Consider the following 47,143-nt stretch of genomic DNA (forward strand, 5'->3'; position numbering starts at 1 on the left):
AAATCAGTTTAATTGCGCTATAGTTTCATTATTCAATTTCATCACAAGGAGAACCGATATGGGAACCAGAAGAGAACACGACTTCATAGGCGAGCTAGAGATAGCCGACGACGTATACTACGGAGTGCAAACGTTTAGAGCGCTTGAAAATTTCCACATGAGCGGACGACCGCTTAAAGATTATCCGTATTTCGTTAAGGCATTTGCTCAAATCAAAAAGGCTGCGGCCTTAGCCAACAAAGAAGTCGGAGTTCTAGACGCGCAAAAAGCCGACGCTATCGCAAAAGCGTGCGACGAGCTAATCGCGGGTAAATATTTAGATCAATTCGTAGTAGATATGATTCAAGGCGGTGCGGGAACTAGCACCAATATGAACGCAAACGAAGTTATAACAAACGTCGCGCTTGAGAGCCTAGGGCACAAAAAAGGCGAGTATCAGTATCTGCATCCAAACGACCACACAAACCTCGGCCAAAGCACCAACGACACTTATCCAAGTTCGATCAAAGTCGCTACATATGCTAAACTAACCGATCTTTTAAAGGCTATGGAGCTACTTAAAAACGAGCTAGAAGCCAAGGCAAAAGACTTTAAAGATATCATCAAAATGGGTAGAACCGAGCTAGAAGACGCCGTTCCTACGACGCTTGGCAACACGTTTAACGCATTTGCAAGCTACATCAAAAGCGATATCGAAAAAATCACCGTCGCAAGAGAGTCTATGGCCGTGCTAAATATGGGCGCAACTGCGATCGGTACTGGTATCAACTGCCATCCTGATTACAAAGCGGCTGTTCATAAAATTTTGAGCCAAATTACAGGCGTAAATTTTAAACCTGCAGATGATTTCATCGCAGCAACTCAAGACACTGCTGATTTTGTTCACGTTAGCGGCGCGCTAAAAACTGCTGCCGTTCGCCTAAGCAAGATCGCAAACGACTTAAGACTAATGAACTCAGGCCCAAGATGCGGTCTTGGCGAGATAAATTTACCTCAGATGCAGCCTGGTAGCTCAATTATGCCGGGTAAAGTAAATCCGGTCATCGCAGAGGTCGTAGGCGAGGCATGCTACGAGGTAATCGGCAACGACGTAACCATCATGCTTTGCAGCGAGAGGGGCGAATTTGAGCTAAACGCATTTGAGCCTGGCATCGCTTACGCGCTATTTAACTCTATCTTTATCCTAGAAAACGCTATGAAAACCCTAGCCGAAAAAGCCGTTAGAAAACTAACCGCAAATCCTGAGGCATGCTTAAAATCAGTGCTCGGCTCAGTCGGTATCGTAACTGCGTTTAACCCATATATCGGCTACGAAAAGTCCGCAAGCATCGCTAAAGAAGCGTTGCAAACCGGCAAAGCCGTAGGTGATATCTGCTTGGAGAGAGGCTACCTCAAAAAAGAGGAAATCGACAAAATCTTAGAGCCTAAAAATATGCTAAACCCTCATATGGGTAAATAAATTTAGGCATGCACGCGCCGAGAGAGCGATCTTTCGGCGTTTTTAAATTTATAAGTTAAATTTACTTAAAGGAGTTTTCCTATGGATATTATGCTGATTTTGCAGTTCATAGTCCTACTTGGAGGCATCTACCTAGGCGTTAAGCTGGGCGGTATGGGTATCGGTTACGCCGGTGGCGTAGGCGTTATTGTTTTGACGCTCGTCTTGGGAATGAAAACGGAGATGAAACATATCCCAACCGACGTTATTTTAATTATCGCATCGGTTATCTCTGCGATTTCCGCTATGCAAGTTGCCGGCGGCCTTGATTGGCTTGTTCAGCAAGCAGAGAAAATTTTGCGTAAAAACCCAAAGCAAATCAACTATTTAGCGCCTATCGTTACATATTTGCTTACTATTTTTGCAGGCACCGGACACACGGCATTTTCTATGATACCTGTTATCGTAGACGTTGCAAAGGGGCAAAATATAAAGCCTAGCGCGCCTCTTGCGCTTTCGGTGGTTTCGTCTCAGGTGGCCATTACCGCTAGCCCAGTAGCGGCAGCATTTGTCGCTATGACTGGCGTAATGGAAAAACTGGGTGTAAGCTATCCGATGTTACTTTTTATCTGTATTTCTACGACTTTTATAGCTATGCTGATTACTGCATTTATCGTAAATAAATTTTACGATCTAGACCTCTCAAAAGATCCTATATACCAACAAAGATTAGCCCAGGGTTTGGTTTCCGATGTCAAAGGCGAATCGGGAAATAAAGAGTTACCGCCGTATGCGAAACGTTCAGTAGCAATCTTTGCTATAGGAGTTCTTGCGGTAGTGTTCTACGCTCTTGCTATTTCTAAAAATGTCGGCATCATAAAACCAAGCTATGTCGTAGGATATGAAAAAGTCTATGAAGCTAAAGCCCCTGAAAAATTTCAGCAAATCGCTTCAATGCCCAATGTTAAAATTAGCATAGACGATGCTACGGGTGCAAAATATGTTGAAGATAAAGAAAAGCCAAGCAAGGTTTTAACTCTCGATAGAGATGGCGCTATTATGACATTTATGCTTACTATCGGATTTCTTATCGTCGTACTTTGTAAGGTGGATACTAGCAAGCTTCTTTCGACCAGTACTTTCCAAAGCGGTATGAACGCATGCATCTGCGTCCTGGGTATAGCATGGCTGGGTACCGTTTTTGTGCAAGGACACTTGGGGCAAATTACCGATATTGCAAAAAACGTCGTCGTTAAGTATCCTTTCGTACTCGCTATCGCTCTATATTTCCTAAGCTGCTTGCTATATTCGCAGGCTGCAACTACGAAGGTTATGATGCCTGCCGTTGCGGCTGCTATGGGCATGACCAGCCCTGAAAATGCACAAAATGCTTGGATATTGGTTGCTTCATTTGCCGCAGTTTCAGGACTATTCGTACTTCCTACGTATCCTACGACTTTGGGCGCTATCGCCATGGATGACACGGGTACTACTAGAGTCGGTAAATTTGTTATAAATCACAGCTTTATCGTTCCGGGAACCATCATGGTTGCACTTTCGGTTGCATTAGGGTTTGTGGTGGCTCCTATTCTTCTTTAATAGCTAGAGCTAAATTTAGCCGAGACTTCGCTCTCGGCTTTTTAAATTTAAGGACTTTTTCATGAAACGAATCGGAATTTTAGGCGGTATGGGACCACTAGCTACGATAGATCTATACGCTAAGATCGTAGAACTCACAAACGCCGCAAAAGATCAGGACAACATCCCTATCGTCATCGACAACTATCCGCAGATACCCGACCGCACGGCGTATATCCTGCATAAAGGCGAGGATCCGTTTCCTTTTATGAAAGAGTCTGCAACCAGGCTAAAAAACGCGGGCTGCGAGGCTATCTGCATAGCCTGCAATACGGCTCACTTTTTTGCCAAGCGACTAACCGATGAGTGCGGCGTAAGCATCCTGCACATCGCCAAAATCGCAACCGCATCGATAAAATCAAATTTCCCGCACGCTAAAAAGATCGCCGTCATCGCCACCACCGGCACGACTGCGGCTAAAATTTACGAAAACGAGCTGATCGCCGCAGGCCTAGAGTGCGTAAAAATCCCCGAAAATTTGATGAGCGACATCATGGACTGCATCTACAAAGGCGCAAAGGCAAACAAGCTAAAAGAGTACGTGGGTCTCTTTAACGATACTATCGCGGCTATCGAGGCTGACGCATACATTGCGGCTTGCACGGAGATACCGCTATTTTTACCATACGCGACGAAAAAAGATAAATTCGTAGACGCCACTCTCGAGCTTGCTAAAGCAGCCGTCAAATTCGGCCTAGAAAAATAATCAAATTTGCGTCTAATCGGCGCAAATTTACCCCCTCTTAAAATAAATTTTTATAAAATCCAAGCTAAATTTAAAGGATAAAAGATGAAATTTAGCGAATTTAAAAATGCAAAAACTTTAAGCCTGGCAAGCTTGCTCTGCGAGCAAAATCCGCAGCTAGCAAAGCAGATAAAGCAAAATGAATTTTTATATATTTCTTGCTTTGAGGATAAAATTTTAGGCACTGAAAATCTCGTTCGCTGCGAGATCGGCTCGGCTAGCTACGTGCTGGCTTTGCTTTGTAAATACTCGCTTGACGCGTCTAAATTTGACGAGCAAACGCACGAATATTTTGAGGGGCTTGACGAAGGATACCTAAGCGGCGAGTGCAACGTCGGCGAGGAGGAGTTTGAGCAGATCGCGGAGTTTTTAGAGGGGTGCGAAAATATCGTGATCGATAGCTCGTTTTTAGCCCATGCGGATGCGAAAAATATATTCGAGTTTTTGCAAATGCTCGGCAAAAACGTCGTTTTGGCCGACGGCGAGCAGGGCGAGTTTAAAACGGACGGCGAGCTAGCGCCACTAAAAGAGCCCGAGAGTTTTGACGGTAGCGTCGTGTTTTTTATGGATGAGGCGGACGGGTCAAATTTGAGCGGCGAGGTAAAAGAGCTAATCGGCTCGGCGTCGTTTGCTGCGGCCGCAAAGGTAAAAGACGGCGATATAGCAAGCGTGCAGGCTGAGGGCGTAGAGGCGAAGGTCAAATTTAAGCTAGAGCCGCAGATGAAGGGCACGGTTGCGCTTTGCAGGGCGAAATTTAGCGGATACGCGTTTAAGCTTGTTAAGATCTCAAAAGAGGCGTAGCGGCAAGCGGTTAAATTTTATATTAGATTTATCCGCCAAGGCGGTCAAATTTTATAAATTTAATCCTAAAAACTCGGCTTTGTAACGTCAAATTTGACGCAGCGGGCGGAGCTTTTTGGCATGAGGCGGGCAAATTTACCCGCAACCGCGCTACTTGAAAATCCAAATTTCTTGCTATAGCAAAGTTAAATTTAGGCTAAATAAAATTTTATCCAAACGCGCTAAATTTAATAAAAAAATAGCCTTTGAAGCGCGTAATATTCGCTTTTATAGCGCTTTTTAAACGAAAAAGGGTATAATGGTCGCATGAGAAAATATTTTTTGCTTTTTTTACCGATTTTGGCGTTTTCTTTTAGTCTGAGCGTAAATTCGGGCGCAGAGGACGGCAGGCCATACACAGTGATAAACATCAGCGACGAGAAGGAATTCGTCTGCAAAGAGGAGATGCTCGCCTACGACCGCAAGCTGTATTTTTGCGACGTCGCTAACGGCGCACTGCCGAAAGTCGACGATAAAATTTTAGCCCTGGCTGAAGTTAGATTTCGCGAGGAAAAGGGCGGTATGCGCGTCTATGTCGTACCGCGCGCGAGCTCTCGCTTGATCTCGTCTAGCGAGCCTCTTTACGGCGCATCCGCAGTGCCATTTAGCAAAAACGGCGGCGCAGCCAAACGCCACGCTATCGTGGTAGATCAAAATTTGAGCGAATTTAAAAAACAAACAAACGCGGGGATAAATTTCGCTCCGATATTTGAGCAGATGACCGCGCCTAGCGTCGGACCGCTCGATCTAAACAAAGCCCCGATAGAAAGCGGCGATAGCAACGATATAAACATGTACCTAGATGTGAAAAAAAGCTACGACGCCAAGCGCTACGACGATACGATAGCCACGACCCAGACAGCGCTAAGGCGCTACCCAAATAGTATCTTTGCCAGCGAGTTTTTGCTATACAGACTGCGCGCTTTGGATAAAATTTTAGACTCACAAAATAGCTTCGAGGGGCTCGGCGCGGCGGACGTCGCGAGCGAAGGGCGCGCGTGGATGAGGCGGTTCGTGTCGGACGAAAACTACCCAGAGGTACTCTATCTAGTGACCAAAGCCTACCTCAGGCAGGAGCTCGTTAGCGACGCGAACTACACGCTAGATATCCTCATGAACGAGCATCCAAACTCAAATTTTACCAAGCTAGCCGTTCTTGAGTTTGCCGACAGGCTCTACGCCTCCGGTAGGCAGGACGAGGCCGTGAGGATGTACGAGGACGTGCTGTACTCGGCGCAGACGCTAGACGTAGCTAGCCGCGCGGCTCTTAGCCTCGTGCAAGGTAGCATCGACAAGGCGAAATTTGATCGCGCCAAGGACTTTATGCTTAAGATTTTAAACAGAAATCAAGAGTACCTACTAAACGACGCATCTAAGCTAATGACGCTGGCGGGGGTATTTCACGAGAAAAATATGGACGATATCGCCGCGAGAATTTATGAAATTTTACTCGCTAGATTAGACAAAAACGACGATGACTACGAAACCGTGCTAAAAAATCTAGGCATCGCTCTAACAGGTACGCCAGACACGCAAAAAGCATACGAATACCTAAAAAGATACCAAAGCGAGTTTGCCGACGGGCAGTATACCGCCGCCGTGCAAAATGCGCTAGATAAGCTATTTTTTGCAAGAAACGACGAGAGTAACGCGACAAAGCTACACGAGCATTACGATGCGCTTATAGATAAATACGGCAAAACGGACGTCGGCGCCAAGGCGCTAAAAGAGCAGGTTGCGCTCTATCTAAAAGAGCGTAAATTTGACTCCGTCCTGCGCTATACCCAGGCCGTACGCGACCTAAACGATACGGACGCAAGCGCCGTTTTAGCTCAGGCTGCGCTAAATTTGGCGGATGAAGCCATTCGCCAAAACGACTGCGCTACGGCGGTAAATTTGACCGAAAACTACGGCGTAGGCGAGAAAATCGGGGCTAAATTTAAACTATTTGACTGCTATATGCGTCTGTCGCGCTTCGCCGCCGCGCACGAGCTAGCCTCGCAAAATATCCTTGCGCCCGACATGCTCGACCGCGTGGAGTGGCTCATTAAACTAGCCTCCGTTTTGATAAAGACTGAGAAATATAACGATGCCTTGCGCGTGGCCGACGAGGCGCTGGCTATCGCGTCTAGGCAGGAGTACGCCGACGTTTCGCCCGTGCTTTTTTATAGATTTGAGGCGCTGATGGGGCTAGGTAGGCTCACCGACGCCGCCGCGACGATAACGGCCGTCGAGACGCTACGCAAAAACGACTTTAAGGTCATCGAGCTCTACGACCGCATGGCTGAGGCGACGTACGGCGCGAACGACTTTTTAAACGCGTCGGTTTACGCCAAAAAGGCGATCGATCTGCAAAAACGCCTACATATAGCCACCTTTAGCCCGAAAATAGACTTTGAGTACATCGGCTCGCTAAGCAAGCTAGATAGACTAGGCGAGGCTTTACAAGCCGCGCAGGAGCTCGTAGATACGCGCCTAGATCCCGAAAACAGGCTGCGCGCGCTAGCTCAGATCTCGGAAATCTACATCAAACTAAAACGCGAAAGCGAAGCAAAGCCGTATCTACAGGAGTGCGTCGGCTCAAATTTGCAAAGCTCGTGGAAGGCTATCTGCGCAGAGCAGATGAAGCTCGTGGAGTAATTTATCCTTTTGCTTTTTAAACCCAGCTCAAATTTAGCGGGGAAGCTCGGGTTAAATTTGAGTTTGATCGCCGTGTACTTTTGAGTCTAGGCTCGTGCGGGACGCGGCGCTATCTTTTTATCCGCAGATATTTTACGGCAAACGAGTTAAATTTAAGGCTGTTTGACGTTAAATTTTACTCTCCTTACCTTTGCCTGATTAAATTTGCTAAGCGGCGGCAAATCTAAAAAATAAAAATGCGGTTACGCCTTTGTAGCCAAATTTTAGCCCGAATTTGGGCGCTTTACTGGGTTAAATTTTTAAAATGACTGGCTGTGAATGCAAAATTTCAAGCTAAAATGAAAGAGCCGGACGAGAAATTTGCCGCTATCCCCGATGACGCAAAAAGGCGGTATGATAGGCATAGGTTTATCAGGCGGGCGATTATGACGTACCGGTCGTAGGCGTTTGTCGTTTCTTATCTTTTTTATATCCTGGCGTCGTATATGGAGTCGTTTTTTATAAGCAACGGCATAGAATTGCCGCCTGAAATTTTTAGCTATATCTGGGACGCTGTGAAGATAGTTGTGCCTATTTGCGCCACCATTTATGTTTTAAGGCGAAGTAAAACCAAGCGATACAGCTATCTTTTCGTGAGAGATCAGCGCGCTAGCTTTCTGGCCTTTAGGATAGAAAATTTTGCAAGTATAGTTTTGATTTTATATCCGATTTTGCTTATTTTGGGGTCATTTTTCGCAAGGGGCGGCGAATACGGCGTTTATGCGTTTTTATACGGCCTTGTCGCGGCTCCGATTTGCTTGCTTGTTTTTGCCGTATGCTACTCTTTGAACATAAGCTCATATGAGCCCGCACCCGAGGGGGCAGATCTGCGCAGGGAGTCCGGCTTAGCGGCTCAAAGCGCAAAATCAGCAGAGGAAAGACTCTGCGAGCTAAACGACCTGGATGCGGAATTTGATCAAATACCTTGGGATCTAAAAAATCGTTACGACGCGCATAGGCTTATTAGGCGCGCTATCACGGCATTTATCTTGTTTGCGCTTACGGTCTCCTATTTTGCAAATTTTTTAGGCAACGTTTTATACGGGCTCGTTTCTCTTGCCGCGATACTGATTTTGCCGTATATTTTTACGAAAATTTACCTAAAAAGCTATCCTACGAAAAAATACAGCAGATTTTTTATAAAAAATCAGCGACTTTGCTTGGCGATTTTTACGGTTGAAAATTTAGCCAGCATTGCTTTGATCTTGTATCCGATTGCGCTCATAGTAGCGGCTCTAATCGCTAGAAATAACGAAAAGACGGTGGGCTTGCTTTTGGGCGGCTCAAACGTATTATCGGCTTGCCTTATTATTTTTACGGCGTGCTATCTGTTTAACCGAAGTACGTATATCCCAAAGGACGAGACGTAATTTAAAATTTGAGCGACTCTTGACGCGATTTTTGTTCGGCGCGATACGGCTGTAAATTTGGACGGATTTGTAAATTTAGCTCGTTTAAATTTGACTTCAAATTTTATTGCGTCTTTGATTTTGGATTTGCAGGCAAGCTTAAATTTGACGAGAGTAGAATCAACAAGCAAATTTAAAAGCGCTTTTAAAATTAGATTTTAACCGCGCGAGATCAAATTTGACCGTAAAGTCCGAGCATAAATTTGAAAGCAAGAGTAAAAAGCGGATTAGCAAGTAGGTTTAAATTTGACGAAGCGGCGGCTAAATTTAAGCGGTAAATCGCTCAAATTTAGCTGGCCTTTTTGGGTCAAATTTTAAAAAATCAGCCCCTCGTCGTCTTGTTTTATTAGCATATCCTGGGCGTCGGGTTTAGGCACGGGCGAGATCTTCGTATAGATCTCCGCTAAGCCCTCGTGCGCGGTATGAAAGACGCCTTCAGGCTCGATGAAGGTTTTTTGTTTTAGCGGGTACTCCTTCATATAGCTTTCCATAAATTTCTTAAACACCGGAGCCGCCGTGCGTCCGCCGCCCTCGACCTTTCTCATCGGCGTATTATCGTCGTTGCCGTACCATACTAGTACCTCGACCTCGGGCGTAAATCCGCAAAACCACGCATCGACGTTATTATTCGTCGTGCCCGTTTTGCCTGCTACCTGCACGCCGTTTAGCCTGGCGCTTTGTCCCGTGCCGCGCTCTACTACCGTCCTCATCATATCAGTCATCAGATATGCCTGCTCGGGTTCCGTAACAAATATCCGCGCAGGCTCGAAAACCGCTTCTAAATTTTGATAATTTATAATGCGTTTTATGAGGCTTGGCTCTACGATCTCGCCGCCGTTTGGAAACATCGAGTAAAATTTAGCAAACTCTAACGGCGAGATACCAAAGCTGCCAAGTGCGATGGATAGGTTTTTAGGTATGTTTTTAAAGCCCATCTCGGTTAGCTTTTTATAAGCCGTATCAAGCCCGATCTCGTCGAGTAAATTTATCGTGGCGAGGTTACGCGACTGACGCAAGGCCTCGCGCAGCGTGATATAGCCCTGGAAGCCGCCACTATAGTTTTTCGGGCGCCACTCGTACTGGCTGCCTTCGTTAAAGACCCTTGATATATCAGCAGCCTTGCTCATCGGCGAGTAGCCCATGTCTAGGGCGATCTGGTAGATAAAGGGCTTAAAGCTAGATCCCGGTTGGCGCATACTCTGCGTGGCGCGGTTGTAGCTGCTTTTGGAGTAGTCTACGCCGCCTACTAGCGCGAGGATCTCGCCCGTTTTAGGTAGCGTAACGACGATAGCGCCGTTTAGGATACTGGCGTTTGCGTCTTTGTTGCGTTTTAGTATCTCGTTGTAGCCGTATTTTAGCGCCTCGGACGCCATATCTTGCACCTTTAAATCAACGCTGGTTTCGATGACGTAGCCGCCGGTTTTTATGTCCTCAAAGCGCTTTGAGGCCTCTTTTAGCACCTCGTCTACGATATACGGGGCTTTGTTTTGCGTGAGAGTGTCGTCAAAAACTACTGGCTGCTCGACTAGCGCGGCTTTGTACTCGGCGTCGCTGATCCAGCCTAACGCGTTCATCCTTGCTATGACGTTGTTTGCGCGGCTAAGCGATAGATCTAGGTGGCGGGTTGGATCGTAGGTGCTAGGCGCTTTTGGTAAGCCCACTAGGATAGCGATCTCTTTTAACGTGAGTTCGTCAAGCTCCTTTCTAAAGTATCCTTTTGCCGCGGTTTTTATGCCGTGATAGCCGTGTCCTAGATAGACGTGATTTAGATAACGCTCTAAAATTTGCTCTTTGGTTAGCTCGTTTTCCAGTTTCATCGAGATGATCATCTCTTTTAGCTTACGAGTTAGCTTTTTTTCTCTGGTTAATACCATGTTTTTAACTAACTGCTGCGTTAGCGTGCTAGCGCCCTCGACTAGTTTGCCCGCCTTTATGTCCTTAACGATAGCTCGCGTGATGGCCTCGGGGTTTACGCCGCCGTGTTCAAAAAAACTCGTATCCTCGATCGCCACGAGCGCCTCTATGACGCGCGGCGGGATGTCCTCGTATTTGACGTAGATCCTGTTTTCGTCAAAGATATTTGCGATGAGTTCGCCGTTTCTATCATAAATTTGAGTCGTGAGCTTTGGCTTAAAATCAATAATATTTGACGCATCAAAGGTAACTTGCGAGTAGAGATACGCAAACGCCGCGCTCAGCGAAACAAAGATAATAAACAAAATAGAAGCTAGAATTCTCATAAAAACGCCTTTAAAATTTTCACGTTTAGCCCCATTGCGGTGCTAGTTTCGCCGTTTTGGCTTAGGATGTATTTTTTGTTGAAATTTTCTATCGTCATGGCTCCTGCCTTGCCCCGCCAAAGATCGCCAGATAGGTAGTTTTGTAGGTCGGCTTCGTCAAATTTGGCAAATTTATACTCGGCAAAGCTTACGTTAGAAAGTTCGAATTTCTCGCCTAAAAATATCATTGCGGTTACGATCCTAGCGGTATTTTCGCTTTGCATTTTTAGCATTTTAAAAGCTTCTTTTTCGTCCTTTGCTTTGCCTAAAATTTTACCGTCGCATACGACGACGCTATCGGCGAAAACGACGTTTTTTACGCCGCTATTTGCCTTTAAAAACTGCTCTTTTTTTGCCGCGACTATCTTTTGGACGTAAATGTGCGGCGGTAAATTTTTATCTACGCCGCCCTCGTCGTAGTTAAAGAAAATTTGCTCGAAATTTATTCCGCTTTGCTTTAAAATTTTCGCCCGCGTTTGCGAACTTGAGGCCAAAAAAATCATCAAAACTCCCTATATGCTATGCCAAGATACGTCGCTAGTAGCGCAAATGCGACGTTTAGCGGGATGAAATAATAAATCGTAACGATGAGATTCTCGTGAAGCTCGACGTATTCGCTATTTTTAAATGCTTTTACGGCCTTGTTTAGACGGTAAGTAACATAAATTATATTTAGAAGCAAAAAGCCGTAAAGAGCCCATTTTGTCGTTAAAACCGTGTCTAGCATAGGGTCGGCGGTTTTTGCCGCGCTTTCCTTAGCCAGCATCGGACCTGTCGCGCCTATGATTAAAATCGATCCGTAAACCGCGTATCCTAGGCGTTTCATCATCGAGATTATCGTCTCGTAGCTCTGCGCGTCGTTGCCTAAATTCTTCATAAAAAATTTAGCCATTAGTAAAAAATTCGCCTGAAATCCGATAAAAACGATAACGGCAAGGATATGGACGAAAGGTAAGGCGTTGTCGATTCTTGCAAAAGCTATATTAAATTCAGGCATTTGCCCCCTTTGATTTTAAAATTTGTTCGTTTAATTTACCCTTGCCGGCGCCAAAATTTAACGACTTAACGTACGGATAAATTTTTTTGGCTCGCTTTAAAAGTTATTAACTTCGCACATCTTTGCTTTAAATTTAAGCCTAGAAACCAAACAAATTCGGTTTTTAATTTATCCGCTTTGAAACTCGCTTTAAGCCCCTTGAGATCAAATTTAGCCGGATTTTGGATTAAATTTTACGGCTATTTTTGAGCCTATTTTTAAATTTTAATTTAATAAAATTGATGCTACAAACCAGCCCATTAAATTTTCCGGCTTGCGACTATTTTAATCTAGCCTAGTTAAAGGCAGCTCAAATTTGTTTTAAATTTCACGTCGTAAAACCGCGGTCAAATTTAAACTATTTTCTTAAATTTGACCTACGCGATGTTTTATTTTTCAAGCTTCGTTTTAGCAAACTCTAATGCCTGCCTAACCGCATCCTCGATGGCTAGTACGTTTTTACCGCCTGCGGTGGCGAAATCATCCTTGCCGCCGCCGTTTCCGCCTAAAATTTGCGCCGTAAATTTGACCCACTCGCCGGCTTTCAACGGCGCATTTTTCACGCCGGCAGCCAGAGCGATTTTGCCCTCTTCATTTACTTGCACGAGCAGGATCGCCGCCTTTTCGTTCTCGTTTTTAAACTCGTCTATCGTGGCTTTTATGTCGCCGCTGTCAATCACCGCGACGCAAAGCTTTGCCTCGTTTACGTTCACCACGGCCAGCGCATGCGCGTCTTTTGCCTGTTTGGTTTTATCTTTTAGGCTTTTTATCTCGGCTTTTAGTTTTTTTACGGCATTCATAGGCTCGGCGCTTTTTAGCTCGGTTTTTAGCTCTTCGATCTCGCCGCGCCAGGCTTTTGCTAGATTTAGCGCGGCCTTAGAGCATACGGCCTCGATCCTGCGCACGCCCGCGCTCACGCCGCCTTCTTTAGTGATGAAAAATGCACCGATCTGGCTTAAATTTGCCACGTGCGTACCGCCGCAAAGCTCCTTGCTAACATCGCCGAAGCTTAGCACGCGCACCTTGTCGGCGTATTTCTCGCCAAATAGCGCTATCGCGCCGCTGTTTTTGGCGTCCTCGACGTCCATTATCTCCGTTTTTGCCGCGATACTTTCGGCGATTGCGCTATTGACAAAATTTTCGATCTTCGTTAGCTCCTCCGCCGTCACTGCCTTTGGATGAGAGAAGTCAAATCTGAGTCTGTTTGCTTCTACGCTAGATCCGGCCTGCGCGATGTGCGTTCCTAGCACGCTTCTAAGCGCAGAGTGGAGTAGGTGCGTGGCGCTGTGGTGGCGCGCGATCTCGGCTCTTTGCTCGCTTACTTTTAGCTTCACGGCGTCGCCGACTTTAAGCTCTTTTTTAACTGCAACGTTTGATAAATTTAGCCCGAAAAACTTCTGCGTATCTAGTACGTCGGCTGTGCCCACGACCACGCCGCTATCGCCTGCTTGGCCGCCGCTTTGCGCGTAAAAAGGCGTCACGTCAAACATCGCCCAGCCTTGCTCGCCCGCTTTTAAAATTTGAGTTTGCTTAAAGTCTTCGTCAAGTAGCGCTAAAACCTTGCTCGTGCGCTCAAGTTCCTCGTAGCCGCTAAATTTATTTTCGCCGAATTTCTCTAAAAGCGCCTTAAAATCGCCCTTTGCGCTCTTGTCGCCGCTGCCTTTCCAAGCAGCCTTAGCGCGCGCTTTTTGCTCGCTCATTAGCTCGTCAAATTTAGCTTCATCGACTTTGAGCCCCTTTTCGCGTAGCATGTCGGCGGTAAGATCTAGCGGGAAGCCGAACGTATCGTAAAGCTTAAACGCAGCCTCGCCGCTAAAAATATCTTTCGTGCGCGCTAGCTCGCTCTCAAAAAGCTCTAGTCCGCTCGCTATCGTGGCCAAAAATCTCTCTTCTTCGAGCCTGATTTGCTCTTTTACCGCCGCTTTTTTCTCGTTTAGGTAGGCATAGTGGCCGCCCATTAGCTCGCAGACTTTATCGACGAGGCGGTACATAAATGGCTCTTTTATACCTAGTAGATATCCGTGTCTGATCGCGCGGCGAAGGATACGGCGAAGCACGTAGCCGCGGCCCTCTTTGTCAAATGTAGTACCTTGTGCTAGCAGGAAAGTCACCGAGCGGATGTGATCGCTGATGACGCGGTAGCTAGCGCCGCTCTCATAGGCGTAAGGTTTACCGCAAAGCTTTGCGACTTCCTCGATAAGAGGCATAAAAAGCGAGCTATCGTAGTTGCTAAATTTGCCTTCCATTATCGCCGTGACGCGCTCAAGCCCCATGCCCGTGTCGATGCTTGGTTTTGGTAGCGGGGTTAGCTTGCCGTCGCTGCTGCGCTCGTACTGCATGAAAACCAGGTTCCAAATTTCAAGGAATCTATCTCCGTCGCCGCCCATGTAGTCCTCAGGCGTGTTAAAGTGCTCGCCGCCTTGGTCATAAAAGATCTCCGAGCACGGTCCGCATGGCCCCGTATCGCCCATCTGCCAGAAGTTATCGTGATCGCCGAATCTATAAATGCGCTCCTTTGCTATGTGCTGCTCCCATAGCGCAAACGCCTCGTCGTCGCTCTCGTGGACAGTCACGTAGAGGCGGTCTTTTGGTAGTTTTAGCACCTGCGTGACGAACTCCCACGCATACGCGATCGCGTCTTTTTTGAAGTACTCGCCGAAGCTAAAATTTCCCAGCATCTCAAAAAACGTGTGGTGGCGCGCGGTGTAGCCGACGTTGTCTAGGTCGTTGTGCTTGCCGCCTGCGCGGATGCAGGTTTGACAGCTCGTGCGTATGGGCGGGGTAGGGCGCGGTACTTCGCCGGTGAAAATACTCTTAAACGGCACCATGCCGGCATTTGTAAAAAGTAGCGTAGCGTCGTTTGGCACTAGCGGCGCGGACGGGATGATCTCATGACCCTTGCTTGCAAAAAAATTTAAATAAGCCTCTCTAATATCCATCGTTTTTCCTGATTTAAAGTTTTAAAATAGGGCTGATTTTAGCATAAATTTGATAAAACTTGTTTGAGGTTAAACAATAAAAAACGGTTTTAAAAAAGACTAAAAAATCTAAAAATAGGGCGCATTATCCGTTTAATTACCATTTTTTACTATAATTACTTCAAAAACAATAAAATTCGGGATTAATATGAAGAAAAAAGTTGCGATCATAGGCTTTACGGGCAACGCCAAAATTTATTACAATGAGCTGCGTCGCTCGGAAAATTTCGAGCTGGTTGGAATATTTGACGGAGTGCAAAATCACGAAATTTGCACACGCATACCGTTTTATAACAACATAAACGATCTTTTAAGCTCCGTTAAAATCGACGCCATAATCGTCACCGACACGCACAAGCACTTAAATTTAATACCAAAATGCCTAAATTTTATAAAATTTATCATGCTTGATCCGTGGCTTTGCAAATCAGGCGAGATAAGAGAATTAAAATACTGCTTTAAGCCCCAAAATATCGGCGCTTACGTAGCTTTTACGGATAGGTTTAATCCCGTGATAGCCTCTATAAAAAAGGAGCTGGCTAAAGAAAGGGAAATTTTCTCGCTAAATATCTCGCGCGGGTTTAACAAAGGCGTAAATTTACAGCTGGAAATTTTACAAAACGTCGATTTAGCAAGGTTTGTAACGGGTAGCGAAGTGGTGTTTGGTAACAAAATCTCTATCCAAAACGACGATAAAAGAAGCGAAACCGATGCGCTTTTTCAGCTTAAATTTAAAAATCAAACCTTAGCCAGTATTCACAACTCAAAGCGATTTAAAGCCGAGCGATTTACGATCGAATTTGCTGCGAGCGGAGGCGTGTATTTTGGCGATATGTCGGGTCTAAAGTTAAACAAATATACGCTTGAGGGGCAGCAAAATTTGAAAGTTTACGGCGACGTTTCGCCGGCTAAAGCATTGTTTGCAGAGTTTTACCAGGCTTGTTGCGGCGCAAAAAGCAATCTAAGCACGCTTGAAGACGCGCTAAAGGCTCAGGAGATTTGCGAATGAGACTTATTTTGCTACTAAATATGGGCGGGCCAAACGACCTTAGCGAGGTTGAAGTCTTTTTAAAAAATATGTTTAACGACCCCTGTATTTTGGGGATAAAAAGCCAGCTCTTGCGTAAATTTGTCGCATTTGCGATAACAAAATCGCGCCTAAAAACCGCGCAAAATAACTACCGCCAAATCGGCGGCAAGTCGCCTATCTGCGAGCTTACGGCTAGGCTTTGCGGTAAAATTTCGCATTTTTTAGAGGACGACGAGACGGCGGCATTTGCGATGAATTATACGCCGCCTTTTACAAAGGATGTTTTGGCCGAGTTTGCGCAGGCCTCGGAGATCGTCGTTTTTCCGCTATACCCGCATCACTCTATCACCACCGTGACGTCAAGCCTAAACGACTTTAATAAGGCGTGCCGCGAGCTAAATTTACAAGCAAAAATAAAAATCGTCGAGCCGTTTTTTGCGGATGATAGATATAACGAAATCATCGCAGACTGCATCGAAAAAAGTGCGCGTAATCTAAATACGGACGATATAACGCTAGTATTTTCGGCGCACTCTTTGCCGCAAAAAATCATTGATGCGGGCGATGTTTACGAGGAGCACGTCAAGCGGCACGTTCAAATTTTAACCGAAATTTTGGAGAAGCGAGGGGTTAAATTTAAGCAAACGATGCTGGCGTATCAGTCAAGACTAGGTCCCGTAAAATGGCTCGAACCCTCTCTAAATCAGGTCTTAGCCGAGCTAAAAGATAAAAAAGCGCTCATCTATCCGATCTCGTTTTGTATCGACAACTCCGAGACCGTTTTTGAGCTATCAAAGGAATTTAAGCATATTGCAGACGAGCTAAAATTTGATTTTTACGATGTCGCGGCCTGCCCAAACGACGATGATAAATTTGCTAGATTTATCGCAGATAAAGCTAAGGAATAAAATTTGCTTGTAAAAATGTATCTTGTATAAAGGATGCAAAATGACGATCGAAGAGCAGAAATTTATCCAAAAGATTTTGGCCGAACTCGCGCAAAAAGCTGCGCAAAATAGCGCAAAAGCGGCAAATGAAGGCGACTTTGAAAAGGAGCTTAAAAGAGCTGCAGAGCCGGTGAAAACCTCCAAAGAGCCAGATGTGGAGGGCTTTAAAAGGACTCTTGCCGAACTTGGCGCGGCTGGATATTTATCGCAGATGAACGAACAAAAAATCCAAGAAAAACTAAGAGCCAAAAAAGAGGAGCTGATGGAAGCTCTGGGGCTAAATACCGATATGAAAAAAAGCCTAAGAGACGAGCTTGAAGCCGTGTTAGACGAGCTTTTGACTAAATATGAAAAAGAGCTACGAGCTAGTTTGCAAAGCAATTCTTTGCTAGAAAAACAGCAAGCTTTGCAAAATAAAAATCCATCAATGCTAGGCTCTGCTCTGCTGGGAATCGTGTAAATTTTAACCTAAAAAATCGTAACCAGAAAGATTTTTAATTTTACTATTTTTCTATGAGGATGACTTCAATGTCCATATCGTACGCTTTTAAAATTTTATTTTTTTGAAAATGCCTATATTTCTTTTTAAAATTTTCAAGAAAATTAGAATTTTTTCAAATTTCAGCGGAATAAAAAAGAAAAAACGGAATAATTAGTTTTAAAAATATTCAAAAAAGGAGAACAAAATGAAAATTATGCAAATCATACTTCTATGTTTTGTTTTGCTAGGTTCTTTAAACGCCAAGACGAAAAAGAACTACACGGTAGACGAACTTAGTCGTAAGCTATGCTACGCTGAACTTATAGAGTACATGAATGGATCAGGTAATTTTGTAAGGGTACCTGCTGGGGGAATTAGCCTACCGGTAGGAACTCGTATTAGAACTACGGTTGGCGTTATGTATGAAAATTCTGATCCCGATATCGTTGGGGCTACTGCAGACGTTAGGTATCTAAATTACAATATAGCATATGATAGCCCTAGGGAGTGGCTCAATGTCGGAGGCGGAGCTACCCCTAGAGGAACGGATAGGTCTGTGTGGAGCGGATACCCTGCTTTTTCAAACCCTGGCTTTAGGTTGGGCTATGAAGGCATGGTTAATGATCTAGATACTTATGAAAATGCCTTTTATCATAAAGCCGGTTTGTCCAGTAATCCATATAATAGTATGAGAATGGGGTTTTTAGGTAATAGGATTTTTTATAAAGAGCATTATGATAACTTAAACTATGTATGGAAGCCTAATGAATATAGCGTAGCGGCTAATTTTTATTTGGATTATCGTAAGGCAAAGGGGACTTATTTTAGTAATCCGAATGGAGTATATCCATCCCTTTCGCATTCTGGATGGAATATGCAATCTGATAAAATAAATTTGGTTACATACTCCGGAAAGTTAAGAAAATGTAGAAATGCGCCAAGCTACAATATAACGCCCATATGGGACAACATATCAACTGTGAATGCAAGTTATCCGCAATTTGTGCATGTTACCGAACAAAGAATCTACGAAGAAGATGGATATTTTAGGGTAACGAATGTCAACTATAATCCATATGCGCCTCACGCTCATCCGGATCAAAAGCTATATACTATAGTCGCGGGTAACGATAAATCTAAAAATAGATTTAGGGTAGTTCATTTTGATAAAAATGGCAACCCGTCTCCTTATAATGGACAAATTTATATCAGATTGGGTCGTGGTCTTGGGAAAATGAACTCAAATGCAGAAAACATGCTTTACTACGCTAATGGAACTTTGATACAAAAAGATACGCCTATTAATTTTAACGGCGTTCATATGGATATTTTACTTGATACGTCTAATCTCCATATAGGAGGAACGACGGGCTATACGTTTTTTATAGGAAAGCCGGGCACTCCAGGTCAATTTATTTCGGCTAATTCAGATAATTTTATTGTTAGGCCTAGTAGCGTAAAGATGAAAATAGGTTTTAATCGCTCCGGATACGTAAAATCAAGGCCTACAGCCGGCGTTCCAGTAGGTAATTTTGAAAATTATACATACTCCTCTATGCCGTATAATGAGTTTCGTGCTATACCTGTTGGCGTAGACGGTAAAGAGGTGAGAGGGTATTATTTCTCCACAGATAAAGTAAGGTTTGACGTAAAGAGCCATGCGCCGGCCGGTTGTTTTTCTAATCCGGTAACTTTGGCTAGAATGAATTATCTTGAAAATATAAAAATACGAATGTCTATAGGTATTAGAAAGTCTCACAATGGGCACACTGATACTGTGTTTAATATGTCTTATTACGACCCGGATAATCCGTCTTCTTTCACAGGCGATGCTTTTGCCCCATACGATGATGCCGCTGAGGGACTTATATATCCAGAAGTCGGAAAAGTATCATTACGACTAGATCGTGTTATAGACGATCAGTTTACTTTGCCTGATAGAGTAAAGGGGGGCTGCATACCCGGAAGTACATCCAATGAACCGGATGCTAGCGGCAGGGTGGGATGTGATATAGCTATAGAATTTAACGAAGAAATAGGCAATCATAGACCGTATGCTATAATGCCGACAGGCGTTAAAATTTTTAATTTTCAGGGTGAAGCCGTTGGTTCTAGTCCTGACATGACTTACTTGTCAAATGACCCCAAAATGTCCGCTTCTATCTCTTATGGATTGCAGGCGGTAGCATATTCAAGAAGAACCGCTATGCTTGGAGCTAGTTATCATGGTTGGTTAAATTTTGATGCCGTATCAAATAGTTTTTTCCACACTTATGATAAAGATACCGCAAAAGATATAGATCAGCTAATAGACTATACTAGTAACAAAAACTATATCACTCAGCTTTTTACTAAAGATTGCTATGCAGAGGACCTAAATACGAGAATAATCATAAATAGAAAAAATGAGCCTCAAACTTTTTATGGAGAAGGAGGGTATATTAGTAGGGGTGTTTATCACGGTGACTTTACCGCAAACGACGAGGATAGAACTAGCAGATATCCTAAGTCTGAAGATATGGTATTTTTTGCCGATCCTGACGCAAAAGATGTAACTAAAGACAATCCGCTCAATATAGACGACTCGAGTTATACGATATCGCAAAAGGCCTTTGTAAATGGTGTAGTGCCTGTAAGCGCTCCTATAGCAAAGCTCGGCGATAAAAAAGAGGGAGTCTGGATGAAATTTAACTTCAAGAGGGATAATCGATATGCTAGAAATCCATTTGATATAGATACCGATTTGTTGTTTATATCCGGGGAGAATAAGCAAAAAGAGTACAACATAATAGGAAACCAGAATATACCGTCATACTTCCAGACGCCTACCGATCGAAGCAGAGTTTTAAAATTTTATTACGGTAGGGCATTTTTGCCAAATGGAGAATACTATAATACAAAAAGTTTCGAACATTTAGCATACTATACCATTTACTGCAAGGATTGTGATGCGACAAAATATAATATAGATAAAATAAATACACCTATTACTGGAGAAAACTACTGGTATGCCACAAAAAAGCATGATAGCGCGGTTCTAGGAGAAATAAAAGGTTATAACTCGTTAAACAGTGTTTTACCAAGTGCTACATATCCAAATAATCCGCTAAATATTACCTTTAGAAGCGTGAATTATTTTGAGGATAGTCTAAAAGCAACATCTCCAAGAATTATAGTGGGCACAGAAAAAGTAGAGGTATTGGCCGATAGTTGGCTGATATACTCGACCAACCCACTGGCTACGTCAATGGTTTCTACTATTAACTTCTATCTATCAAATGAGTGGGGCGGGCAACTCTTTGACAATAAAGGTAAGAATAGCCAAAGAATAGTGCCTGAAGATAACACTCTAGAGCAGAATAATAATGGTAGTATGAGAATACAAAGACCTAGTAGGAGACTTCAGTGGTGATAGGATGGGGGATAAAATCCCCATCCTGTTTTTTACTGTGGGGCGGCCGAATTTATGTCTAACCAAGCATAATTAAATAACTTGAACGAAACTTAATCGGGTTTTTAGCTACCCCACCCATCCATTTGACTACTCTAAAAATCTTATCAATTTTAATAGATATAACAGGACTATTTTTATAGAAAAATTATTTCATAATCGGCTTTGCTTGTTTGTTATTATAAACTCTACTTTATAGATATACGCTTTTAAATAACTTAGTTTTCCTGTAGCCATTGCCTAAATTATAGATTAGCTAAATTTAAAGAGATCTCATTAAGCATAGCGCAATGATAACGACTGCGCAAAAGTTAAGAGAAAGACAATTTCGAATGGTAATAAGCTGTGAATAAAGAGTGGTAGGGCTGGAATACAAACAGTATTGATATATAAAAAGCATTGACGACGCGATGTTCTTATAAAAAAGCTGTATTGCTATTTTTTTAATAAAATAAGAGGGTCTTATATGAGTAATAAAAAGGAGCAGTGACTAAAAATTAGCTTGGATCTCATTGGGCCTTATTTTTTATAGATGTTTTAAAATTTGATAACGCAATTTTCTGATTATTTTAAATCATTATCAGTAGTTATAGTATGCAAGTATTTTATATTAAAATGTTGTAATAATTTTATTTCCTTTGCTTATTAAATTTTATAGATTGATTTTTGATGAGTAATAAGATACCCCTATATTCTGTAATATCATCAAAGGCGAGATAAGCTCGCCTTAATTTTGTATTAGTATAGTCCAAATTTACCATCTGACCTTTTATATAAAACCCTCATTTTTGCATCTATATCATTAAATACATAAAACTGTGCATCACTGCTTTTGAGTTTGAATAGTGCTTCCTCTATTTCAAGAGGTTTATATATTTCAAGTTCCATAGGTACGATGTCGTCAATATCTATTTCACTGCATGCTTCGTTTGCGATAGCGTTCCTGATAGCCTTTTCGTCATCTTTATTTTTGATAGTAGTATTTTTATCGTGCTCTCTACGGAGAACTTTTGACGCTCGATCTATTGCAAGATCAATACAAGCGTATAAATCTTTATCTTTGTGGCGAATGACGATAGTGTCTTTTTTTGCCAAATTTAGGATAAATTCTACACAAAAGCCTTTTCTGCCATTTTTTTCGTCCGCCGATACGACACACTTTCCTGAAATTATATCAAGATTGTATTTTAGGATAGCTTCGAAGGCATTTTCTATGTATTCCTTTATAGGATCGGTTAGATCAAATTGTTTCCCAACAATACTTGTGTTCATTTCTCCTCCTTTGATTGGTTTTATAGTTTTTGTATCGTTCTTCTATGAAGTCTTATTTTTCCGCTATTTGTTATTTTCATTGCTGCTGGAATGATTTCTATATATGTATCAAGCACAACTGTTCCTACTGATTCTGAAGTACTTATTGGCGTAAAGTTGCTACAATCACCTATCTTGCCAAAAACTTTAGACACTACAACTTTTATATTAAATATATCTAATCCGCCCAGTGAGTATTTTTCGTTTAAAATCGTCTGATTTTTGAAACAATTACTGCTATTGGCAATTTTATTTGGATTTAATATAATTTTTGCTATCGCTATTTCTGTTGCGCTCCTGAGTAGAAAAGCGGCCTGTTCTTTTAAATATATATCGCCAGTAGTCTTTACGGATTCTACTGAAAGTTTTAACATCGTAACTCCCAAAGTTGAGACGAGCACCATAAACAATATAGCTGTAACCATACTAAAGCCTTTTCTCATTATAGCACCGCCCTTCTTTTACAAACTATATTTTCCTCTAGTGATACCTCGTTTATCGGCAACCTTATATCAGTCATGCAAAGTTGTAATATGATTGTACTGTCTAAGGCTTTATATGAAAAACCTTTAACTCCCCTTGCTAGTAATGCTTTTGGGGTATTTGTATCATTATATTTTTCCCCTAGCCATGGTCTGTAATTGTAGTGTAGGTATATATCAAATCTACCATCATCAGGGGTTGTATCACTTCTTCCATCTTTTGGATTTACTGGTACTATGGCGTATGCGGTGTGAGCCAAATAGTATTGTTCATAAATTTTATTTACTTTTCCTATATCTGCACTATCCACTTCAAGCACTGGACTACCGTCAGATTTTGCTTTTACTTTTACAACACTATCTGCAGCAAAAGTAGAATGATCAAAGCCGAAACTATTTTTAATATTGCCTGTTACTTCATTGGAGCGAAATATCATTCCAACGGTATAGTTTGAAGAAAAATCTATTTTTTTTCCATTTGTGTCCGTTAAATCGGCCATAGTATATTTTGTTGAATTATATAGTTCGCTGGTATTGGTTTTGCAACAGAGATTGCTTCCGGGAGTTGAAATGGTTCTAGCTGTTTTATTGGTATTTGGGCTATCAATGTCAATAAAGCCACTCCAACCGCCATTTTGGAAACTCTCATATGAATAGCTTATCCACTCTAAGATATTATCTTTATTGGCTATAGTATGGCTTGTAGGTCTAAAGCTGATATGAGTGAAATCCGTACCAGATGTTCTGCTTATAACGGATTGGTGTATTCTATTTTCAAGCCTTTTTGCAATTATTTCTAGGGTTAAATCTGTTTGTGTAGTCAAATAATTGATGGTTCTTGAATGAAAATAGCCGTTATAAATTTTTACGGTTAGTTCTGCGCCGAAGTATGCTAAAACACCTACTATTACGATAACTATTACTATTTCTAATAATGTAAATGCTTTTTTCATATTTTACCATACCTTGCTTTGTATCATTGGTCTATCTCCTATATTGGCAACAAAGCTATTTAAGACTACTCTTGTTTGATCTTTTTTGTCACTTTCAGTTTTTTTATCATCTTGGGCAAAGAGCTCTATTGTAATTTTCCATACGTTATTATCTATACTATCGTCTATTGTTTTGTGTTCTACTTTTTTTGAAATTTCTGACACCAAGGATGATGTTGTAACAGTACTTGTAGAGTCTATATCTAGTTCCGGTATTGATTCGCCAGTAGTTGCGCAAGAGTCATTTGGTCCTCTAGATACAAATATTCTTCTGTTTGCTTTCGAAATACCGTTTATATCATAAAAATCTTTCCCTGGATGAGAGGTATCGTCATAATTAAAGACGGGTGTCACAGTTTGTCCACCCAGTCCGTGGCCGCCACCGATTATTTCTTCACCACATCCATATGGAGCCCTTAAAACTAATGTCATTATTTCTTGGGCGTCTATAATAACTGATTGAACTATCGACGTTTTATCTGCTACTGTTGACTGATTTAGAAGTGTTGGTACACCCATTAGCACTATGCTTACTATAATCATTGACAAAACTAGCTCAACGAGAGACACGCCTTTTCTCCACTGAATACAATTATGGCACTTATTGTTTTTTTCTATTATATTAAAGTTGTTCAAAATATGCCTCAAATCTTATAAGTTACTCTTAATATACATAAGAAATTGTTAGTATTATAAATCTTATATATACAATCAAAAATATTAAAATATATTAAACCAACAAAAGATACTTTCATTTTTCTATAAAATCCGAAATTTTTTCTGCCTGTTTATACATCGGATATGTCCACGCATCAAGCACTATCTGCGAAAGCGTCATGTTTGTCATATTGCAAACGATAGGGGCGATAAAATTTACCGTCGAAGTCTCGATAGGGGTGCTAACTACCATTATATTGTAAATCCTTAGCTCGCTTTGATCGTTTATGTCCATTAGCTCCTGATAGTACGTAGGTATTTCAAATTCGTAATTTCTCAAAGCATATGGGTTTATCGCTGTAAAAGACGTCTCATCGTCCTTGCTTTGAAGCTTTACGAAAAATTGATCAAGCTCTTTTAGCTCGTAGCTTTTGATATGTTCAAAGCCCAAAATAGGGCTTTTAACCTGAAAAACCATATACGTCTCCTTAATTATACATTTACTTTTTAGGCAATTGTACCCAAATTTTTCTATTTTTAAGCATAAATAAAACCGAAATTTACCGAAAAGCAATAAAAACAATGGTAAAATAGTCCGTTTTAAAAAATTTAAAATTTAAGGGAACGTATGAAAAATTTGATCAAATTTTTATCTGCGGTATTTTTTGTTTGTTTAATCGGCGGTTGTGCCGACAAATACACCGAGCTATATAATCTAACGCCCGATCAGTGGTACTCCGAGATCATCGGCGATATAAAAAATCGCGACCTAGAAAGCGCCGATAAGCACTACACGGCGATGTCTAGCGAGCACGTAGCTAGCCCGCTTTTGGAGCAAATTTTACTAATCCTTGCCCAAGCTCACGCCAACGACGAAGAGTATCTGATGGCGAATTTTTACCTGGACGAATACCTTAAAAGATACGGCGATAGCGGCCCTAGGAGCGAATTTGCGCAGTATCTGAAGATAAAGGCGAATTTTGATTCGTTCTCGCAACCCAATCGCAACCAAAAGCTAATGCAAGACAGTATCGCCGAGATAGAAAAATTTCTCTACGTCTACCCAAACACGCAGTATCGCCCGCTGATCGAAACTATGCTGGTTAAATTTAAACTCGCTATCTACAACCTAGACGTGCAAATAGCCGATCTATACGAGCGCACGGGCAGAGACGAGTCGGCGCAAATTTATAAAGAAAAGGTGCAAGCCTCGCCTCTAAACGATGCAAATATCGTGCTTCCGCAGCTTCCTTGGTATAGAAAAATATTTGAGTAGGAGCTAAATTTGCAAATTTACGAATCAAAAATGTTCCCTGCGCAGCTACCCGTCATCGTAGAAGACGAGCTGTTTTTGTATCCTTTTATGATCACGCCGCTTTTTTTAAGCGACGAGGAAAATATCGAAGCGCTAAATTCGGCTCTCGAGTCGCAGAGCCCCATCCTAGTCGTGCCGACGAAGGCGCAAAACGAAGGTGCTAGGAAATTTGACGCCGTATACGATGCGGGCGTCATAGGCACCGTAATGAGGCGAGTGCCGCTACCAGACGGCAGGGTAAAAATTTTATTTCAAGGTACGAGCAAGGGCCGCATAGTATCAAAAGTAGGCCAAAAGCCGCTGCGAGCGGTCGTAGACGTGCTACACGAAAAAAGACCCGAAAATACTAAAAGCGACGCGCTACTAACAGTGCTTCGCGAAAAGGTGCGAGATCTGGCCGCGCTTAGCCACTTTTTCCCGCCCGATCTTTTAAAAACGATAGAAGAGAGCGCCGAGCCTAGCCGCGTTTGCGATCTGATTTTAAGCTCGCTAAGACTAAAGAAAAAAACGGCGTACGAGTTTTTTATCGAGGAAAATTTGGAGCAAAAGTTGCTAAAGCTCATCGACTACGTTATCGAGGAGATCGAGGCAAATAAACTACAGCGCGAGATAAAAAACAAGGCTCACTCAAAAATAGATAAGGTAAATAAAGAGTACTTTCTAAAAGAGCAGCTAAAGCAGATACAGCAAGAGCTCGGCTCAGATACCAGCCGCGAGGAGGAGATCGAGGAGTACCGTAAGAAGCTGGAAGCTAAAAAGAAATTTATGGGCGAGGATGCATATAAGGAGATAAAAAAACAAATCGACAAGCTATCGCGCATACATCCTGATTCTGCCGACGCAAACACGATACAAAGCTATCTGGACTGGGTAATCGAAGTGCCGTTTGAAAATACGGCAAATAAAAAACTAAGCGTGCAGGAAGTCGCAAAGCAGCTAAATGCTGATCACTACGGGCTTGAAAGGCCAAAGGATAGGATAGAGGAGTACTTTGCTCTGCGCGAGCTTTTGCAGCTACGAGGAGTCGCGGGCAAGGTAAATAACGGAGCGATTTTATGCTTTGCGGGGCCTCCGGGCGTCGGTAAAACGAGCCTGGCAAACTCCATAGCAAGGGCGCTAAAGCGCGAGCTAGTGCGCGTGGCACTGGGCGGTCTTGAGGACGTAAACGAGCTGCGCGGGCACCGCCGCACCTACATAGGCGCGATGCCGGGCCGCATCGTGCAGGGTCTGATAGAGGCAAAACAGATGAATCCCGTCATCGTGCTAGACGAGATCGATAAGGTCGGTAGGAGCTTTCGCGGCGACCCGACGGCGGTGCTACTAGAGATCCTAGACCCTGAGCAAAATAACAAATTTAGGGATTATTATTTAAATTTTAATATCGATCTGAGCAAGGTTGTTTTTGTCGCGACGGCAAACGACGTCGGCGCCATACCGCCTGCACTGCGCGACAGGATGGAGTTTATCGAGCTTAGCTCATACACTCCGCAGGAAAAATTTGAGATCGCTAAAAAATATCTAATCCCTCAAGAGCTAAAAAAACACGGCCTAAAGCCCGGCGAAGTGACTCTAGGCAAAGACGTGCTAAGCCTCATCATCTCAGACTACACGCGAGAAAGCGGGGTGCGAAACCTGCGCCGCCGTTTGGCCGATATCTTTAGAAAGGCGGCAAAAAGGCTGCTAGGGGGCGAGGCGCAAAAGATAACCGTAACGACTAAAAATTTAAGCGAGTTTTTAGAAAAGAAGGTTTACGAAATCGAGCATGCGGACAAAAAACCGCAAATCGGGCAGGTAAACGGGCTAGCGTGGACGAGCGTGGGCGGCGACGTGCTAAAGATCGAAGCCATACGCATACAGGGTAAAGGCGGCCTGCAGATAACCGGGTCTTTGGGCGAGGTGATGAAAGAAAGCGCGTATATTGCATTTAGCCTCGTTAAAGTGCTGATCGACGCTAAAAAGATAAAAGTACCCTCTAAAATCATCCCAAGCCTACCGGAAGACGTCAAAGACGGCGTGAAAAAAGAGCTAAGCCCTAGCGAAGTTTATCGCCGATACGATCTGCATATCCACGTGCCCGAGGGTGCTACGCCAAAAGACGGGCCGAGCGCGGGTATCACGATGGTGACGGCGATCGCCTCGATCCTAACGGATACCAAAGTGCGAAGCGACGTAGCGATGACGGGCGAGATCACGCTAAGCGGCCGCGTGCTGCCTATCGGCGGGCTAAAAGAAAAGCTCATCGCCGCGCATAAGGCCGGTATCAAAACCGCTCTGATACCGCGTAAAAACTATGAACGCGATCTGGGCGATATCCCGCAAGACGTCAAAAACGATATGCAAATTTTACCCGTGGACGTCATCGAAGACGTGCTAAAAAATGCGTTCGTTGCAAAATAACTTTTGAAATTTTATTAAATTTAGCCTCGCTTGCGGGGCTGAGTTTATTGCCTATATCCAAAAACCGACTTTAAATTTACCGCTATTTTCGGTTCGCGCAAATAGGCCGAGCCTTGCTGCTAAAATTCGGTAAATTTTAATCAAGCCGGTATTTTTAAGAGGCAAAAGTAAATTTTAGGCATCTTTATGACAAATAGCTTAAAATTTTGGTTTAAAGATAAATAAGCGAAAATTTTAGGCCCCTTACGCGTATTTTGGTATTTTCGCGTTTTTGGGCTTTATTTGCTTAATGCGGCGGCGTAGTTACGATTTGAAGCGCCGAGGGCGGACTAGCCCGCCCGTTTGAGCGGAAGCGGGCTAAATTTGTTTGCATCCCCACTCGGGATAAAATTTTCTAACGTAAGCGTTTAGCTCCCTTTCGGCGTCGCTATACTCGCAGTTTGAAGCGTTTTTGGCGTCAAATTCGCAGTCATGCCCATCGCCTAAAAACTCCGTTATCATACCCGCGCCAAGCGTCGCGTTGGTATAGCGGTCGATCACGATAAAAGAGCCGCTTTGGCGATTTTGCTCGTATAAATCCGCGCATACGCTCTTATCTAGGCTCACGGCGCATTTTGCGATGTCGTTTAGCTCTAAGCGCCGGGCTTTAAGCTTTTCAAAATTATTGACGTCGCGTTTATATAAAATTTCGTCAAATTGCGCGTTTATCAAGTTTGAGTTGATTTTGATTAGATATTGCTCGCCGGGCGTTAGCGGCGCTTCGTTCATCCAGACGATATTTGCGTTAAATTTTCGCGTCACGCGCGGCAAATTTGCAGGTTTTGCTATCATATCGCCGCGGCTAACGTCTACCTCGCGGTCGAGGCAAAGCGTGATAGCTTGGGGCGCAAAGGCCTGGGACGCGGTTTTAAACGCGTCGTCTTTGCCTTTGACGCCAAGGTCTAGGTTATCGGTCGTTATTATGGATTTTACGCGCGCTTTTTTATTTGACGGTAGTACGACTACTTCGTCGTTTTCGCGTATTTCGCCGCCCGTTATAGTGCCGCAGTAGCCGCGGAAATTTAGATGCGGGCGATTTACGTACTGCACGGCGAATCTAAACTCGTTAGGGCGGTCCGGACTAATGTCTAGCGCGTCTAGCGTCGGCAGTAGCGCGAGTCCTTTATACCACGGCGTATTTTCGCTATTTTTTAAGATATTATCGCCGTTTAGCGCGCTAATTGGGATAAAGTCGAATTTTATCCGCTCGCTATGAGGTAAATTTCGGCTCATTTTTAGATAATCGCTCTTAATGGCCTCAAAAACGTCCTGTCTAAAATCCATCAGATCCATTTTATTTATCGCTACTATAATGTGCCTAATGCCTAGCAAGCTAGCGATAAACGAGTGGCGTTTGCTCTGCGTTAAAACGCCTTTTCTAGCGTCGATTAAAATGACCGCGACGTCCGCCGTACTCGCGGCAGTCGCCATATTTCTGGTGTATTGCTCGTGGCCGGGGGTGTCGGCGATGATGTATTTTTTCTTATCGGTGCTAAAAAATCTATACGCCACGTCGATCGTGATGCCTTGTTCGCGCTCGCTGGCTAGTCCGTCTACTAAATTTGCGAAATCTATCTCGCCGCGTTCGTTTCTAGCGCCGTTTAGCTGGTCTTCAAAGATGCCCTTGGCGTCGTAAAGCAACCTGCCTATTAGCGTAGATTTGCCGTCGTCTACGCTACCGCACGTGATAAAGCGCAAAATATCTACGCTCTCGTTTCGTTTTAAAAATTCCCTCAAATCCATTAAAAATACCCCTCTTGTTTTTTTGCTTCCATCGACGAGCCTTCGTCTGAGTCTATGAGCCTACCTTGGCGCTCGCCGCTGTTTGCTACCAAAAGCTCGGCTACGATCTTTTCTAGCGTATCGGCTGCTGAGCTAATAGCGCCCGTTAGCGGATAGCAACCTAGCGTGCGAAAGCGCACCAGCTCGTCTTTGGCAGAGGCTCTAAGCTGTGCGGGCATTCGCTCGTCGTCTACTAAAATTTTAGCGCCCTTATACTCCACGACGGGGCGGACTTTGGCAAAATATAGGCTTGGGATCGGGATATTTTCAAGCATTATGTACTGCCAAATATCAAGCTCGGTCCAGTTGCTAAGCGGAAATACGCGGATACTTTCATTTTCCTTTATGCGGCCGTTGTAGATATTCCATAGCTCTGGGCGCTGATTTTTAGGGTCCCAGCGGTGAAATTTATCGCGAAAGGAGTAAATACGCTCTTTTGCGCGGGACTTTTCCTCGTCGCGCCTAGCTCCGCCGAAAACCGCGTCAAATTTATACGTATCTAGCATCTGTTTTAGCCCCTGAGTTTTCATGATATCCGTGTGCATGGAGCTGCCGTGTATAAAAGGCGAAATGCCCATCTGCTCGCCTTTTGGATTTACATAGACGATTAGCTTCATACCGCTTTCTTTGGCTCTGCGGTCGCGAAATTCTATCATCTCGCGAAATTTCCACAGCGTATCGACATGTACCAGCGGCACGGGCGGAACGGCGGGATAAAACGCCTTTTGCAACAAGTGCAGCATCACGGAGCTATCCTTACCGATACTATAAAGCATCGCCGGATTTTTAAACTCCGCGACCACTTCGCGCATTATATGTATCGACTGCGCTTCTAGGGCTTGAAGATGGGTTAAATTTTGCATATTTCTCCTTTTTTCTTAAATTTAACTGCTTTTTAGCGGCGACTTAAAATTCGCCGTTTAAATTTGGGCTTTTTAGCTCGCTCATTCGTCCGTCCGCTTGTTTTTTCGCTAACTTCGCTTGCAAATGCCAGCTTCTGCTTTTTGCGCGCTTGCATCGGCGACACAGCTAAATTTAGCGCCGTCAAAACGCGGTCTAGGCGCGTAAAATTTAAAGCTAAATTTACGAAATTTAGCCGAATTTGACCTCAAATTCGGGCGCAAAAAGCTAAGGCGAAGTATCGCGAGACGGATTTGAAAGTCGTGCAAAAAATTTAATCGAGACTAGGTATAAATCCTGTCGCGGATTAAAATTTTCTTCTGCTTGCAGTTGCGAGCAAAGAAAAGCAAAAATCTATTTCAAAAGCGCTTGCAAGACGAGCCGCCGGCTACAAAATTTAATCTCGCCCTTTTATATGTAGCCCGCACTCTTTATGGTTAGGATCTTCCCACCACCACCTGCCCGCGCGTATGTCCTCGCCCGGTTTTATCGCGCGGGTACAGGGTTCGCAGCCGATACTGGCGTACCCCTTCGCATAAAGCTCGTTTACGGGCAAATTTAGCTCTCGCGCTACGCCCCACATAAACTCGTCGCTAAAATCAAATAGCGGGTTGATTTTTTTTAAATTAAAATTCGCGTCCGTTTCGCACAAGCTAACGCCCGTTCTAGTTACGCTTTGCGCCGCGCGTATGCCGCTTATCCACGCCTCTTTTTCGTTTAGCGCCTCGCGCAAAGGGATCATTTTTCGTTGGTGGCAACAAAATTTGCGGTTTTCTACGCTATCTCTCATGCCCCATTGCCCGATCTTTTCGTCCACTCGGGCTAGCGTCTCGCCGCTAATAGCGTATGTTTTTATCTTGATACCAAAAAATTTCTCTACCTCTTTTTGATACTCTAAACTCTCTTTAAAAAGCTTATACGTATCGAGGGTAAAAATTTCAAGCCTATCTAGATCAAAGCCTGATTTTAGAGCCATATCTATCGCGATACAGTCCTCTATCTGGTGCGAAAAGGCCAGCGCGACGCGCCCCTTTATCTCTGCCAAAACCGCCGCTAAACGCGACGTCGCTTCATTATATGTAGTAATCACAAAAACTCCCGTCTTCTTGCGAGTAGCTATGCACGCTAGTAAAATTTAGATATACGAATTTTAAATTTTTCTCTTTTATGTCTTTAAATTTCGCACTCGTGATATCGACTTCGACCATATCCGCACTCTCTTGCATCTTAATATCAAGCCTAATGCGAGAGCCTAAAATTCGGCTATGCACGATCTCGCCTTTTTTAGAGCCGGCGCTGTATTCAAAGCCAAGCTCTATCTCGTGAGGCCGCACGAAAAGCAGATCTCCCGCGCTCTCGTCGCTTACTATACCATCCGCGCCCACTCTGCCGCGAAAGAGATTTACGTTGCCTAAAAAGCTATACACGAAAGGATTGGCCGGTTTTTCGTAAACGTCTACGGGCGTGCCTACTTGCTGGATCTCGCCTTTATTCATCACGACTATTTTATCGCTTACTTCTAGCGCTTCTTCTTGATCGTGCGTAACGAACACGCTAGTAATGTGAATCTCGTCGTGTAGTTTTCTTAGCCACCTGCGCAGATCGGCTCTAACCTTTGCGTCCAGCGCCCCAAACGGCTCGTCTAGCAGCAAAATTTTAGGCTCCACCGCTAGCGCCCTAGCTAGCGCCACGCGCTGTTTTTGCCCGCCGCTTAGCTCATCGGGAAAGCGCCCCGCTAAGCTTTCTAGCTGGATCATTTTTAGCAGGTGCATGACGCGCTGCTTTATCTCGTCTTTGCTAGGGCGCGAGGCTTTTGGACGGACGTTTAGTCCAAACGCTATGTTATCAAACACGCTCATATGCCTAAATAGCGCGTAGTGTTGAAAAACAAAGCCTATGCCGCGTTCTTTTATGCTTTTGCGGCTGACGTTTTCGCCGAAAAACGAGATTTCGCCGCTACCTGCGTTTTCTAAGCCCGCGATTATGCGAAGCAGCGTCGTTTTGCCGCTACCGCTAGGTCCTAAAAGCGCGGTTAGCTCGCCTTTGTTTATCTCTAAATTTACGTTTTTAAGCGCGACGAAATCGCCGAAATTTTTATTTAAATTCGATATTTTTATACCCATTTAGCTCCTTTTGCTAGCTTTTTGAACTAAAAATTTTAGCGCCAGCGTGACTACCGAGAGCAGCAGCAGCAAGCTAGCTACGCTAAAAGCCGCTACGTAAAGATAGTCGCTATATAAAATTTCTATATAAAGGGGCATCGTGGTAGTTAGCCCGATTATCTTGCCGCTTACGACCGCCACGGCGCCGAATTCGCCCATCGCTCTGGCGTTTGTTAGCACTACGCCGTAAAATAGCCCCCATTTTATGTTCGGCAACGTAACGCTAAAAAACGTGCGAAGTCCGCTAGCACCCAAACTAAACGCCGCCTCTTCCTCGCTATTTCCTTGCTCTTGCATTAACAAAAGCGTCTCCTTGGCTACAAATGGAAAGGTAACGAATGCGCTAGCTAGTAAAATCCCCGGCAGCGCAAAAATCACGTCGAAATTTAACGCGCTAAAAAATTTTCCCAAAAAGCCGCTATTTCCAAAAAGCAGCACGAACATTAGCCCCGCAATAACGGGCGAAACGGCAAATGGCATATCTAAAAGCGTAAGTAGCGCCGTCTTGCCGCGAAACTCGAATTTCGCCGCCGCGTAGGCTATCATAACGCCAAATACGGTATTTATAACCACGCAAAATCCCGCGCAAAGCAGGCTAAGCTTTACCGCGCTAAGCGCATAGTCGTCGCTAATCGCGCCAAAATAGCCGCTAAGCCCGTCTTTTAGGGCTTCTGATACGATGGTATAAAGCGGAAGCGCGATAAAAACGAATAAAAACGCGGCGCTAATTAAAAGCAAAACGGGCTTTAAAATTTTCGGTTCGCTCATTTTGCGACCTTTTTTTGTATGAAATTTATCAAAAATAGCGAGGTAAACGCTACTAAAATCATGAAAAATCCGATTACGGCGGCTTCTTGATAATTAAAACTATCTAGGCGCGAGACGATTAAAACGGGTAAAATTTCGCTTTTAAATGGGATGTTGCTCGAAATAAAAATGACCGAGCCGTATTCGCCAAGGCCTCTGGCAAAGGCTAGCGCAAAACCCGTTATCAAGGACGGAAGCAGGCTTGGAAGCATTATTAGCCTAAAAATTTGCCAAAAATTCGCGCCTAAATTTTCGGCCGCTTCAAGCACTTGTTTGTCAAAATCTTTTATAACAGGCTCCGTCGTTCGCACTACAAACGGCATGCTTACGAATACCAAAACGATTACGACGCAAGTAAAATCCGCCCCTTGCAAATCTATACCGAGCCTTAAAAGCGCAGCGCCCATAACGCCGCCGTGCGAGAATAAATACGCCAGGCAAATCCCAGCCACCGCCGTAGGCAGCGCAAAAGGAATATCTATAAGCGAGCTAATAAAGCTCTTGCCCCAAAATTCGTAACGCGCCAGGCACCACGCGATAATAAAACCGAAAAGCGAATTTATCGCGGCGGCGACGAATGAAGCCATAAATGAAAATTTAAGCGCCGATAATACGCGAGGATCGCTAATAACGGCTAAAATTTCGCCTATGCCGCCCTTAAAGCTAAAAGCGCCCAGAGCCGCCAGCGGCAGTAAAACCAAAAAGCAAACGTAGCTAGCGCCAAGACCGAAGCAGATATTAAATCCCGGCAAAATAGAGGGCTTTTTAAGTAAAAATTTTCTCATTTTTTGCCCTTTACTACGATCTCGTAAATTTTATCAAACTCGCCCCCGTCGCTAAAATGCCGCTTTTGCGCCGCGTCCCAGCCGCCAAAGCTCTCTATGCTTATTAAATTTATTCGCGGGAAAATTTTCTCGTATTTTTTAGCGACGTTTTCGTCCGTCGGGCGGAAGAAATTTTTTGCGATAATCTCCTGCGCATCGGGCAAATAAAGGCGCGCCAGATATTCGCGGGCAAGCGGGACGTTGCCGTTTGCGGTGGCGTTTTTGCTTAAAACCGCGACAGGAGGCTGCGCTAGGATGCTAAGGCTCGGGTAAATAATCTCAAACTCGTCCTCTCCTAGCCTTGCTTTGCTAAGATACGCTTCGTTTTCCCAAGCGATCATCGCATCGCCGATATCGCGGCGTATGAAAGTGTTCGCCGATCCGCGAGCGCCTGCGTCTAGTACGGGAGCGTTGGCGTAAAGTTTAACCAAAAACTCTCGAATTTTATCCTCGTCGCCGTCAAATTTAGCCGCGGCGTAGGCGTATGCGGCTAGGTGGTTATACCTCGCGCCGCCTGATGTTTTGGGATTTGGCGTTACGATTTTTACGTCGTTTCTTACTAGATCGTCCCAGTCTTTTATGCCTTTTGGATTGCCTTTTCTAACCAAAAATACGATCGTGGAGTTGTAAGGCGCGGAGTTTAGCGGGAACTCTTCTTGCCACGAAGCGTCCAAAACGCCGCTTTTTTGCGCGACGGCATTAATGTCGTAAGCAAGAGCTAGCGTCGCGACGTCGGCTTTTAATCCGTCTATTAGCATCCTAGCCTGCGCGCCGCTACCGCCATGGCTTTGTAAAATTTTAATCTTTTTGCCGCTTTTTTGCTCGTAGTATTTAATAAAAAGCGCGTTATATTCTTTAAAAAGCTCCCGCGTAGCATCGTAAGAGACGTTTAAAAGCTGTTGCGCGGCGGCAAAATTTATAAGCGCTAAAAAGATTAAAATTTTATTCAACCGATATCCTTTCGCATTTTGGTTTCAAGCTTAGCGATTTTTCGACGACGGGGCCGATTATTAAAATCGCGGGACGGGTGCATTTTAGCGCCATAGATTCTAAATTTTTTATTCGTCCGATGATTACTTTTTCATCCGCTCTATCTATATTTGAAACAAACGCCGCCGGCGTATCTAGGTCTAAATTTAGCTTGCTTGCCGCATTTAAAATTTCGCCCGCGTAAGCGTGCGCCATAAGCGCGACCGTCGTAACGTCTCGCGTCTTTAAAATTTCAAGCCAAGCGGTGTTTATCGCGCCGCCTTTTAGATGCGCCGAGACTATCAAAACGCCGCTGCTAACGCCTCTAATCGTAGGCGTAATAAGCGCGCTAGCGCATCCCGCAAAAACCGAACTAACGCCGCTAATTAGCTCAAACTCTACGCCGTTTTCCTCTAAAAAGCTCATCTCCTCAAACGCTCTGCCAAACAAGCTCGCGTCGCCGCCTTTTAACCGCCCGACGGTCTTGCCTTCTTTTGCCAGGCTTAGCATAAGGGCGTTTATCTGCTCTTGCGTCGCGCTATCTTCGTCTTTGCCCTTGCCTACGTTAATAATCTCTACGCCTAAATTTCGTAAAATTTCGCGCGTATCCTCGCCGACTAGTTTATCGCTTAGAGCTACGTCTAGCAGCTCAAACGCTTCAAGCGCGCCTAAGGTGAGATTTTGAAGGCTGCCGCTGCCGCAGCTGATTAAAAAAACTTTGCCTAAATTTTCGCGGCACTTCGGTTTTAAAATTTCGGCCTTTTGCGGGTTAAAATTTTCAATCGCCTCAAGCCTAGCCAGTTTTAGCTTCGGGATAAAATCCGCTAGATTCCTAGGCAAAATTTTAGCTATTTTATCCCTTACGAGCACGGCTAGGCTAGGACTTGCGCCGCTAGTGCTAACGCCTACGCTAAGCTCGCCTAAATGCGCGTTTGCGGTAAAATAAAAATCGCTTAGAGCAGGCTTATCGACTACGTTTAGCAAATAGCCTAAGCTTTTACGCTCGCTAAATAAAGCTTGCCCTAAATTTTCATCTCCGCTAGCGTCTATTATCATTTCAAAACCGCTTAAAGTTTCGCCCAAATTTTGTCGCGTTAGCTTGCGGATTTTTACGTTTTTATCGGCAAAAAACGGCTCTAAAATTTTTTCGGCTAAAATTTCGAACTCCCAATTAGCCGCTTTTAGAGCTAAAAATTTTTGCCGCGCGACCTTTCCGGCTCCGATTAAAAGCGCGCTTTTGGGAGTAAGGGCTACTGGTAGGGTCATTAAATTTTATCTTTTAGCGTTTCGCCAAAAAGCGCGTCCGCGCCGTAGTCATAATACGCCCTCGGGTTTTCCTCAAACGTCCCCACTCGCTGATACAGCCCGCAAAGCTCAGCTATGACGTTATCTCCGCCGTTATCGACCCAGTCGTTAAAATTTTTAAACTCGGATTTTACTTGCGTAAATCTTTTAAGCGTTTGGTAGACGAATTCAGGCACGTGATAAGCGGCCACGCCGCCTACTTTTTTGCCGAATTTGCTTTTGCCTTCTTTTAGCTCGCCTCCGGCAAATACGCTGTAATAAGGAAGCGACCTGCCGTCCTCGCGCCTAGTGCCGCCCATAAAGCCTAAATTTGCGTTTTGATGAGCGGTGCAGGAGTTTGGACAGCCCGACATTTTAATAACGATATCTTTTAAAAGAGAAAAGTCTAAATCGCTGTTTCTAATATGATCGTGGATAGCCTCCACGGCGCCTTTTGGACGGCAAATTCCTAGCCGACAGGTCGATGCGCCCGTGCACGGAGTCATGTTTGCAAACACGCGCGGATCGGCGCTCATAGGCGAAATCTCCGCGATAACGGGATAAAGTGCGATAAGATCGGTCTTTTTGAGATTTTTTAAGATTATATGCTGGTCTCGGCTTATAAAAAGCGAATCTTTTAGGCCGAGTTTAATAAGCGCTTTTGATAGCTTTATCGCATCGTCTCCGCGCACGTTACCCCATAAAAACGGCACTACGGCGTAGTAATAGCCTTTTTGTTTTTGCGCGGTTACGTAGTTTTGTACCCATGCTTTTTGCGCGGCGGAAAATCTAACGCGAGGCTCGCTTACTAGCGGCTTAACGCCCCTTGGCTCTTTGATATCCAGTTTCCATTTTTCGCTTGAAACTCTAATTTTTGCGACCTCGTCCTCGATCATTTTAAAAATCGTCTCTTTTCCTATCTTCTCGGCGGCATGGCGCAGGCGGGCGGAGTTTCTATGCTCGTAATCGCCGGTTTTAGCAAACACGAGCTTGATGGCTTGCGCGTATAAAAAGGCTTCGTTTGCGGGGATAAAGCTTTTAAATTTATCGCCTAGGCGCGGTTTTGAGCCCATTCCGCCAGCGACGTAGACTATAAAGCCTTTTTTGCCGTCTTTTTTGGTTGCTACAAAGCCCGCGTCCGTGATAGTCGCGTTTGCTCGGTCGGCCTTGGAGCCGGAAAAAGCGATTTTAAATTTCCTAGAAAGTCCGTAAGAATCGGCTCTGCCGATAAGCATGCTAGTAATAGCGTTTGCGTAGGGAAGGACGTTAAAAGCCTCGTCTTTGGCGACTCCCGCTAGCGCGTCGCAAACCACGCCTCTAACGCAATCCCCGCATGCGCCGCGTGTAGTCATATTTATCGCGGCGATCTCGTTTTCAAGCTCTATAAATTCGTCGTCTTTTACGAAATGAAGCTGAATGCTAGCTCTCGTAGATAGATGCAAAAATCCGTTGGCGTAGCGCTTGCAAAGCTCGCCGAGGCGTGCGAATTCTTTAGCGCCAACGCCGCCGCCGTGCGTTTTTACCCGCGCCATGTAGCTGTCTTTTACGCGCTGTTCGTATATCCCAAACGCCACGCGAATTTTCTCAAAACCCTTAAAATCAAGCTCGCCGCTTTTATATTCTTGCCATTTTTGCCTAAAAAATTCCGCGTCTTTGACGCTTACTTCTGCCGGAATAATATAGGTGTCCATCGTTTGCCTTTTTATAAAATTTGGGCGAGATTTTACAATAAATTTACTTAAATAGATTAAATATTATTAAAATTTTTGGTTTTACGATAGAAATTTAACAATAAGGCAATTTAAAATTAAATAAGAGTTTTTTATTGTAAGCCAATTGAAAGTCATTCGTCGGCGTAGTAGGACTTGCGCCTATGATCGCTTTTGCCGGCTTTATAATTGCGAGCTATCAAGCATTTCGCATTTTTTGTACTTTGGCTTGCGAGACAATATAACAGCATGCGGGTTGTGGGCAAACTCTTTGTTGTCATGGATTTTTATTTTGTCTCCTTTTTGAGGGTTTTAATTTTGGTTTGGTTTCCCTAAAAAGTAATTATATCCGCGTACTTTCGTATTTTTATTTTTCTTAAAATATCGTATTTTAGGCGCTTTGCGAGCTATTTTAACATATCGTCCGTTATTTTATGTTTACTTTACTTCAACTAGGTAGAAACGGCTACATAGTAAATTTTGTATAGTAATCAAGGCTGTTTTCTACTGCCAGTTGAGCGGAAGCTCTATTTAGAATGCTGTATCCCAGGGATTTTAAATGCGTAAATTGTATGCTATGGTGCCCGAGGTCGGACTCGAACCGACACAAGGTTGCCCTTACCAGATTTTGAGTCTGGGTCTTTACTAAACTATAGATTATTATAACTTTCTATAAATACCCTATTTTGCGCTATTTTAGTATATTTATAATTTCCTTATAAGTGACAATTTTATACAATTTGCTATAAAAATGTGTACCCTAATGTGTACCCTAACAAAAATTTGATCATATAGATATAGGATTTTGCTGTGGCAGATAAGCTGATTAAAGTCAATCTTGATAATGCGGATTGTAAAAACATATATTTTGTAAATAATGACGATTTGTTCGCTGGAAAAGAGATCGTAAAAGCCCCAACTTACATTAGTAGAGACTATAAACTGATATTAAGAATTACTATTGTAAATATTAGCGGCATGAGAACTCAAACTAAGAAGACGTATTCTTTTAATAAAAAAATCACTTTCTTGCAGGCGATCAAGGAGGTGGCGTCAAAAAGAGAAGGGCTTTTGAGTAAGCTCAAAGAGGGTAAGCATAAAGAGATAAAAATAAAAATACCGACATTAAGTCAGGCGTGGGGCAGATATATGGATATGAAGAAAAATCAACTATCCTCAAATACGCTTGCTTCCTATAATCTATTTACAAATAAATGGATACTGTCTGATTCTAAGCTAGCCAAAACGCCTATAACCCACATTACCACCGAAATGCTGCAAAGCATAGTGAATAAAATGCTAGATCTAGGTATGAGCCCTAGAACCTCAAAATCTGTTAAAGAAGCTCTTAGGCCTATGTTTAACCTGTATGTTTTGGAGGGTATGGTTAAAACTAACCCAGCTAGCTTGATTCAAATACCTAAATTTGACAACCAGGTAAATATTGAGCTAGATGACGAAAAAATAAGGGAACTATACGATGCGCTATATGGTTATCCGGTAGAACCGTTTAGAAGTATATTTGTGTGGCTTTCGCATGGCAGAAGACTAAATGAGGTTTTGAGTTTAGAATGGAGAGACATAAATATACCAAATGGCATATATAATATTAGATACGAAAATAATAAAGTTAGAAAGCCTATGACTTATAAATTAAGCAATGAGCTTTTAGAAACCCTTAAAAATATAGATAGGCAAGAAAGCGGCTATATATTTCACGCCATAACAGATAAGAGTAAAAAAATAGATAAAAATACAATCAGACCTCATTGGGAAAAGATATTAGCAAAGCTTGGGATAAAAATTAGAATTCACGATTTAAGGCACTTGATAGGCGGAGTTTTGGTTTCGGAGGGTAAAACGTTAGAGCAGATAGCTTCTATACTAGGCCATACTTCTACAAATGTTACAAAAAGATATTCAAAGGTCAGAAGAGAAGTGGCTGCCGAAAGCCTAGATGATTTTTTTAGAAGAGTAAAAAAATAAAATCTATTGCCACTGATAAAATATTTACGCGCTAATAACGCTTATCGGTTTTATGGCTTCCAGCTCGGCTTTTTGCCTATTTTTGCTTTCTCTTAGCTCTATATCGCTTTGTAAATTAATAAAAAATCCGTCGGACATCGAGAAGTATCTTGAGAGCCTCAAGGCCGTATCTATAGATACTCTGCGTCTTCCATGTAAAATATCTTGTATGCGAGAAACCGGTAAATCTATATCTTTGGCTAGTCTATATGCCGATAGGCCGTAAGGTTCCATAAATTCGCTAGCTAAAATTTCTCCTATCGTAGGAAGAGGTATTCTATCCATAACTACTCCTTAATGATAATCCACTATTTGCACGTCGCAAAAATCGTTTTTGTTTTCTAGCTTAAAACAAATGCGCCATTTGTCGTTTATTCTTATACTATACTCGTCTTTTCTATCGCCTATTAGTTTTTCTAGGCGATTGGACGGCGGAGAGCGCAAATCGTTTAAATTATCCGCATTGTTTATCATCAAGAGTTTGCGCAAAGCCTTTTGCTGCACATCGGGCGGAAACTTTTTTGAAAAAGTCTCACTGTATATAAGCTCGGTCTCTTTGTCTGCAAAACTCTTTATCATAGTTAAGGATTATACACGAAATTCAGGTATAAGTCAATATGTTTTATTTTTAAAAAATATTCACTCGTTCGGCTTGACCGAACGAGTGAATATAAGATTATTTTTGTATAATTTTTATTTTTAGTATTTTGGCTATCAAATCTACGCTGCGAATGCTCACTTCAATAACTTTTAGCATCAAATCTAAAATATATCGTGTATTATCATTATAAAGATTTGGGTAGTTTACTATACCATTATCCATCCGATGGCACTCTTGCCGTTTACTACGTAATCATAAGCTTTTTCTGGAACATTTATTTTATTATTATAGACGATAGTTTTTTGGTTTTTGAGTAATTTTTACATTTTTCTCAAATCCAATTTTTGTCACCTTAAGATCACTATCCTTTAAAAGTTCTGGCTAATCGAACAAATTTCCAATCTCAATTTTACCCTTCGTGATCTTAGAGACAAGGAGTAAGGTAGCCACTAAAAGTTTAGACGGTTCTAAGAGCTTAAAAGATCGGTATAAATTTTGATATAATTGCAAAGCGTTTTAACTCAAAGTATTTTAAATATTTTTTGTTATTTAGCAAACAATCTTCTTCTATTTTTGTAGTTTTTGGATGGTAGCAATTGTAATATAGGAGCAAAAGTCTAGTCACCGGAACATCCAGTTAACCACATTTCTAAATATAACCCATAAGGAGGGTAAAATGAAAAAGTTCGTAATCTCAATGTTGGCAGTTCTTGCCTTAGCTTCAAGTGTAAATGCAGGCGTTAATTTGGCAGCAATAGAATCTTCTACCGGTCAGCCTATTGAAGTGGTAAAGAAGGTGTTTGCAGAGTCTAGCTCCAAGGCTCTTAAAAAGATCTCGAATAAAGATCAAGCCACGATGATGAACAGCGGTGCACATCAGCAGTTAGAGGCGTTGTTATATCTAATAGATACACTTGATAAAAGGTTTCCGGGGAATGATTTAAAGGTTAGAACTGCGCAATTTATCGAAAATGCATATGGCGTTAATAAAGATCTCGACGAAGCAGAGTATGCATATGCGTTTGAGAAATTCACTACACTGCAAGTTCAGGATATATGCAATGAATTGACGTGGCGTCTATATAAGTTTTTCGAAGTAGAATAAGGGAGTAGCGTGAAAAAGTTATTACTAATATTAATAGCCGGACTAACATTGGTGTTTGCCGATGTAGTTCCGGCGAACTTAAGCGGGACTGGCATGCCAGTCTCCGAGTTTGTGGCAAGGGGTAAGAACGAGCGGGATATAGTAGCGAGCATGGCACCGAAAGAAAAAGAGGAGTATGTAAAAGAATCACTTAGAACACAAATAGTTCTACAGATAGATTCATTTACTAGATACACACTTCTTGATCCAGAATCAGATGCTTACAATTCAGTAGCTGGATTCTTAAAGAAAGGCTATGGCATAGATATAGAAGGCACTAACGTAAAGCTTGATAATCTAGGAAAGTTGAGCTTAGGCGAGTTAATAAATCTAAGTACTGATTTAACAATCAGGCTTAGCGAAAACATTGGAATAGGAAGATAAGATGAAAAAGTTATTTGTTACATTGGTAATGGTGTTAGGTTTAGTAAGTTCTATAGATGCTAGAATTATTCCACCTAACTTAGACTACTATGGGTTACCTGCTTATCTAAGAAGTGATAATGAAGAAGTTCTAAGCGACATTGAAGACTTTAACAAAATGTCTCCTGATAAGAAGATTAAAGAAGTTAAGGTTATAATGGCTAATCAAATTGTATCATTAGCGGAAACTATGGCTACTGTAGAGAAACTACAACCAAATCTAGACTTAGTGAATAATGCTAGTCAATTTATAGGTTATGCATATGGAATTAACCTAGACCTGAGACAAAGAGAGTATGCAGTGGAGGCATTAGTTAAGTTGGACGTTCCTATGTTAGCAGATGTATACTATAATGTACTGTCTAGATTTCAAGCGGTATTCGAACAGTAAAATATCCAGTACCTATACGCCTAGGCGTATAGGTACTGTTAATTATTTTTTAATTATATGTTATTAATAAAATTTATTGGTATCGTGCACAGAAAGTAAAGACTAATTTTTTCTAGGCCTGCCTTTATTGTTTTTCTTCGGCATGACGCCTCTCCTTAAGGCTCTAAAGCTTTTCCCATCTTTGCCGGCTATATTTTGCTCCCCTTTGCATAGATATGACAGCACTTTCTCTTTCAGAATTTGTATTTTTTCTTTGTCGTCGTAGCAAATTCTACCCAGCCCATTATTCTTATACTTTCCTAAATTGCAATTATGAGAACACCCTTTGCCTTTTGTAATATTATTATTCCAATAGTCGCAAAGACGTTTGGCTGTCTTTGGTGTTGTTTGCTCTCTAGTATTTTGCCCATCCATAAAGATAACTACGTGAGCGTGTAAGTGGTTATATCCACTATCTCCTTGCTCCATTTTGATAATATAGCCTTTTGAATTTTTAAATAGCGTATTGCCTCGTTTATTGGTGTACAAGTGGTTGATATCATTGTCAAAGCTTTCCAATGTAGCATCGTCTCTATTTTCTTGTCTATAATACAAATCAACCCTTATCACGTCTATCCTGGAATTAGTTTGCATAATTCCATCTACATATTCATTTAGGCTTTCTTGCCTTCTCTGTTCTGCCACAGTGTTTTTTTGTCATATTTAACTCCTTTGATATTTTAGATAACTACAGATCGTATATTTAGCTATTTTTGTATCTATTAATAACTTTAAATTAATTAATAATACTTATTATGCTAAAATCAAAGCCTATAGAAATCAATATAGCCGATTGGCTAAGGGCTTGATATTCTATACGTCTTAAATTATCAGTTAATATACGTACTTATGGCAAAAACAAAAAAAGTAAAATATTAATATACACTCAAAGCCCATATCGGACTTTGAGTGTATATTTATTATGCAACGTTAGGGTTAATGGCTTTATACCATTGCTTGCTGCCGTTGTCCCATCTAAAGCCAAGAGATTTAATCGTATCCTTTTTTGAAAATACGTCTTTCCCAGTAACTAGCAAAAATCCATTTCGTTGGACGATGTCTAAACCTAAATTTTGTAAGGTCGTTTGCTCGTCGGTTTGGCTGAGGTTGTTCTGTCTGGTATAGAAGTTAGGTTTTTGTTCTTGCTTGTGTAGGCTGACGGTAGCTTTTGACAAATTGTTTTGCTGTGCATTTTGCGGAACGTAGTTACGGCTTTTGTCGTATAGAGAATTGCCGAATTGATTTCCAAATGTCCGCAAACTCCTTTTTAGTGCATCGGTTACGGCCTCCTTTGCGCTGTTTTCGTGAGCGTCTGCTAGACTTTTGGCTACCCCTGTGCCAAATCCTACATCTTGACGAGTAATGTATTTGGAGTGATCCAAGCTAAAGACATCAACCTTAACTACGGCTTTATAGCAAATGACGGCGTTTTGATTATTGTTCGTCTCTTGCGATACTTGTCCTAACGAAACGATACTGTAACTCCAGCTCCCGAATCCAAAAATGTTATTGGCCGCTTCTATAACGTCAAAACCTTCCAAGTAGGATAATTTAATACCGGCTTTTTCTCTTGTTCTTATCCTGCTGCTATCTAGTTCTTCTTGCAGGATTTTAATTTGTTTTTCGTTAAACATCTAATATCCTTTTAAACGGCTTTTGGAAGCTCGTCGTCTACTGGGAGCATATTGATATTGTTAGGTTTGACGTCTCTTTTTTTATTAACCTTGATTTTGGCTGGGCAAACGGTGCTAACGATCGAAATTTCCGCAAAATCCTTTATTTCATCTCGTCTACCGTCTTTTAGTCCTTCTTCTATGGCCTCCATGTCAAGGCTAAATTTTACGTAGCCTAGGCTCATTAACGCAGCCTCGTCTTTAATCTTGATTTCATCTTTTGTCTTTACGTTTTCTTTAATCAGAGTTAAAGATGAGATTACGTTACCGTCTATTCTGTCGATACCGTTTTCCAAAAAAAATTCCGCCGCTATCTCTTTTGCGATCTCTAGCGCTTGTGTTAAGTTTCGTTTCAGAGTTTGAAGCTCTTGTATGTCTTGAGATAAAATGTCTATCTTATTTTTAATCTCGTCTAGAGATAACCCTAAGTAGTCGCATTTTTGAAAGTAGCTCGTACTATTGTTTTCTAGGATGCCTTTAAGATACTCTTTAAAATTTTGTGTAGGCTTATTTTCGTTTAAGTGTTCTATCTCAGATTGTAGCTTGTAGTTTATAAGTTTCATTTTTCTGCCTTATGCTATCAACTTGCTTTGAGTAGCTTTAATCTTGGCGATGCCTTCTGCCATATTCCAAAGCTTCTTGTTTATGTCTGTATCGGTAGAAATCGATTTTATAATCCTGCTAGTAAATCGTCTATTCGTTTCGGCGTTAATTCCGCTAATGTTGCCCCTAATCAAATGTTCCTGGATGGTGTTAAAAGTAGTATATAGGTCGTCCTTCTCGTCTTCTATTCTGTGCGGAACCAATAAATCTCTATAATCCACCTCCAAATGCTTTTCAAATCTTAACGGGATCGCAGCCTTGGCAAAGCTTGCTTTATCGTCTTGGGTTAGCGGTATTTTGCTAAATAGCTTTATTTTGTCCAAAATATCGTATTTGGCTTTGGCTATTTTGTTTATAGCGATCGATACGTCGTTTTCTTTGTCGCCCAAGTGTTTTATTTGGTAAGACTCGAATACTTCGTCTGATACCACTAGGCCGTTAGCGCAAACGAATCTAAATACGCCCGCACTTATACTAAAGCATTTGCTTCTATCGTGCGAATTGAACAGCAAAAGCTCTACTACATTCTCTCCCGGGTTTAAAAAATCGTCTAGATGACGAAACCTTACGTAATGCTTTTGAAATCCCTCTTTCTTTTCGTCTCTCACGTTTGCTTCGCTTACGCCTACGGGATACCAAGCGTAATCCCTGATCTCGTTTATTACGTCGATCGTAGATATAAAGTGATACTTGTCGCTTGCTTCAAAATACGGTTCGTCCGCAAACAAAGACGGAGCTAGTTGCTCTAATTGCTCATTAGTGAGCGGTTCGTTTGATATAGTCATTTTTTGTTTCTCCTTTCGACTATTATTTCGGTTATGAATAGCAAGGTTATTCGTCTATACTATCCTTAATTATTTTAGCGACAGCCATCACTATCTCTAAAAAAACTCCCATTTTACGCCTCCTAAAAGTATAATTTAAAAATTACGCAGTTGATTGGAAAATATCCAAAACCTGTTTCTGCCGTCGGTGAACTATCGCCTATACTGACTACGCTAGAACTCATATCTATTCCTTTTGCGTTTTAGACGTAATAGTTTATGGATTAGTCTTTTGATCCAAGACGGCCTCTTATTTGGTAAAAAGCAACGATTTACCATATTAGCTCCTTGAAAAGTGAAGTAGCGATATATTTCTATATGCTTATATAAATAATATATAATTGAAATTTTTTCATTTTGATCCCATATCCACCCATGGCAGATTAGCCATAGGTGGAGATCTTTGTGCCTTGTTGAAGTAGGGGGGGTGTTTTGTAAGTGCGTAAAATAAAAAGGGTGATATTGCTTAATTTGTAGCGGTTTTGTTAGTTTAGGGCGGGTAGAGTGTTGCTTTCTAAGAATAAAATCAAGACTTGCCTACTAATAAAATTCTTGGTGCCGATCTTCACCACCTCTATTTCTCTATTGTAAATCAACTTCTTTAGCATATCAGATTTTATCAAGTTCATCTCCTCTATATCCTTTATACTAAACAGCAATCCTTTTGGAAGGAGCGAATCATAATTTGCATAAATTTTCATTTTCAAAATCCTTGGGCTGTATTTTGTCAATGGATTGAGCTGCTGAAAAAAGAAAGTACTAAAAGCGCATACGAAATCTAAAATTTATGCAACTATTTTTTTAGATAGTATATATTTACTTTTATCATTGTATAATGT

Annotated in this window: 41 protein-coding genes and 1 tRNA gene; 16 read left to right on the forward strand and 26 right to left on the reverse strand. The window is 42.5% G+C overall.

The window, feature by feature from the left end; all coding sequences use genetic code 11:
- Positions 1-58 precede the first annotated feature (58 nt).
- The 6 genes from QZ157_RS05455 to QZ157_RS05480 all read left to right on the forward strand — a co-directional run bounded on the left by QZ157_RS05455 (position 59) and on the right by QZ157_RS05480 (position 8,710).
- Positions 59-1,459, forward strand: a complete 1,401-nt coding sequence (locus tag QZ157_RS05455; protein ID WP_295142858.1) for an aspartate ammonia-lyase — start codon at positions 59-61, stop codon at positions 1,457-1,459.
- An 81-nt stretch (positions 1,460-1,540) separates the two neighbouring features.
- On the forward strand, positions 1,541-3,037 hold the full coding sequence (locus QZ157_RS05460; RefSeq protein ID WP_295142861.1) for an anaerobic C4-dicarboxylate transporter: 1,497 nt from the start codon (positions 1,541-1,543) through the stop codon (positions 3,035-3,037).
- A 61-nt stretch (positions 3,038-3,098) separates the two neighbouring features.
- Positions 3,099-3,782 (forward strand): amino acid racemase, encoded by a 684-nt coding sequence (locus QZ157_RS05465; protein ID WP_295142864.1) that lies wholly within the window; start codon positions 3,099-3,101, stop codon positions 3,780-3,782.
- 84 nt (positions 3,783-3,866) lie between these two features.
- On the forward strand, positions 3,867-4,622 hold the full coding sequence (locus QZ157_RS05470) for a hypothetical protein (RefSeq protein WP_295142866.1): 756 nt from the start codon (positions 3,867-3,869) through the stop codon (positions 4,620-4,622).
- Positions 4,623-4,928: 306 nt separating this feature from the next.
- Complete coding sequence (locus QZ157_RS05475; protein WP_295142868.1) at positions 4,929-7,301, forward strand: hypothetical protein; 2,373 nt, start codon at positions 4,929-4,931, stop codon at positions 7,299-7,301.
- 485 nt (positions 7,302-7,786) lie between these two features.
- Positions 7,787-8,710, forward strand: coding sequence for a hypothetical protein (locus QZ157_RS05480; RefSeq protein WP_295142870.1), 924 nt, complete (start codon positions 7,787-7,789; stop codon positions 8,708-8,710).
- Between the two features lie 353 nt (positions 8,711-9,063).
- Here the strand turns inward: QZ157_RS05480 and QZ157_RS05485 are convergent, their stop codons facing one another.
- The 4 genes from QZ157_RS05485 to alaS form a co-directional block, all read right to left on the reverse strand.
- On the reverse strand, positions 9,064-10,989 hold the full coding sequence (locus QZ157_RS05485) for a PBP1A family penicillin-binding protein (RefSeq protein ID WP_295142873.1): 1,926 nt from the start codon (positions 10,987-10,989) through the stop codon (positions 9,064-9,066).
- Positions 10,986-11,531, reverse strand: a complete 546-nt coding sequence (gene maf / locus QZ157_RS05490) for a septum formation inhibitor Maf (RefSeq protein WP_295142876.1) — start codon at positions 11,529-11,531, stop codon at positions 10,986-10,988. Before maf ends, QZ157_RS05485 begins: the two co-directional genes overlap by 4 nt.
- On the reverse strand, positions 11,531-12,025 hold the full coding sequence (locus QZ157_RS05495) for a 3-isopropylmalate dehydratase (protein WP_295142878.1): 495 nt from the start codon (positions 12,023-12,025) through the stop codon (positions 11,531-11,533). Before QZ157_RS05495 ends, maf begins: the two co-directional genes overlap by 1 nt.
- 428 nt (positions 12,026-12,453) lie before the next feature.
- On the reverse strand, positions 12,454-15,003 hold the full coding sequence (gene alaS / locus QZ157_RS05500) for an alanine--tRNA ligase (RefSeq protein ID WP_295142880.1): 2,550 nt from the start codon (positions 15,001-15,003) through the stop codon (positions 12,454-12,456).
- A 187-nt stretch (positions 15,004-15,190) separates the two neighbouring features.
- Between alaS and QZ157_RS05505 the strand changes: the two genes are divergently transcribed.
- The 4 genes from QZ157_RS05505 to QZ157_RS05520 all read left to right on the forward strand — a co-directional run bounded on the left by QZ157_RS05505 (position 15,191) and on the right by QZ157_RS05520 (position 20,912).
- Positions 15,191-16,051 carry a Gfo/Idh/MocA family oxidoreductase gene (locus tag QZ157_RS05505; protein ID WP_295142882.1) on the forward strand — a complete coding sequence of 287 codons (861 nt, stop codon included), beginning with the start codon at positions 15,191-15,193 and terminating at the stop codon, positions 16,049-16,051.
- Positions 16,048-16,980, forward strand: a complete 933-nt coding sequence (gene hemH, locus QZ157_RS05510; protein WP_295142884.1) for a ferrochelatase — start codon at positions 16,048-16,050, stop codon at positions 16,978-16,980. Before QZ157_RS05505 ends, hemH begins: the two co-directional genes overlap by 4 nt.
- A gap of 40 nt (positions 16,981-17,020) precedes the next feature.
- Positions 17,021-17,479, forward strand: a complete 459-nt coding sequence (locus QZ157_RS05515; RefSeq protein WP_295142886.1) for a response regulator — start codon at positions 17,021-17,023, stop codon at positions 17,477-17,479.
- Positions 17,480-17,705: 226 nt separating this feature from the next.
- Positions 17,706-20,912, forward strand: a complete 3,207-nt coding sequence (locus QZ157_RS05520) for a hypothetical protein (protein ID WP_295142887.1) — start codon at positions 17,706-17,708, stop codon at positions 20,910-20,912.
- Positions 20,913-21,689: 777 nt separating this feature from the next.
- On the opposite strand, the gene raiA is transcribed toward QZ157_RS05520, so the two are convergent.
- The 5 genes from raiA to fliW form a co-directional block, all read right to left on the reverse strand.
- Positions 21,690-22,223, reverse strand: coding sequence for a ribosome-associated translation inhibitor RaiA (gene raiA, locus QZ157_RS05525; protein WP_295142889.1), 534 nt, complete (start codon positions 22,221-22,223; stop codon positions 21,690-21,692).
- Positions 22,224-22,243: 20 nt separating this feature from the next.
- Complete coding sequence (locus QZ157_RS05530) at positions 22,244-22,687, reverse strand: hypothetical protein (RefSeq protein ID WP_295142891.1); 444 nt, start codon at positions 22,685-22,687, stop codon at positions 22,244-22,246.
- 17 nt (positions 22,688-22,704) lie between these two features.
- On the reverse strand, positions 22,705-23,697 hold the full coding sequence (locus QZ157_RS05535) for a prepilin-type N-terminal cleavage/methylation domain-containing protein (protein ID WP_295142893.1): 993 nt from the start codon (positions 23,695-23,697) through the stop codon (positions 22,705-22,707).
- Positions 23,698-23,700: 3 nt separating this feature from the next.
- Positions 23,701-24,372 (reverse strand): prepilin-type N-terminal cleavage/methylation domain-containing protein, encoded by a 672-nt coding sequence (locus QZ157_RS05540; RefSeq protein WP_295142895.1) that lies wholly within the window; start codon positions 24,370-24,372, stop codon positions 23,701-23,703.
- Between the two features lie 115 nt (positions 24,373-24,487).
- Positions 24,488-24,871, reverse strand: a complete 384-nt coding sequence (gene fliW, locus QZ157_RS05545) for a flagellar assembly protein FliW (protein ID WP_295142897.1) — start codon at positions 24,869-24,871, stop codon at positions 24,488-24,490.
- A 150-nt stretch (positions 24,872-25,021) separates the two neighbouring features.
- Here fliW and bamD point away from each other — a divergent pair, with 150 nt between their 5' ends.
- Entirely contained in the window at positions 25,022-25,669 is a 648-nt protein-coding gene (gene bamD, locus QZ157_RS05550; RefSeq protein ID WP_295142899.1) for an outer membrane protein assembly factor BamD, read from the forward strand.
- A gap of 9 nt (positions 25,670-25,678) precedes the next feature.
- Positions 25,679-28,105 (forward strand): endopeptidase La, encoded by a 2,427-nt coding sequence (lon, locus tag QZ157_RS05555; RefSeq protein ID WP_295142901.1) that lies wholly within the window; start codon positions 25,679-25,681, stop codon positions 28,103-28,105.
- Between the two features lie 357 nt (positions 28,106-28,462).
- Here the strand turns inward: lon and cysN are convergent, their stop codons facing one another.
- The 10 genes from cysN to QZ157_RS05605 form a co-directional block, all read right to left on the reverse strand.
- A complete protein-coding gene (gene cysN / locus QZ157_RS05560; RefSeq protein WP_295142902.1) occupies positions 28,463-29,887 on the reverse strand; it encodes a sulfate adenylyltransferase subunit CysN in 1,425 nt (474 codons plus the stop codon).
- Positions 29,887-30,789, reverse strand: a complete 903-nt coding sequence (gene cysD / locus QZ157_RS05565; protein WP_295142904.1) for a sulfate adenylyltransferase subunit CysD — start codon at positions 30,787-30,789, stop codon at positions 29,887-29,889. The genes cysN and cysD overlap by 1 nt, the downstream gene beginning before the upstream one ends.
- A gap of 434 nt (positions 30,790-31,223) precedes the next feature.
- On the reverse strand, positions 31,224-31,916 hold the full coding sequence (locus QZ157_RS05570; RefSeq protein WP_295142906.1) for a phosphoadenylyl-sulfate reductase: 693 nt from the start codon (positions 31,914-31,916) through the stop codon (positions 31,224-31,226).
- Positions 31,900-32,949 carry a sulfate ABC transporter ATP-binding protein gene (locus QZ157_RS05575; RefSeq protein ID WP_295142907.1) on the reverse strand — a complete coding sequence of 350 codons (1,050 nt, stop codon included), beginning with the start codon at positions 32,947-32,949 and terminating at the stop codon, positions 31,900-31,902. Before QZ157_RS05575 ends, QZ157_RS05570 begins: the two co-directional genes overlap by 17 nt.
- Complete coding sequence (gene cysW / locus QZ157_RS05580; RefSeq protein WP_295142908.1) at positions 32,950-33,756, reverse strand: sulfate ABC transporter permease subunit CysW; 807 nt, start codon at positions 33,754-33,756, stop codon at positions 32,950-32,952.
- Positions 33,753-34,580, reverse strand: coding sequence for a sulfate ABC transporter permease subunit CysT (gene cysT / locus QZ157_RS05585; RefSeq protein ID WP_295142909.1), 828 nt, complete (start codon positions 34,578-34,580; stop codon positions 33,753-33,755). Before cysT ends, cysW begins: the two co-directional genes overlap by 4 nt.
- On the reverse strand, positions 34,577-35,569 hold the full coding sequence (locus QZ157_RS05590) for a sulfate ABC transporter substrate-binding protein (RefSeq protein ID WP_295142911.1): 993 nt from the start codon (positions 35,567-35,569) through the stop codon (positions 34,577-34,579). The genes cysT and QZ157_RS05590 overlap by 4 nt, the downstream gene beginning before the upstream one ends.
- Positions 35,562-36,854: an SAM-dependent methyltransferase gene (locus tag QZ157_RS05595; protein ID WP_295142913.1), complete on the reverse strand. Its 1,293-nt coding sequence runs from the start codon at positions 36,852-36,854 to the stop codon at positions 35,562-35,564. Before QZ157_RS05595 ends, QZ157_RS05590 begins: the two co-directional genes overlap by 8 nt.
- On the reverse strand, positions 36,854-38,563 hold the full coding sequence (locus tag QZ157_RS05600; RefSeq protein WP_295142914.1) for a nitrite/sulfite reductase: 1,710 nt from the start codon (positions 38,561-38,563) through the stop codon (positions 36,854-36,856). Before QZ157_RS05600 ends, QZ157_RS05595 begins: the two co-directional genes overlap by 1 nt.
- Positions 38,564-39,159: 596 nt before the next feature.
- Positions 39,160-39,239: transfer RNA gene (locus QZ157_RS05605), tRNA-Leu, on the reverse strand.
- 152 nt (positions 39,240-39,391) lie between these two features.
- Here QZ157_RS05605 and QZ157_RS05610 point away from each other — a divergent pair.
- The gene (locus QZ157_RS05610) at positions 39,392-40,567 is read left to right on the forward strand and encodes a site-specific integrase (protein ID WP_295142916.1); all 1,176 of its coding nucleotides are present in this window, start codon (positions 39,392-39,394) and stop codon (positions 40,565-40,567) included.
- Between the two features lie 24 nt (positions 40,568-40,591).
- On the opposite strand, the gene QZ157_RS05615 is transcribed toward QZ157_RS05610, so the two are convergent.
- The 3 genes from QZ157_RS05615 to QZ157_RS10615 form a co-directional block, all read right to left on the reverse strand.
- Positions 40,592-40,891 (reverse strand): HigA family addiction module antitoxin, encoded by a 300-nt coding sequence (locus tag QZ157_RS05615; protein ID WP_002948089.1) that lies wholly within the window; start codon positions 40,889-40,891, stop codon positions 40,592-40,594.
- Between the two features lie 9 nt (positions 40,892-40,900).
- Positions 40,901-41,185, reverse strand: coding sequence for a type II toxin-antitoxin system RelE/ParE family toxin (locus tag QZ157_RS05620; RefSeq protein ID WP_295142919.1), 285 nt, complete (start codon positions 41,183-41,185; stop codon positions 40,901-40,903).
- Between the two features lie 228 nt (positions 41,186-41,413).
- Positions 41,414-41,503: a hypothetical protein gene (locus tag QZ157_RS10615; protein WP_363147837.1), complete on the reverse strand. Its 90-nt coding sequence runs from the start codon at positions 41,501-41,503 to the stop codon at positions 41,414-41,416.
- Positions 41,504-41,883: 380 nt separating this feature from the next.
- Between QZ157_RS10615 and QZ157_RS05625 the strand changes: the two genes are divergently transcribed.
- Genes QZ157_RS05625 through QZ157_RS05635 form a run of 3 tightly spaced genes read left to right on the forward strand, consistent with a single transcriptional unit; the run spans position 41,884 to position 43,165 of the window.
- Complete coding sequence (locus QZ157_RS05625; protein WP_295142921.1) at positions 41,884-42,312, forward strand: hypothetical protein; 429 nt, start codon at positions 41,884-41,886, stop codon at positions 42,310-42,312.
- Between the two features lie 9 nt (positions 42,313-42,321).
- A complete protein-coding gene (locus QZ157_RS05630) occupies positions 42,322-42,735 on the forward strand; it encodes a hypothetical protein (protein ID WP_295142924.1) in 414 nt (137 codons plus the stop codon).
- Position 42,736: 1 nt separating this feature from the next.
- Positions 42,737-43,165 (forward strand): hypothetical protein, encoded by a 429-nt coding sequence (locus QZ157_RS05635; RefSeq protein WP_295142925.1) that lies wholly within the window; start codon positions 42,737-42,739, stop codon positions 43,163-43,165.
- 102 nt (positions 43,166-43,267) lie between these two features.
- Here QZ157_RS05635 and QZ157_RS05640 read toward each other — a convergent pair whose 3' ends face one another.
- From QZ157_RS05640 to QZ157_RS05655, 4 genes are all read right to left on the reverse strand, one after another.
- Positions 43,268-43,849 (reverse strand): inovirus-type Gp2 protein, encoded by a 582-nt coding sequence (locus QZ157_RS05640; RefSeq protein WP_295142928.1) that lies wholly within the window; start codon positions 43,847-43,849, stop codon positions 43,268-43,270.
- Between the two features lie 275 nt (positions 43,850-44,124).
- On the reverse strand, positions 44,125-44,838 hold the full coding sequence (locus QZ157_RS05645; RefSeq protein WP_295142931.1) for a Rad52/Rad22 family DNA repair protein: 714 nt from the start codon (positions 44,836-44,838) through the stop codon (positions 44,125-44,127).
- Positions 44,839-44,849: 11 nt separating this feature from the next.
- Positions 44,850-45,440, reverse strand: a complete 591-nt coding sequence (locus QZ157_RS05650; protein WP_295142933.1) for a hypothetical protein — start codon at positions 45,438-45,440, stop codon at positions 44,850-44,852.
- A 9-nt stretch (positions 45,441-45,449) separates the two neighbouring features.
- A complete protein-coding gene (locus QZ157_RS05655; protein ID WP_295142935.1) occupies positions 45,450-46,265 on the reverse strand; it encodes a DUF932 domain-containing protein in 816 nt (271 codons plus the stop codon).
- Positions 46,266-47,143 lie beyond the last annotated feature (878 nt).

Source organism: uncultured Campylobacter sp., assembly GCF_905372745.1.
Lineage (GTDB): Bacteria > Campylobacterota > Campylobacteria > Campylobacterales > Campylobacteraceae > Campylobacter_A.

Coding starts and splice junctions, on each gene's coding strand:
- QZ157_RS05520 (WP_295142887.1), top strand. CDS start 17,706: ATGAAAATTATGCAAATCATACTTCTATGTTTTGTTTTGCTAGGTTCT.
- QZ157_RS05495 (WP_295142878.1), bottom strand. CDS start 12,025: ATGCCTGAATTTAATATAGCTTTTGCAAGAATCGACAACGCCTTACCT.
- QZ157_RS05505 (WP_295142882.1), top strand. CDS start 15,191: ATGAAGAAAAAAGTTGCGATCATAGGCTTTACGGGCAACGCCAAAATT.
- QZ157_RS05515 (WP_295142886.1), top strand. CDS start 17,021: ATGACGATCGAAGAGCAGAAATTTATCCAAAAGATTTTGGCCGAACTC.
- QZ157_RS05535 (WP_295142893.1), bottom strand. CDS start 23,697: ATGAAAAAAGCATTTACATTATTAGAAATAGTAATAGTTATCGTAATA.
- fliW (WP_295142897.1), bottom strand. CDS start 24,871: ATGGTTTTTCAGGTTAAAAGCCCTATTTTGGGCTTTGAACATATCAAA.
- raiA (WP_295142889.1), bottom strand. CDS start 22,223: ATGAACACAAGTATTGTTGGGAAACAATTTGATCTAACCGATCCTATA.
- QZ157_RS05615 (WP_002948089.1), bottom strand. CDS start 40,891: ATGGATAGAATACCTCTTCCTACGATAGGAGAAATTTTAGCTAGCGAA.
- QZ157_RS05455 (WP_295142858.1), top strand. CDS start 59: ATGGGAACCAGAAGAGAACACGACTTCATAGGCGAGCTAGAGATAGCC.
- QZ157_RS05645 (WP_295142931.1), bottom strand. CDS start 44,838: ATGTTTAACGAAAAACAAATTAAAATCCTGCAAGAAGAACTAGATAGC.
- QZ157_RS05470 (WP_295142866.1), top strand. CDS start 3,867: ATGAAATTTAGCGAATTTAAAAATGCAAAAACTTTAAGCCTGGCAAGC.
- QZ157_RS05530 (WP_295142891.1), bottom strand. CDS start 22,687: ATGGTTACAGCTATATTGTTTATGGTGCTCGTCTCAACTTTGGGAGTT.
- QZ157_RS05625 (WP_295142921.1), top strand. CDS start 41,884: ATGAAAAAGTTCGTAATCTCAATGTTGGCAGTTCTTGCCTTAGCTTCA.
- QZ157_RS05600 (WP_295142914.1), bottom strand. CDS start 38,563: ATGGACACCTATATTATTCCGGCAGAAGTAAGCGTCAAAGACGCGGAA.
- cysT (WP_295142909.1), bottom strand. CDS start 34,580: ATGAGAAAATTTTTACTTAAAAAGCCCTCTATTTTGCCGGGATTTAAT.
- bamD (WP_295142899.1), top strand. CDS start 25,022: ATGAAAAATTTGATCAAATTTTTATCTGCGGTATTTTTTGTTTGTTTA.
- QZ157_RS05575 (WP_295142907.1), bottom strand. CDS start 32,949: ATGGGTATAAAAATATCGAATTTAAATAAAAATTTCGGCGATTTCGTC.
- QZ157_RS05465 (WP_295142864.1), top strand. CDS start 3,099: ATGAAACGAATCGGAATTTTAGGCGGTATGGGACCACTAGCTACGATA.
- QZ157_RS05595 (WP_295142913.1), bottom strand. CDS start 36,854: ATGACCCTACCAGTAGCCCTTACTCCCAAAAGCGCGCTTTTAATCGGA.
- QZ157_RS05650 (WP_295142933.1), bottom strand. CDS start 45,440: ATGAAACTTATAAACTACAAGCTACAATCTGAGATAGAACACTTAAAC.
- cysW (WP_295142908.1), bottom strand. CDS start 33,756: ATGAGCGAACCGAAAATTTTAAAGCCCGTTTTGCTTTTAATTAGCGCC.
- QZ157_RS05655 (WP_295142935.1), bottom strand. CDS start 46,265: ATGACTATATCAAACGAACCGCTCACTAATGAGCAATTAGAGCAACTA.
- alaS (WP_295142880.1), bottom strand. CDS start 15,003: ATGGATATTAGAGAGGCTTATTTAAATTTTTTTGCAAGCAAGGGTCAT.
- cysD (WP_295142904.1), bottom strand. CDS start 30,789: ATGCAAAATTTAACCCATCTTCAAGCCCTAGAAGCGCAGTCGATACAT.
- hemH (WP_295142884.1), top strand. CDS start 16,048: ATGAGACTTATTTTGCTACTAAATATGGGCGGGCCAAACGACCTTAGC.
- QZ157_RS05460 (WP_295142861.1), top strand. CDS start 1,541: ATGGATATTATGCTGATTTTGCAGTTCATAGTCCTACTTGGAGGCATC.
- QZ157_RS05635 (WP_295142925.1), top strand. CDS start 42,737: ATGAAAAAGTTATTTGTTACATTGGTAATGGTGTTAGGTTTAGTAAGT.
- cysN (WP_295142902.1), bottom strand. CDS start 29,887: ATGGATTTGAGGGAATTTTTAAAACGAAACGAGAGCGTAGATATTTTG.
- QZ157_RS05485 (WP_295142873.1), bottom strand. CDS start 10,989: ATGAGAATTCTAGCTTCTATTTTGTTTATTATCTTTGTTTCGCTGAGC.
- QZ157_RS05480 (WP_295142870.1), top strand. CDS start 7,787: ATGGAGTCGTTTTTTATAAGCAACGGCATAGAATTGCCGCCTGAAATT.
- QZ157_RS05475 (WP_295142868.1), top strand. CDS start 4,929: ATGAGAAAATATTTTTTGCTTTTTTTACCGATTTTGGCGTTTTCTTTT.
- QZ157_RS05620 (WP_295142919.1), bottom strand. CDS start 41,185: ATGATAAAGAGTTTTGCAGACAAAGAGACCGAGCTTATATACAGTGAG.
- maf (WP_295142876.1), bottom strand. CDS start 11,531: ATGATTTTTTTGGCCTCAAGTTCGCAAACGCGGGCGAAAATTTTAAAG.